This window comes from Streptomyces sp. NPDC002958, assembly GCF_055563255.1.
In genome coordinates this window covers 1-57671 of record NZ_JBVHDS010000011.1, presented here as the reverse complement: position 1 = coordinate 57671, position 57671 = coordinate 1, and the positions used below count along the sequence as shown (strand labels likewise).

Below are 57671 nucleotides of genomic sequence, written 5' to 3'. Positions count from 1 at the left end.
GCCGGACATTCACATGTCGCCCCCGCAGGGGGTCCAGGCTCACCTTGACCTGCAGGGCTCCAAGCCGCACGGGGTGCTGTTGCCGATCCACTGGGGCACCTTCAACCTGGCGCTGCATGCGTGGGCGGAACCGGGGGAGTGGACGAAGGATGCCGCGGAGGAGGCCGGGCAGGCCGCCGCCTTCCCGCGGCCCGGTGAGCCCTTCGAGCCTGCCGGAAGCCTCCCCACGGATCCCTGGTGGCGGGCTGTGTCGCAGCCGATGGTGCACCCGTGGCGTCGACCCGAGCAGGTTCAGGCCTCTGCTGAGGCACGCGGGAGCGATCTCGACTTCGCGGGTGATCGATGACGGCGGGCGAGGACGACCTCGGCACGATCGGCGGCGAACAGCGCCCGCAGCGGCTTTGAACCCAGCCGTAACCCGGCTCGGAACAGCGAGGACTTGGCAGGCATCTGCCACGACGCGCTGCCCGGCTCCCCACAGCGAGGACTTGGCAGGCATCCGCCACGATCCGCGCTGTCCGGTTCCCCGCCGACCCTCGACCGGATACCCCACCGCGCTGCGCACACCGCTATGCACGCAGCGTCTTCCTGTGGTCTCGCCGTCGAATCAGATCGGTTCAGTCCGTGGACGCCTTCTGCTCGACGACGATCTCCCGCTTGAGGATCTTGCCCGTTGCTCCCTTGGGGAGTACGTCGGTGAATGTGACGATCCGCGGATACTTGTAGGCCGCCACCCGCTGTTTGACATGGTCGCGTATCTCATCGGCCGTGATCTGTGCACCGTCCCGGAGGGTCACGACGGCGGCCACCTCCTCTCCGTAGGTCTCGTGCTCCACGCCGACCACTGCGGCCTCGGCGACGGCCGGGTGTTCGTAGAGCACCTCCTCGATCTCACGCGGGTAGACGTTGTATCCGCCGCGGATGATGAGGTCCTTCTTCCGGTCGACGATGAAGTAGTAGCCGTCTTCGTCGACACGGGCCAGATCGCCGCTGTGGAACCACCCGTCCCGGATGGCATCCGCGGTCGCATCCGGACGATTCCAGTACCCCTTCATCACGTTCTCGCCGCGGATCGCGATCTCGCCCACCTCGCCCGGGCCCACCTCGGTGCCGTCGTCCGCCACGAGCTTGAGCTCGACCCCGCGGATCGGGAGGCCGATCGAGCCGGCCTTGCGTGGCCGGTCCGGAGGGTTGAACGACGCGACGGGCGAAGTCTCCGAAAGCCCGTAGCCCTCCAGCACCGTGACGCCGAATTCCCGTTCGAAGCCGTGCAGTACCTCGACCGGCAAGGAAGCACCGCCGGAAACGGCCAGGCGCAGTCGTGAGAGGTCGTAGCCGTCGGGGATCTCGGTGTGGAGCAGGGCTGTGTACATCGTGGGGACGCCCAGGAAGATGGTGGCCCCGTCCTTATACATGATCTCCAGCGCCTTGGCCGGCTCGAACCGCGGCAGCAAGGTCAGGGTGGCGCCCGCGGCGACGGCAGTGTTGAGAGCGCAGGTCTGCCCGAAGGCGTGGAACAGTGGCAGGCCCCCGAACAGTACGTCGGCCGGCCCGACGTGGAGCAGCGTCTCGGCCGCAGTGGCCGCGTTGGTCATCAGGTTGCGGTGGGTCAGCTCGGAGCCCTTCGGGGTTCCTGTCGTGCCCGATGTGTAGAGGATCACGGCAGTGTCGTCCTCCGCCCGGTCGGCGACCCGGGGCATCGGTTCGGTGGCCTGCACCAGGGTGTCGAACGCGGCCGAGTCGGTGACCAGACAGTCGGCCCCGACTTCCGCCGCGGCCATTGCGACCTCGTCCGCGCACCGCGGGAATGTCACCACGACCCTCGATCCGGAATCCCGGAGAGCGAAGGCTATTTCACGGGCCTTCAGCAGCGGATTCATCGGCACCACCACGCCACCGCAGCGGAGGATGCCGTAGTACGCGACCGGGAAACTGATGACGTTGGGCATGACCAACGCGACGCGATCGCCCGGCCGGACGCCCTGGGTCTGCAACAGTGTGGCGAACCGGGCGCTCGCGTCGCTGAGTTGGGAATAGGTGAGGGCGATCTCATCCTGGCGAACGGCGACGCGGTCGCCGTCGGCCCAGGCGGATTCGGCCAGGAGCATGGCGAGGTTGTTCATTCGGATTCCTCTTCGATCTGGGCTGGTGGCGGTCATCGTCGGTGCCGGCAGCCGCCGAGGCCTGCGGAGTTCTGTGTCGCGATCACGTCGCGCGGGGCAACCCCGCCGCGATCGGGCCCGGCGCCGGTGCTGTGCGGATTTCCCCAGAAGTCGGGCGGCAGGCCGCGTCCCTGCTGCATGGCCAGCCACAGCCGCAGGACGTGGCGCTTCAGCTCGGGCTCGACGAAGTCCTCATATTCCGTGCGGGAATGAAGAACCGCATGGTTGTTGAGAAACAGCAGGTCGCCGACCTCGAAGTCGACCTCGAGCCGGAGCTCGGGTGACGCTGCCAGTGCGTCTATGAGGTCGAACAGTTCGACGTCCGTCGGCTCCAAGTGAGGAACGTCAGGAAAGCGCTGTGCGGATTCGAGGTAACAGCGGTTGTAGCGCATGCTGAGCTTGCCCCCGCCCCAGGACACGAGCGGGACCGCGGCGTACGGGCGCTCGCCGGGCGCTTGCTCCTCCCGTCGGTCGAGGAAATGTGTGCGGTACATTCGCTCGAGCAGATCCGGCCGCCGCGCCAGGACGGCGTTGTAGACCGCTGCCGAGCTGACGACGGCGGTCCGCGCGCCGGAGCGGGCCGCTCGCAGGCACAGCAACCCGAGGGCATCGGATCCGTCGGTGTGGAACGGCAGCCTCGCTCTGGTCTGATATCCGCGCGTTCCCGGGTCGGCAAGGCTACGGCCGGTGTCCCGGGCGTGGCCGAGCACGTGACCCGATGCGTTCTGTGACACCGGAACACCCAGATGCCGGCCCACTCCCCAGAAAATCGTGCTCGCCGCTGCCTGGCTGTAACGCTCGACCGGAATACGTTTGACGAGCACGAATCCGCGTCCGTTTTCCAGTACGTCAGCTATGCGTTCCAGCTCGCCGGCCAGGGTCGGCAGCGGAAAGTCGTCGGCGGTCACCTTCAGCAGCGGAATGCCCCGCTCACGCACCGCACGAAGGGCCGCCTCGAGTTCGTCGATCTGCGCCGGCGAGAGCCGCAGGACCCATTCCTCGGAGTCCTCCAGGGCCGGACCCGTCCACACGGTCGGCCCGGTACAGGGCCGACGCAGCACGTTGACCACGCTCGTCATGGTGACCTCTCTCAGGTCGTACGTCTCTCTTCAATCTCGTGTGCGGCTCCATGCCGACTGGGAACAGAAAATGCGCGTACGACGTGTCTCCTTTCCTGGCCGAAGAATCCTGACGGCTTCGGTGCGCGTCATTGCCCCGAATTCATTGATCTGCAGGAAATTCCGTGCCGATTTTTCAGGGCTGGTAAACACTTGGACGGTTTGCGATGGTGTCCTCCGCTGGATTTTCGATCGGCCGGGACGCCGTATCCAGGCGGAGTCACCGCAGCGGTGCAACGCTAGGTCACGACGTGGCCCATGGCTTGACGTGACGTGACATCTCACTTATCACTTGGGGACAAAGCCCCCTCTGGAGCGCGCCCATGAAGCCTCTTGTCCGCAATGCAGCGCTGAACAACTATGTCGAGGTCAGCCAGTCGCTCGGCATCGATGCGAGGGCCCTGATGAAGCGTGTGGGCCTGGACCCTGTCGGCCTCGCGGTCCAGGACAGATGGATCCCCGGCGTGGCGGTCGCCCAGCTGCTCGAACTCTCGGCGGCCGCCTCACGGCGCGCGGACTTCGGCCTGCTCCTCGCCGAGCGACGCAGCTTCTCCAATCTCGGCCCCATCAGTCTGGTCCTGCGCGACGAGCCCGATGTCCGCAGCGCCCTCGAACTTCTCGTCCGCCATGAGCACATGTACAACGAGATGCTCCGCAGCCGGCTCTCCGGGGCGAACGGCCTGGCCACCGTCAAGGTGAGCCTCGAGCTGGGTGAGGCCATGGCTGCCCGCCAGGCCACGGAGCTGGCCGTGGGTGCCTTCCACGGGGTCCTCCGCAGCTTTCTCGGTGCCCGGTGGCAGCCGCTGTCCGTGTGCTTCACGCACGACGCGCCGACGGATCCCGGTACCCACCGGCGCCTCTTCGGCCCCGTAGTGGAATTCGACCGGGAATTCAACGGGATCGTCTTCTACGCCAGCGATCTCAAGGCTCCCAACCCCATGTCGGACCCGCTGCTGCGGACCTACGCCCGGCAGTATTTCGAGTCCATCGCGGTCTCGAAGGACACCACCGTGCTGGACCGCGTGCGTGAGCTGATCGAAGTCCTGCTGCCGACCGGGCGCTGTTCGATCGAGCAGGTCGCAGACAGCCTCGGCATCGACCGGAGGACGATCCACCGGCACCTGGCGGCCTTGGGCGAGACGTTCTCCTCCGTTCTCAACGCAACACGTATCCAGCTTGCGGAGCAGCTCGTGGCGAACCCGCGCCGCTCGTTCACGGAGATCTCCGGGCTCCTGGGATTCTCGGCACCGAGTGCCTTCTCGCGCTGGTTCCGCGAGCGGTTCGGCTGCAGCCCGCGAGAGTGGCGGGTCCGCAGGGCCATGCAGCAGCCTTCCGGCGAAAAGTGACCACCACAGTTTCTGCACAGGGCTGGGAACAACCATTCGCGCCACGTCTCGGCATGCCCCTGCATGGGTCCGGGGACGACGGCCGCGAGGGCAAGACATGTCCCCAAGCGGCAAGTCTTCTGTCACCTTCGGTCAAGCGCGCGCGTTAACCCGCCCTTAACGTTGCCTCACCGCAAGGGACATGGCCGACCCCACGAAAACGAGCAGACACCCTGCCCGCAGCCGAATGTTCCCCTCCCGGGCCCGCCGATCGTATCCGAGACACCGGCGAGCCCGGGAACCCCGTCTGCAATCCCGCGTCCGCTCCTCGCAATCCCTCCGGGCCTCGCATCGAAGGCAGTGATGCGTGCGGCGAGTGAAGACCCATCCGACAAAGGAGATGGACCATGCACTTCTTCGATGACTCCCTGTATCCGGAGAACCAGGAGAAGCTGGTCATCCAGGCCGCGCCCTACGGGCCGGAGTGGCTGCCCGGTGACGCCGACGACCTTCCGCTCACCATGGACGAGCACGTGCAGGCGGCCGTCGACTGCTACAACGCCGGCGCCACGGTGCTGCACATCCATGTGCGCGAGCTGGACGGTCACGGATCCAAGCGCATCTCCATGTTCAACGAGCTGATGGCCCGCCTGCGCGAGGCCGTGCCGGACATGGTTCTGCAGATCGGCGGGTCGATCTCCTTCGCTCCCGAGGACGAGGGCGGCGACGCGAAGTGGCTCAGCTACGACACCCGCCACATGCTGGCCGAGATCACTCCCAGGCCCGACCAGGTGACAATCGCGATCAACACCAATCAGATGAACATTGTCGAGATCTTCGACGACGAGGACATCGAGGGCACCTCGATCGCCAAACCGGGGTACTACAAGGCCTATCGGGACATGGTGGTCGAGGCCGGTCCGGACTTCTACCTCGAGCACCTCAAGCGGCTCCGCGCCAACGGCATCCAGCCGCACTTCCAACTCGCCAACATGGCACAGCTGGAGACCGTGGAGCGGCTGATCCGCAAGGGCATCTACAGCGGGCCGCTGGTGCTCAACTACGTGGCCATCGGCGGCGGGTTCGCCGGCCGGCACCCGGCCGACCTGATCGAGTTCATCCGCCGCGTCCCGGACGGCGCCGTACTCACCATCGAGGCCTCCATGCGCGCGGTGGCGCCGATGAACGCGATCGGCATCGCCCTCGGCACGCACGTGCGGGTGGGCAACGAGGACAACCTGTGGCGGCACAAGGGCGAGCGGATGTCCTCCGTGGCACAGGTCGAGCAGATGGTCAAGATCGCCGATACGCTCGGGCGGGAGATCGCCACCGGGCAGGAGGCGAAGAAGATCTACAAGATCGGCGAATGGTACTCGGACGCCGACGAGACCCTGACCCAGCTCGGCATGGTGCCCAACCGCCGACCCGGCCACCGCGGTTCCATGCTGCGCGACGTCACGAGCTGACCCGACCCCACTGGCGGCGGTCCGGAGCCCGTCCCGCCGCCGCCCCCCCCACACACGAGCAAACGGAGCACGCCATGGCACACGCCATTCGATTCCACGAAACCGGTGACCCTGACGTCATGCGGTGGGAAGAGGTCACCGTCGGCGACCCGGGTCCGGGCGAGGTACGGATCCGGCACGTCGCCGTAGGACTCAACTTCGCCGACACCTATTTCCGCACGGGCCTGTACCCGGCTCCGCTGCCCGCGGGGCTCGGCGTGGAGGCCTCGGGCGTGATCGAGGCCGTGGGCGAGGGAGTGTCGCATATCGCTGTGGGCGAGCGTGTGACCTACACCGGCAGTCCGCTGGGTGCCTACAGCACGGAGCGGGTCATGCCCGCGGATTCGCTGATCAAGCTTCCGGACGAGATCAGCTGCGAGACCGCCGCGGCGATGACCATGCGCGGACTCACCTCGGCCTACCTGCTGCGCCGGATCCACCCGCTGAAGTCCGGCGATACCGTGCTGCTCCACGCGGCGGCCGGCGGCGTCGGTCTGATCGTCTCCCAGTGGGCGAAGCTGCTCGGCCTCACGGTGATCGGCACGGTCTCCAGCGAGGAGAAGGCCGAGGTCGCCCGCGCCCACGGCTGCGACCACATCATCTACTACCGGCGCGAGAACGTGGCCGAGCGGGTGCGTGAACTGACCGACGGCAAGGGCGTCCCGGTCGTCTTCGACAGCATTGGCAAGGACACTGTCGCCGGATCCATGGCCTCGCTGCAACGCCGCGGCCTGCTGGTGTGTTTCGGTACGGCCTCCGGAGTCCCGCCGCTCGACGCCATGCAACTGGCCATCCACGGTTCGCTCTTTGTGACCCGCCCCGCACTGGCCGACTACATCGCCGAGCCGGCGGAGCGGGACGCCCTGGCCGGTGAGCTGTTCGGACACGTCGCGGCCGGCCGCATCAAGATCGAGATCAACCAGCGCTACGCCCTCCAGGACGCGGTACAGGCCCACCGTGACCTGGAAGCGGGACGGACCACGGGATCTTCCGTCTTCGTCCTCTGAGCTCGCCGTGCCCCGCACGTCACCCCAGGAGTGAGCACATGCCCCAGACCGTCCACCCGAAGGAAGACACGCCCGCACTGGTGCGTCCGGGCGTCCTCCGCACCTCGATGAAGGTCGAACCGCTGACCTGCACCATCGGCGCCGAACTGTCCGGTGTGAACCTCGGCGACGCCGCGCGCGACGGCGATCTGTTCGCCGAGATCAAAGCGCTGCTGCTGCAGTACAAGGTCCTGTTCCTGCGTGACCAGGACATCACGCGCGCCGAACACATCGCCTTCGCCGGGCGCTTCGGCCCGTTGGAGGATCACCCGGTGGTCGGCAGCGACCCCGACCACCCGGGGCTGGTCCGCATCTACAAGGATCTGGACAGCAAACCCGAGCACTATGAGAACGCCCTGCACTGCGACGCAACCTGGCGCGCGTGCCCGCCCATGGGCGCCGTGCTGCGCTGCGTGGAAACACCGGAGGTGGGCGGTGACACGGTCTGGGTCAACATGGCTGAGGCCTACCGCAGGCTGCCCGAGCACATCAAGACGCAGATTGCGGGCCTGCGCGCGCGGCACAGCATCGAGGCGACCTTCGGCGCCGTGATGCCGACGGAGCAACGCCACCAGTTGAAGGCCCGCTTCCCGGACCCGGAGCACCCAGTGGTGCGTGCCCACCCGGAGACCGGCGAGCAGATTCTCTTCGTCAACGCCTTCACCACGCACTTCGTCAACTACCACACGCCCGAGAACGTGCGCTTCGGCCAGGACTACGCGCCCGGAGCGGGCAGCCTCCTGAACTACCTGATCAGCCAGGCGGCCGTACCCGAGTACCAGGTGCGCTGGCGCTGGCAGAAGAACAGCGTCGCCATCTGGGACAACCGCTCCACCCAGCATTACGCCGTCCAGGACTACTGGCCCGCCGTCCGCAAGATGGAGCGCGCGGGGATTGTCGGCGACAAACCTTTCTGAGCCCCGACCAGAGAAGAAACAGACCTTTCTGAGCCCCGACCAGAGACGAAGAGGTGATGCCCATGGGACTTCATACTGCCGGCACAACGGTGCCGGGGACGTCTCCCGCCGCACCGGCTGTATCCCGTAGCTATGCCTGGCTGGTGTTCGCCCTCGGTTTTGGGCTTCTGCTGTCCGACTACATGTCACGACAGGTCCTCAACGCGGTTTTTCCCCTGCTGAAAGCGGAATGGGTGCTCTCCGATGCCCAGTTGGGATCTCTCAGCGGCATCGTGGCCCTGATGGTCGGTGTGCTCACCTTCCCCCTGTCGCTTCTGGCGGACCGCTGGGGCCGGGTCAAGATCCTGGTCATCGCCGCGACGGCGTGGAGCCTGGCGACCCTGGGCTGCGCCATTTCCGCGAGCTACGGCCAGATGTTTCTGGGCCGGTTCATGGTGGGCGTCGGAGAGGCGGCCTACGGAAGCGTCGGCATCGCGGTGGTCCTCAGCGTGTTCCCGATCAGTTTGCGGGCCACGCTCTCCGGAGCCTTCATGGCGGGGGGTTCTTTCGGATCCGTGCTGGGCGTGTCGTTCGGCGGTGTGATCGCCCAGGAACATGGCTGGCGCTGGGCGTTCGGCGCCATGGGAATCTTCGGACTGGTCCTGGCCGCGGTCTACGGCCTCGTGGTCACCGAGAAAAGGCTGGGCCCGGCGTCCATCCGTAACAGCGCCATGTCCGGCGAACACGTCCCCATCCGGACCCAGCTGCCGCGGCTGTTCTCCTCGGTCTCCGTGATCTGCGCCTACATCGGCAGCGGGCTGCAGATGTTCATCGCGATGGCCCTGCTCGCATGGATACCCAGTTTCCTCAACCGGTACTACGACATGCCTCCTGCGAAGGCCGGCGTGGCCGCCGGGGTCTTCGCGCTGATCAGTGGCATTGGCATGATCCTCTGCGGGATCGTCGCGGACCGCCTCAGCCGGAAGGCCGCGGCCCGGAAGTGGATCGTTGCGATCGTCTGCGCTCTCGGGTCGTTCGTGCTGCTGATGGCTGGATTCCATCTGCCAGCCGGGCCGCTGCAGCTCGTGCTGATCGCGGCCGGGACCCTGGTGGCCGGCGGCACCGCCGGTCCGGCGGCCGCCATGGTGGCCAACCTGACCCCCGCCGCCATCGCGGCGACGGCTTTCGCCACCCTCACCCTGGCCAACAGCCTGCTCGGGCTGGCCCCCGGGCCCGCGGTGACGGGCATGCTCGCGGACCACCTGGGCCTGCTCGGCGCACTGCAGGTGATCCCGCTCGTCGCGCTCGCGGCCGGCGTGGCCTTCACCATCGGCAAGTTCTCCTACGAAAAAGATTTGCGCCGCCTGGGGCTGTTCCCCGACCTGGCGCTCAAGACCCCGGAGTTGCAGTCATGAGTCTCAGCGCACAGCCGACGGTCGTCATCGTCCCCGGGCTGCGCGATCATGTGCAGGACCACTGGCAGACCGTCCTCGCCAACAAGACCGCCGATGCCCGAATCGTTCCCCCGCTGGAGAAGGACAGGCTGAGCCGCGACGCCCAGGTCGCCGCACTGGACGAGGCGCTGTCGGACATCTCCGGCCCCGTCGTACTGGTTGCCCATAGTGCCGGGGTGATGACCACCGTGCACTGGGCGCAACGACACCGGCGTCCGGTCAAGGGGGCGCTGCTGGCGACGCCGCCCGACTTCGTCACCCCGCTGCCGGATGGCTATCCCACCCTGGAAGTCCTGCGCGAAAACGGCTGGACGCCGACGCCGCGGACGCCCCTGCCCTTCCCCAGCATCGTCGCGGCGAGCACGAACGACCCCCTCGCCGATGTCGATCGCGTCGCCGATCTCGCCCGGGCATGGGGGAGCCGCCTCGTGGACCTCGGCCCGGTCGGACACCTCAACCCTGCCTCCGGCTATGGCGCATGGCCCCGGGCGGAGGAGTTCGTCCGCGAGCTCGGCCAAGCCTCATCCGACATGTCCGCCTGACCGGCCACGGCCATACCCCACGCTCCTTCCTGCCGCCCCGGCAGGGAGGAGCCGTGCGCCCCCGGCGCCCGTCGTCGAAGACATGCCGGTCCGTCCGTAGGCACGTTCCCCGGCCGGCCGCTGCGCACTGGTCCCCACCCGCACGACCCCGCCCCTGGAGGCGCTGATGAGCACCGATGCCGACCAGCTGTGGTCCCCCAGCCGTTCGACGGCCGAAAGCTCCAACGTCGCCGGCTTCATGCGCTGGCTGAGCGAAAAGCGGGGACTGTCCTTCTCCGACTACTCGGAGCTGTGGCGGTGGAGCACCACCGACGTGCCCGCCTTCTGGTCGGCGGTATGGGAGTTCTACGGCCTTGACGCCGTCACCAGCTACGACGAGGTGCTGGCCGACGCGTCGATGCCCGGAGCCTCCTGGTTCGGGGGAGCGCGGATGAACTTCGCCGAGCAATGCTTCGCCCGTACCACCGACGAGCGCCCGGCCCTGATCAGTGTCTCCGAAGGCGGCGTTCCGGTGGAGACGTCGTGGCGGCAGCTCGGACGCGACGTCGCTGCTGTCGCCGCATCCCTTCGAGAGATGGGCGTAGGGCCTGGTGACCGCGTTGCCGGATACCTCCCGAACACGTCACATGCCGTCGTCGCGTTGCTGGCCAGTGCCGCTGTCGGCGCGGTGTGGACGGTGTGCTCGCCGGACTTCGGTACATCCAGCGTGCTCGCGCGGTTGCAGCAGGCGCAGCCGACGGTTCTGGTGGCCGCCGATGGCTACTCCTACGGGGGGAAGAAATTCGATCGACGTCCGGCGGTCGCTGAGATCGTGGACGGGTTGCCCACGGTCCGGCATCTGATCGCGGTCGGCCACCTCTACACGTCCTCAACCACATCACCGTGGTCGCAGCGGCCTCGGCTGGAGCAGCACACGTGGTCCACGCTTCTCGACAACCAGGCGGAACTCACCTTCGCCGACGTCGCCTTCGATCACCCCTTGTGGATCTTGTGGTCATCGGGCACCACGGGCGTGCCGAAGGGCATCGTGCAGGGCCACGGCGGCATCGTCGTCGAGCTGCTCAAAGCCCTCGGCCTCGGCGTCGACCTGCGGAGCGAGGACCGCTACTTCTTCCATACGTCCACCAGCTGGATGGTGTGGAACTTCATGGTCGGTGGCCTGCTGCACGGCGCCACGATCGTCCTGTACGACGGCAGCCCCACGTACTCCGGCGTCAACGGCATCTGGAAGGTCGCCGAACAGACGCGCGCGACGATGGTCGGCGTGGGAGCGGCCTACCTGGTCGCTGCAGAGAAGGCGGATGCGCACCCAGCGGCTGAGATCGATCTGAGTGCTCTGCGGTCGATCCTGCAGACCGGCTCATCGCTTCCCGGCAGCACGTGGCGCTGGGTTTACGACCGTCTCGCCCCTGACGCATGGCTGCAGTCGATCTGTGGAGGGACCGACGTCTGCTCGGTCCTCGCGGGGGGTTCCCCGCTCCTGCCGGTGAGGGTCGGCCGGATCCAGTGTCCCGCGCTCGGTGTTGCCATCGCCGCCTGGGACGCTTCCGGACAGCCGCTCGTCGGGGCGCAGGGGGAGTTGGTGGTGACGGCACCGCTGCCCTCTATGCCGTTGCACTTCGTCAACGACCCGGAGAATCAGCGCTATCTGGCGAGTTACTTCGATGTCTATCCCGGCGTCTGGCGGCACGGCGACTGGGTCACGGTCGACCCGGACCTGTCGGTCGTGGTTGCGGGACGTTCGGATTCCACACTCAACCGTATGGGCGTGCGGATGGGGTCCGCCGACATCTACGCCGTTGTCGAGCAGCTTCCCCAGATCGCAGACAGTCTGGTCATTGGCGCCGAACTGCCCGACGGCCGGTACGTCATGCCGCTCTTCGTCGTCCTCGCCGAAGGGGAATTTGTCGACGACACACTTCGGAGTGCCATCGTGACGTCGATCAAACACACGCTCTCACCTCGTCACGTTCCGGACGTCATCGTTCCGATAGCTGCCGTGCCGCGCACCTTGACCGGGAAGAAGCTGGAGGTGCCCGTCAAGCGCATCATCCAGGGAGCTCGAGCCGCTGAAGTGACCGCTGAGGGTGCCGTCACCCACCCCGAGATACTGGCTTGGTTCGAGGGGTTCGCTGCCAGACTCCCAGCCGGACGCTGAGGCGGCAGCCCAGACGGTAATACGCGGAACATCAGACGGCTCGGCCCGTCCGGCACGACCGGACGGGCCGAGCCGTGTTCAGGGGTTCGCCCCGGTAGGCCGTTCGGGTGTCTACCGACCAGGTGTTGATGCGGCGTAATCGGTCACTCGTGCGAGAGATCATACCGGAGCGGGACGGATGGTGGGCAAGTTCGACAACTGCCCGTTGCGCATATGCGATTGACGACTACTGTGTGTGCCCGGTGATCAACGGTGGGCTCATATCTTCCGAGCCTGCCCGACCGATGAACCGAGCCTCACCGACCACCGTAGGTGCCATCGCATGAACGCCGATTCCTGGTGCCCCACGTACCGAGGACACTGATGTCTCAACTTCGCGCACCCGAAGCGCGACCAGAACGCCGAGAGGGCGGACGGCACGGCCGACCGGGTGGCCGTTCCCACTCGGGCACGGCCGGGCCGCGCACCGCCCAGCCGTCCCCCGAGGCGCGTATACGACCCCAACTCCTGCGCACCGCGGTCCTGCCGACCGTCGTCGCGGTGCTGAGCGGAGTCGCAGCGGTCACCTTCACCGTCCGCTCCACCGGAGCCAGGCCTTCCACCGAACTGTGGACCGCACTGGGCGGGGCCGGGGCGCTGGCTGTTTCCGCCGTGCTGGCCGCGTACCTCGCCGCCAACCGCGTCGCCACCACCGTCTACGGCCGCTGTCTGGCGCTCCGGCGCGCCAGCGCACAGGGCCGGGCAGAACTGCAGCGGTTGGTGGAACAGCTTCGCAACGGCGAACCGGTGCCCGCACGCAGGCCCGCGCAGCCCGCCGCGCCCGGCAGCGATGCCTTCGAGCTCCTCGCGCAGGAACTCGGCCGCCAGCAGGAAGTCGCCGTGGCCGCGGTTGTGCAGGCGTCCCGGCGCTCCGGCGAGGACCAGAAGGTCGAGGTCTTCGTCAATCTCGCCCGCCGACTGCAGTCGCTCGTGCACCGGGAGATCCAACTGCTCGACGAACTGGAGCACGAGGTCGAGGACCCCGATTTGCTCAAGGGCCTCTTCCAAGTCGACCATCTCGCCACCCGTATCCGCAGACACGCCGAGAACCTCGCCGTCCTCGGCGGCGCCGTCTCCCGGCGCCAGTGGAGCAACCCGGTCACCATGATTGAGGTCCTGCGCTCGGCGATCGCCGAGGTCGAGCAGTACCCGCGGGTCAAACTGGTTCCGCCGATCGACGGCACGCTGCGCGGACACGCCGTGGCCGATGTGATCCATCTGCTGGCCGAACTCGTGGAGAACGCCACCGTGTTCTCCGCCCCGCACACCCAAGTGCTGCTCCGTGTCCAGCAGGTCACCGCCGGACTGGCCCTCGAGGTCGAGGACCGGGGCCTCGGCATGCCGGGCAACGAGCAGAAGCGGATGAACGCCCTGCTCGCCTACCCCGACCAGGTCAATGTGGCCCATCTCCTGCAGGACGGCCGGATCGGTCTGTTCGTCGTCGCGTCACTCGCCCGACGACACGGCATCGCGGTCCGGCTGCAGAGCAACATCTACGGAGGCACGCAGGCCGTACTCGTCCTCCCGCAGTCCCTGCTGGGCGTGGACGGGGACGCTCCGGCCGGAGCCGACGCAGCTCCGGTCCCGCCCCCGGGGCCCGTTCACCGTTCGCCGACCGAGCACGACACCGGCAGCCACCGCAAGCCGAACCCGAGCCTGAGCCCCCGTCCGGGCCCGCCACCCGGTCCGCAGGTCGGCACCAACCGGCAGCCGTACGTTCCCAGCCAACCGCTCCGCCTGCACCAACCACCCCAGCAGGCACGACGCCAGGGCGAAGCCCCACCGCTCCCACTGCGCGCCGAGCGCCTCGACCGCCCCATGGAGGCCGAGGCCCGCCCCGGAATCCGGGGCGCGGACGACGCCCCCGCGGCACTCCACTCCGACCACGCCGAGTCCGGAGTCGTGCGCGGCACCATGGGTCGGCCCCAACTCCCCAGGCGCGCCCACCAGGAGCACCTGGTTCCGCAGCTCAGGGAGGCACCGGCCCCGCGCACCGAGGACGAACAAGCCCTGCACGACCCGGGACTCATGGCGGCTTTCCGGCGGGGCATCGAACTCGCGGAGGCCCGTGCCGAATCCGAGACGGACACTGCCCACGCCCCGGACACGAGCCTCGAGGCAGCGGCCCCCCAGACCGGGCAGCCGCAGGCCCGGCCCGAACCGCTGCCGGTCCGCGGACAGCGGGCGACCGTCGCCCCGTACCACCCGGAGCCGGCCCCGGATCCGGACGCGGCCCCCGCCGCCGACCCACTCGAAGCGAACACCTCCAAGGAGTAGATGCACCATGGCGACCGATATGCCGTCCGGTCAGGTCTCGGACCTCGACTGGCTGCTGAGCGGACTGGTCCAGCGCGTGCCGTACACACGCAGTGCAGTCCTCCTCTCCGCCGACGGGCTGGTGAAATCCCTCCACGGCATGGACGCCGACAGCGCCGACCACATGGCGGCGCTGGCCGCAGGCCTGTACTCGCTCGGCCGCAGTACCGGCGCGCGCTTCGGCGACAGCGGTGACGTACGCCAGGTGGTGGTCGAGCTCGACTCGACGCTGCTGTTCGTCTCCACCGCCGGGTCCGGCACCTGCCTCGCCGTCCTCGCCGGCCGCGAGGCGGACGCGGCGGTGCTCGGCTACGAGATGACCATGCTGGTCAAGAGCGTCCGGTCCTATCTGATGACTCCGGCGAGACAAGCGGCCGGGGCACCGAGCGCCACGGGGCTGTGAGGGTGTCGGTTCCGCAGGACGGGCCGTTGCTCGACGACGCGGCCGGCCGGCTCATCCGCCCGTACACCGTGAGCAACGGCCGTACCCGTCCGACGACCGTGCTCGATCTGCTCTCCCTGGTGATGGCTACGGGGACCGAGCCGCAGATCCATCTCGGTCCCGAGCACTCCGTCGCACTGGGGCTGTGCGGCGGACCCACCTCGGTGGCCGAGATCGCCGCCCATCTGCGGCTGCCCGCAGTCGTCACCAAGGTGCTCGTCTCCGACCTGGTGGACTGCGGGGCAGTGACCGCGCATCCGCCGGCCTTCCATGACATGCCCACCGACCGATCTCTGCTGGAGGCAGTGCTCGATGGCTTACGACGACAGCTTTGACGGCTTCGGCAGCTTTGCCGCGTACGAGAACAGCGCAAGCTCCGAAGGCTTTGGAGGCCACGGAAGCCACGGGAACCATGCCCATGCGGAAGGCTATGGCGGCGCCGGAGGCACTTACGACTCCGGCGGCGGCTCCTATGACTCAGGCGGCGCCGCCGGAGCCGGCTCCTGCGAAGGCTTTCCCGTCGCACTCAAAGTGCTGGTGGCAGGTGGGTTCGGCGTCGGTAAGACGACCTTCGTCGGTGCGGTCAGCGAAATCGCACCGCTGAGCACGGAAGAGCTGCTGACCCAGGTCAGCGCCGCGACCGACAGCCTCGACGGCATCGAGTCCAAGACCTCCACCACCGTGGCGATGGACTTCGGCCGCATCACGCTCGACGAGCAGCATGTGCTCTATCTGTTCGGCACGCCCGGTCAGGAACGCTTCTGGTTCATGTGGGACGAGCTCTCCCAGGGGGCGCTGGGAGCCGTTGTGATCGCGGACACCCGCAGGCTCGCGGAGTGCTTCGCCGCCGTCGACTTCTTCGAGCGGCGCGGCATCGGATTCATCGTCGCGGTGAACGAGTTCGACGGCGCCTACCGCTACGCGCCCGAGGAGGTACGGTCCGCACTCGACCTGGGGCCAGGCGTGCCGGTCGTGCTGTGCGACGCCAGGATCGCCAGCTCGGGCACCGGGGCACTGGTCACGCTGGTCCAACACCTGATCAACGCCACCTCCGCCCCGGCCCCGCTGTCCGGCTTCGGAGCCCACCTGTGACCCGTCATGCCAACGGTCGGCTGCTGCTCACGCCTGTCGACCGCGACGCCTTCGTCCGTACCCAGCGGCTGAGGACCCTGGGCCTCGGGGAGCGTACCGACGCCTCGTTCGACAACTTCGACGCCTTCGCCGACCGGGTGGCCGAGGTGACCGAAGTGCCTTTCTCGATGGTCAACTTCATCGACCAGAACCGGCAGTTCTACGCCGGACTGCACACCCCGGCAGGCACGCACCAGGGCTCCGGCCTGGGCGCCGTGGCGGCGGGCAGCGGGCGCGGCGGCCGGTATGTGGCCCTCGACCACGGCTATTGCCCGCATGTCGTCGTACGGCGCAAGGCGCTCGTCCTGGAGGACGTCTGCGACTACCCACGGTTCGCCGGCAATCCGGTGGTAGACGAGATAGGCATCCGCTCCTACCTCGGCGCGCCCCTCATCGACCGTACGGGCATCGCCCTGGGTGCCGTCTGTGCCGTCGACACCGTGCCCCGTCCGTGGGGCAGGGCCGGGCTCGACACGATCAAGTCCCTGGCGCAGGAACTCGTCGGGCACATCCATCGGCGGGAGAACAACAGCATCGGCATCTGATCGGGCGAGGCCCGGCGGCCCGGTCCGCGAACAGACCCCGACCGTCCTCGGACCCCGACCGCCGTACCGTCCAGGAACGTCAGCACCACCGAGTCCGACCGCCCCGGGTTCGGTAGAGATCTCAGATTGCGGTTGTGATCTGGAGTCTCGTGAGTTTCGTGTAGTAGTTGGCCTCGTCTTCGACGGGTGGGATGTGCCCTATCTCACCGTGGAGCCGTCGGTGGTTGCACCAGTCGACCCACTCGGCGGTGGCCAGTTCGACCTGGGCGAGCGCCTTCCAGGGCCCGCGGGGTTCGATCAACTCGGTTTTCACTCCACCCCGGGGCGGTTCAGGAGTAGGCGCACCGGAATCCGATGTGACCGGCGGAGCTGTCGGGGGCGTTGGAGGTGCGGGCGGCGACCCGGTAGCGGTTGCAGTAGGAGCGGTGGCACATGTGGGAGCCGCCGCGCATCACGCGGTTGCTGCCGCTGGGTGGGCCGGTCGGGGCGATGCGCGTCAGCTTCGGGTAGTAGTCCTCGGTGCGGCTGACCTCGGTCAGGTCGGGCACCCGCTTCTTGATGGTGTCGATCAGTGGGTACCAGATGGCCGCCGCGTCGACCTGGCCGGAGGAGAAGGCCGTGACGACGGTGCTTGGGTCCGTGGTGACCCGGGTGATGTCGGACGGCTTCAGTCCGGCCTGCCCGAGTGCCAGATTCAGGATCATGTCGCCGGAGGTGCCCTCGGCCACGGCGACCTTCTTGCCTTTCAGGTCAGCGGGCTCGGTGATGCCGGTGCCGGGGCGGGCGATGACGCGGTCGGCCGGGCCGAGCATGTTGACTGCGACGATCTTGGCCTTGCCGGAGGCCGGGAGACACAAGGCGCCTGGGCCGAGGTAGCCGAAGTCGAGGTCGCCGGCGCCGAGCGCTGGGACCTGCAGTGGGCCGTTGGTGAACGCCTTGAGGTCGGGACTCAGCCCTGCCTTCTGCCACAGGCTTTGCTCGGCGGCGACCGCGAGGGCGGCCGAGCCGCTGTAGCCCGCGATGTAGCCGAAGGTGACCGGGGTGGTCTTGCCGGCGGGCGAGGAGGGCGTGGAGTTGCAGCCGGTGGCCTGGGCGCCGCCTCGGCCACCGTCGTCGCCGCCGAACTGATCGCAGCCCAAAGCGGGCTCGGCTTCCGAATGCAGCAGGCCCAGCTGTACTACGACCTGCCCACGATGTTCGTCCAGCTGATCGCCATCGGCGCCGTCGGTCTGACCATGGACCGGCTGTCCAACAGGCCATGGCGGAAGGGGGGTTGCCCGGTGAACAGCGAGGCGCGGGCCGGGGTGCAGACAGCGGTAGGGGTGTAGAAACTGTCGAACCGGGTGCCCTCGGCTGCAAGGGAGTCGAGCGCGGGAGTGCTGATGGTGGTGTTGCCATAGCAGCCCAAGGTGTCGACCCTGTGCTGGTCGGTCATCAGGAACAGGAGGTTTCGGGGTGACACAGACGGACCTTCCGATCGGCCTCTCGGGAAGAAGCGAGTGGGACAACGCGTCAGGCCGGGCCGCAGGAAGAAGTGGCAGAGAGTCCTCGACTGCGCTTTTTTCCTGGATCGGATCGTATTTAGGCAAGGCTCCGTCCACAAGGGGGCGGCGCCCCCGTAATCGCCGACCGCCGCCTCACGTCCTTGTCGGCTCCTCCTGAAGCAGTAGCGCCACCGCCCCGAGAGCCGCCGCGTTGACCCCCAGATCCGCCTGCACAACATCCACCCGTCCCATCGCACGCGACAGAGCAAGCCGGTCGATCGCCTGGCGGATCGGGTCCAGGACCAGCGACCCCAGCTGCGCCAACTCCCCTCCCAGCACGATCCGTGAGGGGTCCAGCTGCGCCGCAGTCCCGGCCAGTACCCGGCCCAGCCGGTCGGCAGCGGTGGAGACCACCCGGGTTGCCGTCGGGGAAAGGTTGCGCACGGCGCCGACCAGGGCGTCCAGGTCGGCCAGGGCAAGACCCTGTCGGGCGCACTGCTCCAGCAGTACCGCGCCTCCGGAGACTCCTTCAAGGCAGCCCCGGCCACCGCAGTGGCAGGGCTTCCCGCCCGGATCAACGCTCACATGACCGATCTCACCGGCACACCCGTGCGCCCCGGCCACGGCTCGACCGCCGACCACCAAGCCGCCGCCGATTCCCGTGGACCAGCGCACATACACAAGATCCTCCACCGAGCGTCCCGCGCCCCAGGTAGCCTCGGCCAGGGCCGCGGCGCGGGAGTTGTTGCCCAGCACCACCGGCACACCGAACTCCTCGGCGATGCGTGTCCGCAACGCATCGATCTCCTTGGGTTTCCACTCGACGCCGACGATTCCGACGAGGCCCGCGCCGATCGCGGTCAGCGTCGAAGGGGCGACCGCCGCCTCACCGGCCGCCCGCCGTAGCAGATCCGCCGCCGCCGGGGCCACTACGTCGGCGCGCACTGCGGAAGGCAGGTCGTGCATGCCGCTGGCGACCACCTCGTGCGAGGTGTTGACGATGACCAGACGCATCCGGCTGCGGCCGATGTCGAACCCCGCGTACAGGCCGGCGGAAGGATTGAGCACGACCCGGCTCGCCGGCCGACCGCGGCCGCGGCCTGCGGTGTCGTCGGCGCCCTGCTCGACCAGGACACCACCTTCGAGCAGTCCGGCGACGATGCTGAACAGCGTGGTCTTGGGCAGGCCGGTGCGCCGGCTCAGCTCGGCGCGGCTGAGCGCCCCCGATCGGCGCAGCTCTGCGAGAACGAGATCGTCGTAAGCCGACCTGTTGCGGCGGGCAGGAGTAGCAGTCACCGCAGCATGATGCGCCCTTGTTCGTTATTCGGGCAAAATCTGGAAGAAATCGCTGCCGTCTGGCCGGGGTCTCCCAGCGCAGCGAGCCTTGCTTCCGCGGTGGCGGACGAACCCGGGATGATCAGGCTCCGTCTGTTCTGACCAACACTCACACTGTTCTGACCAACACTCACGCGACACCTTTGATACACGGGTCGCCGTGGGTCTGGGAACGGGGGGGCGGCGGCCGGGGCGGACGGATCGCGACTGGAGAAGGAGGACCGGCTGCAACCGTCCGGGACGAGATTCTGGTGTAGGTCTCTTGCCGTCCTTGCCGTGCACTCAATACGATCTGTTTTCGGAATAATTTCTGAGCTTGTTGGACACCGTCTCGCCGCACACCGCAGGACCCCGCACGATCGGACGCTCGTACCAGCCTCCGCTGCGGACGGTGAACACCACACGTCACCCGCACAAGGCGCCGGCCATCGATGTACCCGCACATCCATGACACCCAATGCCCGACATCAGGAGGCGTCATGCAACACCCCAGGCGTCGATCGTTCCTTGCCGGCGCGACCGGAGCCGTCGCCGTGGCCACTCTCGGAACGTCGGCCCGAGCGGCGGACGACAGCGGGTCCGAAGCCACGTTCGCGCTCGTTCGCAACGGCCGTGGCAAGGCGACGGTGCTGTGGTGGGGCGGCGCCACCGCACGGCTCGCGGCCTCTGAACTGGCTGACTACGTAGAGCGGATGAGCGGTGCCCGCCTCCAAGTCCTGCGTGCACGGCCTGAACAGCCGCAGACGGCAACCTCCGGAGTGCTTGTGCTGCCCGGCAGCCGGGGCCAGGCAACCACCGTCCCGTCGGTGTGGCCGGCCAAGGCCGACAGACGGCTGCGCGGCCAGGTCACGGACAGCTACCTGGTCAGCGCCACCCCGCACGGCGTGCTGCTGAGTGGTGTGGGCGACCGCGGCGTGGTGTACGCGACATACGCGCTGCTGGAGCAGTTCGGAGTCGGCTTTTTCGCACCGCAGTTCAGCTACTACCAGGGTGCTGCCGAGACCGTAACTCAGGGTCTTTCCGTACGACTACTACGGGGCCGGAGTCACTCGTCACGAGGACTTCGCGACAGGGATGGCACCGGAACTCGCCGAGCGCGGCATCATCGTGGAAGTCGGCGGCCACGGGTACGACGCATTTCTCCGCCGGGCGGACTACCCGCAGTACTACACTCCCGGGGTCGACGTCTTCAACGTGCACGACGACGCTGCGGTATCACAGTACATCGCCAACGTCGTGACCTATCTGCGTGCCTCGGGCCCGCTCGAGGCTTCGGAAACGGTCCGCCGGGGCGCCGGGACCGACGTCACACCCGGAAATTACACCGCTACTGTCGCCTTTTTGGCCGACGGCAAGGAACTGACGTCTACTCAGTGCGTCGTCAATGTGTCCCGGTAGAAACAGTTCTCGCTGGCAGGACGGCGACGGCAAGTCGGAATTGATCACGGCAGACACCATCCGGCCGAAAGAGACCGAATGGGGCCTCTGGCTCCCGTGATCACGGAAGCCATTCCGCACTGAAGCACGTCAGGCCGTTGAAACAAGTCGCAGCCGGAGGAGGACGGCTGAGCAGATATCTGCTGATCAACAATCCCCGATACCCCGTAGGAGAGGTACGTGTCTCATCTCCCCTCCGCGCAGCCATTCTGCCGCAGATCGCTTCCGGTCGCGTTGACCACGACGGTCGGACACGTCTTAGCGCTGATCGTGGCGCTCGCTGTCGCCGCGCTCACGGTGATCGCTGTGCCGACCGCAGCCTCCGCCTCCGCGGCCTCCGCCGAGAATCCTGTCCCGGCCACGAAGGCCGCCGACCCCACGTCGCCCGGCCAGCACCCCACCAATCAGGTGTGCGCCAAGCCGTCAAAAGCCGGTGAGATGTCCTGCCTCGCCATGGTCCGCACCGATGTCGTCTCGGCGAAGGGTGTCCAGGCTGATGCCGCTCCCGCCGGTTTCGGCCCGGCCGACCTGCAGAGCGCGTACAACCTGCCCACCGCTGGATCCACTGAGACGGTCGCGATCGTCGATGCGTACGACAACCCGAAGGCCGAGGCGGACCTGGCGGTCTACCGTCAGCAGTACGGGCTGCCGCCGTGCACCACGGCCAATGGCTGCTTCAAGAAGATCGACCAGCGCGGCGGCACGAACTATCCGCCACCGGACTCCGGGTGGGCCGCGGAGATCGCACTCGACATCGACATGGTCAGCGCGATATGCCCGACCTGCAAAATCCTGCTGGTCGAGGCCGACGACAGCAACGTGGGCAACCTGGGTACGGCCGTGAACCAGGCGGTGGCCCAGGGCGCCAAGTTCGTTTCCAACAGCTACGGCGGCTTTGAAGGTCCCGATCAAATCCAGGCCGACGAAGCCTATTTCAACCATCCCGGCGTCGCGATCACCGTCAGCACCGGTGACTATGGCTATGGGGTCTCGTATCCCGCCACGTCGCCGTATGTGACGGCGGTCGGTGGAACATCGCTGGTCAAGAACACTTCGACCAACCGTGGTTGGACCGAGAGCGCGTGGGGTGGTGCGGGCAGCGGCTGCTCGGCGTATGCGCCCAAGCCTTCGTTCCAGCAGGACACCGGCTGCACGCGACGTGCGGACGCCGATGTGTCCGCGGTCGCGGACCCGAACACCGGTGTCGCGGTCTACCACGATGGCTGGCAGGTCTTCGGCGGCACCAGCGCGTCCGCCCCGATCATCGCCTCGGCCTACGCGCTGGCCGGGACACCGACGACGGGTTCGGCGCCGAACTCCTATCCCTACGCCCAGCCGTCCGCGCTCAACGATGTGACGTCCGGAAGGAACGGCAGCTGCTCGCCTGCGGGCTACCTGTGCGCTGCGGGGCCGGGTTACGACGGGCCCACCGGCCTAGGCACTCCGAACGGGCTCGCCGCGTTCCGTTCCGGGCCGAACGGCACTGTCACGGGCACCGTCACCGACGGCACGGCTCCACTGGCGGCGGCCAAGGTCACCGTGGGTGACGTCACGGCGATGACGGACGGGCAGGGGCACTTCACCCTGACCGTGCCACCGGGAACGTATGACGTCAGCGCGAGCAAGTTCGGGTACGCCGGCAAGACCGTGCCGGGTGTCGCGATCGCTGACGGGAAGAAGGTGACCGAAGACTTCGCGCTGACCGCGAAGCCGCGTGTCGACGTCATCGGCACGGTCCATGACGGTTCTGGCCAGGGCTGGCCGCTGTATGCGACCGTACGGGTCAAGGACGAGCCGACGGCGGTCGCCTACACCGACCCCAAGACGGGGAAGTACACCCTGAGCCTGCCCGCCGGGAACACCTACACTCTGCAGGTCGACCCGTTGTATCCGGGCTACCAGCGGGACTCTCAGGATGTGCAGGTGGGTTCGGCGGATGTGACGCATGACGTCAATGCATCGGTCGACCCGATGACCTGCAGCGCGGCCGGATACGGCTACCGCTACGCCGGTACCACCGAGTCGTTCAACGGCTTCACCACGCCAGCGGGCTGGACCGTCGATGACAAGGTCGGCAACGGCCAGACCTGGGTGTTCAACGATCCCCGCAGGCGCGGCAACAAGACCGGCGGGTCCGGCGGCTTCGCCATCGTCGACAGCAGCAACTACGGTTACGGAAACACCCAGGACACGTCGCTGATCAGCCCGGTTATGGACTTCAGTCAGCGAACCCACCCTTCCCTGATCTTCCGCACCGACTACTACGGCTTCTCGTTCGGCCAGACCGGGGACGTCGATCTCAGCGTCGACGGCGGCCAGACGTGGACCAACGCCTGGCACCACACCAAGGACAGCGCCCGGGGGCCGCGGACCGAGGTAGTGGACCTGTCCCAGGCTGCCGGCAAGGCCAACGTCCAGGTACGGTTCCACCTCACCGCCAAGTGGGGGTGGTGGTGGCAGGTCGACGACGTCTTCCTCGGCGACCGCACCTGTGACCCGGCACCGGGCGGCATGGTTGTCGGCCGGGTGACCGACAAGAACACCGGGGCCGGGATCAACGGCGCCTCGGTGACCTCGGCCGACAAGCCCGCGGAGAAGACGACCTCGGCGGCGACGCCGAACGACCCGAAGCTGGGCGACGGCTTCTACTGGATGTTCTCCTCGCTCACCGGGGAGCACAAGTTCTCCGCCACGGTGGGGAACTACTACGTCGCACAGGACATCACCGTCAACGTGGCCCCGAACCAGGCAACTGACGGCACGTTCGCCCTGCCCGCACCCCGGATCGCGGTCAGCCCGGCCAAGCTCAGCAAGACGGTCGCCTGGAAGGGCCAGGGCAGCTCCACCCTGACCTTGAAGAACACCGGAACAGCCCCGGTGACCGCCAAGATCGATGAGCTGCCGGGCGTCCACCAGCCCGCCGCGGCGCAGCAGGGCGCTCCGCTGCAGGAGGTGAAGGGAAACTACAGCCCTCTGCGGCTCCGGCCCGGCAAGATCACGCAGACGGCGACCGCCAAGCCCTCGGCGACGCCGTACGAGGCACCGTGGACGACGGTGCCCGACTACCCCATCCCGATCATGGACAACGCTGTGGCGACCATCGACGGCAAGGTCTACTCAGTCGGCGGAGTCGACGGCACGCATGTCCTCAGCAAGGCATACGTCTACTCCCCAGGCGCCCAGGGGTGGAGTGCCCTGCCGAACCTGAGCGTCGCCCGGGAAGCGCCGCAGGCGGCCGCCTACGGCGGCAAGCTCTACGTCTTCGGCGGCTGGGACGCGAACGGGAATCCGGCGGCCAAGACCGAGATCTACGACCCGCTGACCGGCGCCTGGTCCACCGGCGCCGACAACCCGAAGCCGCACGCCGGCGCCGCCGTGACCGTGCTGGGCAGCAAGATCTACATCGTCGGCGGCTGCGCGTCCGCCTGTGGCACGACGGACGTGCAGGTGTACGACCCGGCCACGAACTCCTGGAGTTCGAGCAAGGCCTACCCGGAGTCGATTTCCTGGCTCGGCTGCGGCGCCATCGCGAACAAGCTGTACTGCGCGGGCGGGTTGTCGGGAAGTGCCACCACCAAGCACGCCTACAGCTACGACCCGGCGTCCGACAGTTGGATTCCCGTCGCCGATCTGCCGATCGACCTGTGGGGGATGGGTTACTCAGCGGTAAACGGCAAGCTCCTCGTGTCCGGCGGCGTGACCAACGGCTCCGGGACGCTCACCAACAAGGGCTCCGCCTACGACCCGGGTTCCAACACCTGGACCGCGCTGCCCAACTCCAGCCGCACTCTCTACCGTGGTGGCTCCGCCTGCGGCTTCTACAAGATCGGAGGTAGTACCGGAAGCTTCGTCGCCTTTACGACCTCGGAGCTGCTGCCCGGCTTCGACCAGTGCGCTGACACCACCGATGTCCCCTGGCTGTCAGAGAACAAGACCGACGTGACGCTTCAGCCGGGCGAGAGCGTTGACGTCACCGTGAACTTCAACGCGAACATCGCCGGGATCACACAGCCCGGCACGTTCACCGCGCAGCTCATGATCAGCGCGAAGACCCCGCACGGGATCGCGCCGGTGCCGGTGACGTTCGTGGTGAACCCGCCCAAGACCTGGGGAAAGATCACCGGGACGGTCACCGGAACCGACTGCACCGGCACGCCGACGCCACTGGCCGGAGCAAGCGTGCAGATCACCTCGAAGAAGACGGCGAGCTACACGTTGAAGACCGACCAGAACGGTCATTACTCGCTCTGGCTCGACGTCAGAAACAACCCGCTCACGGTGACCGCGTCCAAGGACGGCTGGGCGTTGCAGACCGTGTCGGTCGAGATTGTGCCACGCAAGGCAACCACGGCCGACTTCTCTCTCAAACCCGACCACACCTGCACCTGATCCAACGCTCGTGCGGGCCGGGCCCCGGCCCGGCTCGCACTGGCAGATGACGGCCTCGCCACCGATCCGATGGCGGGGCCGTCACCCTTCTCGGACCGCCTCCGGTCTACAGAGGAGTGGCTCGGCGGCCTGGAGCCCTTCGCCGACCTCGGTCCGTGCCCGGAGGCCCGGGGAGACCTGGGGCTCCCTCGTCACGTCTTCCGTGCAGGTAGCGGCGGCTACCGGGGGTGGACGAGGACAGGGCCGAGCTTGCCGGGCCGTACCGCGTGGGCGATGAGCGATGCTCCCGGCGTCGTCCGGGGGAGGGGGCCGCTCCCGGACGCAGGGATCCCGTGCCGGTCATCGGCCGAGGAACGCGCCGATCCGCTCCCGCAGACCCTGCGGATCCAGACCGTGGGCGGCGAGGTGCTCGTCCATCTCGCCGTACTTGCGCAGCTCGGCCCGGCCCACCCCGAGGCCCAGCACCCGGTGTGGCAGCTCCGCCAGCGCGTCATTGGCCGCAGTCGTGGAGGTGCCCGCCAGATACGGCTCGACGATCACCACATCGGCGGACCCCTGGCCACCGGCCGCCCGCCGCAGCCCGGCCCAGTCGAACGGGCGGACGGTCGTCGCGTACAGCACGCTCACATCGAGGCCCTCGGTCGCTGCGAGGACGTTGTCCAGCATCGGTCCGACCGCGATCACGACCCCGCCCTTCCCTTCCCGCACCGCGGTGAACCCGGTCCTCGCACCGATCTGCCGGGCCCGGTCATTGGACTGCATCGACAGCCGCACGTACACCCGGTCGTCCCCGGCCGCGGCCTGCCGCAGCAGCTCCTCGGCCTCGTCGGGGTGGCCCGGCACGTGAATCGTCCAACCGTCGAGGGTGTCCATGAGGGCGACATCGCCCGGCGACATATGGGTGAAGCCGCCGGCAGGCCAGTCAAACGAGCCTCCGGCGCTCACCAGCACCCCGCCCACTCCCTGGTGGCCGAAGTCAAGCTTGACCTGCTCGAATGGCCGCTCCACCAGAAAGCTGGCGAAGGTGTGCACGATAGGCCGCAGACCGGTGAGCGCCATTCCGGCGCCCGCCCCGATCAGCAGCTGTTCCCTGATTCCCACATTGATCACCCGGTCCGGATGGGCCTGCTCCGCCCGGTCGAAGCCGTCCCGGCTGATATCGGCCAGCACCAGCGCGATGCGGGGGTCCTCGTCCAGCAGCTGCGACGTGGTCGAGATGAAGCGGTCACGCATGGTGTCCATGTGAAGTGTCCCTTTCCGGTCTCGTTGTCTCTGCGTCTTCGGCCGTCGCCGGGTGCATTCAGCTCTTGGGGGCGACGCGCGCGACCACGGCCCGCGGCAGCCCGGGATGCGGCGCCGTGAAGGCCGCGTACAACGCCTGGTGGTCCCGTCCGTCGACGGCGTCGACCGACCAGCCCGCGGCCTGGAACCGGGCCGAGATCCCGCCGGGCCGGCCGTAGGACGCCGACGCGTTGTCGATCACCACGGTGTGCAGCTGTTCCAGCCCGGCAGGGCCCGCGTACGCGAGCGCCTCGTGATTGCTGCCCTCGTCCAGCTCGGCGTCCCCGATCAGCACCCACACCCTCGGGTCGGTCAGCCCCTGCGCCCGCAGGCCGAGCACGCTGCCCACGGCCAGCGGCAGCCCGTGCCCCAGGGATCCGCTGCCGATCTCGACCCCCGGCACCAGCGTGCGGTCCGGATGGTGCCCGAGCGGCGAGTCGTACGTTCCGAATCCCGACAGCAGCTTCTCGTCGAAGAAGCCGTGCGCGGCCAGGACGGCGTAGTACGCCATCGGTCCATGCCCCTTGGACAGCAGGAACCGGTCACGGCCGGGTGCGTCGACGGCGTCGGGCGTCACCCGAAGCACCCGGTCGTACAGCACCCATAGTGCGTCCAGCGTGGAGGTCGCGGCGGGGCCGTGCTTCTCGTCCCCCGTCATCAGGCTCATCAGCCTGTTCATGTCGTGGTGGTCGCCCGTGGTCGCAGCAGTCGTGTTCGTCATTGACTCAGCCTTGAACATCAAGCTTGGTTGAGGTCAAGCCGACATAGGCGTTCGTGACCACCCGTCCAAGTGCGGTATTGTTCTCATGCGCGTTCGGCCAGGGGGAAACCCCAGGTCAGGCGGGCATCGGGACGTGGCGCAGCTTGGTAGCGCACTTGACTGGGGGTCAAGGGGTCGCAGGTTCAAATCCTGTCGTCCCGACTGTGCTTTTCGCAGGTCGGAGGCCGTTCTCTCATCCATGAGAGGACGGCCTTTCGTGTGTCCGGATGACTGATGATCGCGCCTTTGTCGCGTGATCGGCATCTCGTCGTCTATCGCGCCACTCATGCCTCACGCATCGGTGAGGGGGTTCCGCTCGAGCTGTCACGCGGCCGCTCACCCTGCTCCGGCGGCGTGTCCGGCTCTCGCCGGACTTGCCCGGCGGAGGCCGGTCCGGCTTCGCGGCGGCCGATTCCGTGGCCTGGTGTGGCCATGGGCCCCGAGCGTGGCATCCCGTTCAAGCGGTACCGCTTGAATGATCAGAATGGCGAGGGGTTAGCATATGAGCGCCGCCTAGCTCGAAAGATAAACCTGTGACTGTCAATGACGACTCGTTCACCAACTGGAAGAACCGCGAGGAGATCGCGGAGTCGATGATCCCGATCATCGGGAAGCTGCACCGGGAGCGGGACGTCACGATCCTGCTCCACAGCCGCTCCTTGGTGAACAAGTCGGTGGTCAGCATCCTCAAGACCCACCGATTCGCCCGGCAGATCGACGGTGAGGAACTCTCGGTCACCGAGACGCTGCCGTTCCTGCAGGCTCTCGCCACGCTGGATCTCGGCCCTTCCCAGATCGACATCGGCATGCTCGCCGCGACGTACAAGACCGACGACCGCGGTCTCTCGGTGGAGGAATTCACTGCCGAGGGCGTCGCCGGGGCCACGGGTGCCAACAAGATCGAGTGCCGCGAGCCCCGCGATGTCGTCCTCTACGGGTTCGGCCGCATCGGCCGCCTCGTCGCCCGCCTGCTCATCGAGAAGGCCGGCTCCGGCAACGGCCTGCGACTGCGTGCCATCGTCGTCCGCCAGGGCGGCGACCAGGACATCGTCAAGCGCGCCTCGCTGTTGCGCCGCGACTCCATCCACGGTCAGTTCCAGGGCACGATCACCGTCGACGAGGCGGACAGCACGATCATCGCCAACGGCAACGAGATCAAGGTGATCTATGCCAACGACCCGGCGGAGGTCGACTACACGGCGTACGGCATCAAGGACGCCATCCTCATCGACAACACCGGCAAGTGGCGTGACCGTGCGGGCCTGTCGAAGCACCTGCGCCCCGGCATCGGCAAGGTCGTCCTGACCGCGCCGGGCAAGGGCGACGTCCCCAACATCGTCCACGGCGTCAACCACGAAACGATCAAGCAGGACGAGCAGGTCCTGTCCTGCGCGTCCTGCACCACCAACGCGATCGTCCCGCCGCTGAAGGCGATGGCCGACGAGTTCGGCGTCCTGCGCGGTCACGTGGAGACCGTCCACTCGTTCACCAATGACCAGAACCTGCTGGACAACTACCACAACTCCGACCGCCGCGGCCGCTCGGCGCCGCTCAACATGGTCATCACCGAAACCGGTGCCGCCTCCGCCGTCGCCAAGGCGCTTCCCGACCTCAAGGCGCCGATCACCGGCAGCTCGATCCGTGTGCCGGTGCCGGACGTGTCGATCGCGATCCTCAGCCTGCGGCTCGGGCGCGAGACCACCCGCGAGGAAGTCCTCGACTACCTCCGCAACGTGTCGCTCACCTCGCCGCTCAAGCGCCAGATCGACTTCACCACCGCCCCCGACGCGGTTTCGAGCGACTTCATCGGCTCGCGCCACGCCTCGATCGTCGACGCGGGCGCCACCAAGGTCGACGGCGACAACGCGATCCTCTACCTGTGGTACGACAACGAGTTCGGCTACTCCTGCCAGGTCATCCGCGTCGTCCAGCACGTATCCGGGGTCGAGTACCCGACCTATCCGGTTCCGGTGGTCTGATCTCGGCGGACTGTCCGATCCCGTGTGTCCTGGCAGTTGATGGCCTGAGGGCTGAAGGGCTGATTGCGCGTCAGATCCTGCTGTTCGGTGACTGGTTGCGGATCACACGTCCCAGAGGCCGTGTCGACGGAAGTCGATACGGCCTCTGGGACGCTTCTGAGGGCTGGATAAGGCCAGTTGGGGCTGCTGAGGGCCGGTTGGGTTCGCCCCGCCGGCCGCCCGGCGCCGTTCACCCTGGACGACTCCGTGCTGACGGACACCACGATCCGGCAGACCGTCCATGTCTCGGTCGGCTGTGACCATCCGCACCTCAACCCGTCGGGCTACCAGGCGCCGACGGACACCGCCCCGGCTGTTCCTGCCGGCACCGCTTCCCAGGGGCTTCGGCTACAACTGACCTCGCGCTTCGGACGGCCCCGCCTGCGTACAGGCGGGGCCGTCCCCGGGTTCTACCGGGCCGGCGTCCCGTGGGGCACCGCGGCCGGCGCGGGGGCGTAGCCGGTGGCCCGGGTGGTGAAGGTTCCCCGGCCCTGGGTCCGGCTGCGCAGCCGGGTCGCATAGCCGAACAACTCCGCCAGCGGCACAATCGCGGTGACTACCGCCGTGCCCGCCCGCGCGGTCGAGCCCGAGACCCGGCCGCGCCGTGCCGCCAGGTCGCCTAGCACCCCGCCCACGGCGTCATCGGGCACGGTGACCGTTACCTCCACCACCGGCTCCAGCAGCACCATCACGCTGTTGCGCAGCGCCTCCCGAAGAGCGAGCCTCCCGGCCGTCCGGAACGCCATCTCCGAGGAGTCCTTGGAATGGGTCGCCCCGTCGGTCAGCGTGACCCGCAGTCCGGTCACCGGGTGACCGCCGAGGGGGCCCTCGGCCAGGGCATCCCGGCAGCCGGCCTCCACTGCCCGGATGTACTCCTGCGGCACCCGTCCACCGACCACGGTCGAACGGAACACAAAGTCCACCGAGTTGCCGCTGTCGTTGTCACCGTCGGCCTCCAGCGGCTGCGCGTCGAGGACGACATGAGCGAACTGTCCCGCGCCTCCGTCCTGCTTGACGTGTCGGTACACCAATGCGGACACTCCGCGGACGACCGTCTCCCGATAGGCCACTTGCGGCCGGCCGACGCCGACGGCCAGCCCGTGAGCACGACGGATCTTCTCCACCGCGACCTCCAGATGCAGTTCCCCCATTCCCGACAGGACCGTCTGACCGGTCTCGGGGTCGGTCCGGACAGTCAGCGAGGGATCCTCCTCGACCAGCCGCGCCAGCGCCGACGCCAACCGGTCGGTGTCGATGCTCCTGCGGGCCTCGACCGCCACGGACACGACCGGATCGGCCACACAAGGCGGTTCGAGAACCAACGGCGCCGCAGGTGTGCACAGGGTGGCCCCGGCGCGGGCGGCTTTCAGCCCGATCACCGCGACGATGTCCCCGGCCACCGCCCGTTCCACATCCGAGTGCTGACCGGCCTGTACCCGCAGGATCCGGCCAATCCGCTCGTTGCGCCGCGCGCCCACATCCAACACCGCGTCCCCCTTCCGGATCGTTCCCGAATACACACGCAGGTAGGTCAGCCGCCCCGTGGCGGCCGAGTTCACCTTGAACACCAGCGCGGCGAACGGCGCCGCCGGATCGGCGGCCCGCTCCTGCATCGCGCCGTCCAGGGTGCCGCGCACCGCCGGCACATCCAACGGCGAGGGCAGATAGTCCACAACGGCCTCCAGCAGAGGCTCGATCCCACGGTTGCGGTAAGCCGAACCGCACAACACCACCACGCCCTCACCGGTACGGGTCAGGTCGCGCAGCGCGGCGGCCAGAGTCGGTGCGGAGACCGTCGACTCCGCGCAGAACTCCTCCAGGGCGGCCGGATGGAGTTCCGCCACCGCCTCCTCGAGCAGCCGGCGCCGCCGGAGCGCCTCTTCTCGCAGGTCGTCCGGCACCTGCCCCTCTTCGTATGTGCCGCGGCCGTCGGCCCAGACCAGCGACCGCATCCGCAGCAGATCCACCACTCCGGTGAACCCGTCCTCCTTTCCGACCGGCAGCTGCACCACCAGCGGGACCGTGTGCAGCCGCTCCCTTATCGAGGCGACCGCCGTGTCGAGGTCGGCACCGGCACGGTCCAGCTTGTTGACGAAGGCGATCCGCGGCACCCCGTGCCGATCGGCCTGCCGCCACACCGACTCGCTCTGCGGTTCGACCCCCGCGACGGCGTCGAACACCGCGATCGCGCCGTCGAGCACCCGTAGCGAGCGCTCCACCTCGTCGGAGAAGTCGACGTGGCCCGGCGTGTCGATCAGATTGATCCGGTGACCGCCCCAGGCGCAACTCACCGCGGCGGCGAAGATGGTGATCCCGCGATCGCGTTCCTGGGGATCGAAGTCGGTGACGGTCGTCCCGTCATGGACCTCGCCCCGCTTGTGGGTGGTGCCGGTGAGGTAGAGGATCCGTTCGGTGACGGTGGTCTTTCCGGCGTCGACATGGGCGAGGATGCCCAGATTGCGAACGCCGGTCAGCGGACTGGTGAGATGACGGTGCAGGTCGGTACGCACGGCCCATGGCCTTTCGGGGTGATCCAAATCGGGGCTGCGCGATTCCCGGACGAACCGGCCTGCGGTCAGGCCACACAGAAACCCCTGATGCGGCGCAACGCATCGGTACGCAGCAGCCGAGGCGGCTCAACACCACTCAGGCAGGGGTCAGTTGCTCGTCACGGACATCCGGCGCCGGCCGCGCAGCAGGCACCGGGCGCACGTAGACACCAGGATCACCTCGTACCGTGACTGGGGGACGACGACAGCGGTGCGGTATCGCATAGCTGGTCTCCCCTCACTGGTCACGGTGCGCGCTGCGATGTTGTTGCAGCGTGCGGTTCGTGGCGAGTGTAGTGAACCCGGTGCGGGCAGGGCACCGGGTTTTCCGGGGAATGAGGGGGTGCGCGGATGGGGACTGCCCAGATCCTGTGGCTGTGGCTGTTGCCGTGATCACCGGTCCGCCGGACTCCTTCAACGCTCATGCGCCGTGCCGGTCATGAGCGTTGAAGGGCGCTGTGAAGGATGAAACGATCCCGAGGAACCGTCGGTCAAGGGAAGGGACTTACATCGATGGACGAAGAGCATGGTCTCCCGGCCGCAAAGGTCTTCGATGCTCTGGGCGCCGAGTACGAGCGGGCGTTCGCCGAGTCGGCCACCCACCACGCCTCGCTCCGGCGGCTGTTGGAGCACATCGCTCCGCACAGCAGGGTCCTGGACGTGGGCAGCGGAACGGGTCGGCCGACCGCGCAGACTCTGGCCGATGCGGGTCATGACGTGCTGGGTGTCGATGTCTCGCCCGGCATGGTGGATCTGGCGGCCCGGCAAGTGCCAGGTGCTTCCTTCGAGTGCGCAGATATTCGTGAACTTCCCCTGGATGAAGGGAGTTTCGATGCGGTCTGCGTGTACTTCTCGTTGCTTCAGATGTCCCGCGACGACCAGTTGCGACTCCTACGGAAGCTGGGGCGACTGCTGGTTCCCGGAGGGCACCTGGTCGTCGCGACGGTGCCGCTGGACGTCGAGGACGTCAGCGTCGTCTTCATGGGACAGAAAGTGCAGGCGACCAGCTTCGGCGCCGACGCGTTCACCGAGCTGGTCGCCGGGGCCGGGTTCACGATCCTGTGGGAGCGGGCCAGTCTGTTCACCCCGGCTTACGAAGGAGCGGTGGCCGAGCCCCAGTTGTTCCTGCACTGCCGACGGGCCTGACCTTCCGGGTCTGCCCGGGAAGTCGCCCGTTACTCTCTCAGCGCTCGCGCAGCAGCACCCCGGACCGCCGCGGACGACGTACCGCGGGGTACCGCTGCACAAGCGCGCCCGGACGCTTGCAGGCGTTCAGCGAGCCCTTCCATCTGCGGAGCGCCTGCCTGCCGCATCTGCGCCATTGCGTGGGTGAGACGGGTACGGGCTGCCCACCCCTGGTGACCAGCGCGTTGACCGGCGTCATCGGATCCATTGCCATGGTCTTGGCCAGCAGCACGCCGATCACCAGCGGGGTCAGAGTCACGGCCAGGGCCGTACCGGCGGTGGTGACGTGCTGCATGCGGGGGCGGTGCGGTGCGTCAGGAGCCATGGTGGTCATTCGATCAGCCACGGCCTGTTGGCGAATCGGACGACGTACTCAGCTCGGTCGTCCTTTCGTACTCACACCTGGTGTACGACTCCCGGCCCGTCGGCGTGATCGCCCGCCACGCTCCTACGCGGTGGTGCCGGGGCCGGAGCCCGCCCCCGAGTCGGCTTTGATGCCCTTGGTGATGTCGTCCATGACGGAGAGTTCCGGCGCCATGGCGCTGATGTCGAAGCCGGAACGGACGACGACGAGCCTGTCCTCGGAGCGGGGGGACGGGAAGGCCAGCGACTGGACGTACCCGTCGTCGCCGCTCTTCGTCACCACTTTCCAACGCACCAGATAGCCCTGCTCGCCGGCCACGGTGACCGGCTCGGACTTGAGCTCCTCATGCGAGGTGATGCCCCCGTAGACCTCCTCGCCGTACGATTCCGTGGCGTTGGCGGAGATGTCCTTCGTCGCCGTGGCCTTCGCCGTGGTGGTGTCGAGCTTCAGGGCCTCCGCCGGCATGGAGGACACTCCGCCGCGCACGCACTGTTCGGACGTGTTGCCGGGGCAGGCGTATTCACCCGTGGTCACTTCTGCGCCGGTGATCCCCGACGTGCCCGTCCAGCCGTCGGGCACCGGGAGACTGATGCCGCTGGCCAGGTCCGTGGCGTAGCCGTCCTCGATCTGCGGCAGTTGCTGCTCGGGCGCCCGGCTGTCGCCGCCGCCCCCGTGCCCATCGCCATCGGGTGCACCGGGAGGCGCGGTGGACGGGCTCGAGGCCGCGTTCTCCTGCGCATCGCCGGAATCGTCCGACAGCAGGAACAGGCCGCCCCCGATGGTGGCGAGCACCACTGCCCCGGCGGTGATGCCGATGCCGATACGCATGCGGCGGCGCCGGACCGTCGCGGGCGGCACGCGGAGATGGTCGGTCCACTGGTTGCCGTCCCACCAGCGTTCGTGAACGGGGCCAATTCCTGTATACCCGGGGTCTGGATGCCAGCCGGGCGGGCTCGTCTGGGTCACGCGGCCCACCGTAGAACGATTGCGTGAGAATCAGATGAATCCACCGGATCAGATGAGTCCACTGGATCAGGTGGATCAGGCCAACCGGGTGAATCGCCTGAATCAGGCGAGGAAGCGTTCCACCCATAGCCGCAGCAACTCGTCCTCGAACGCAGGATCCTCGCGCAGCGCGCTGATCAGTGCCGGCCCCCGGTGCAGGACCAGCAACGATTCGCGGAGCGTGGCGAAATCCTCATTGCCGCGACGTCCGGTCCGAAGATGCGATCACAGCGCGCTGAGCGGCGCCCACCTTCCGTTCCGAGGGCAGCAGGAACGCCTTGAGACCGGGATCGGTGCGGGCGGCCAGCCATAGATGCTCGGGACGCTCTTCGTCGACGGGCTGCGGGCGTTGAGCGAGTACGCGCCCCGGACCATGGCCGTCTTCGATGTCGACCTCGGCCACACCGACCCACACAGGCAGCCCCCGGTGGGCAGGCGGCGGCGACGAGTCCCGCGCCGCAGAGTCTTTGGTCCGACCATACGTGATGTGTGACATAGTTGGAGATCGGGCAGCAGACACGACGGCAACCGGACGATTCCGGCCGAGGCAGGGGGTGACGGATGCCCGTCGAATGGCAACCCGTACGGCAGTCCCGTACGCATGAACTCGTGCTCCAGAGCATTGAGCAGCGGGTGTTCGCCGGCGAGCTCAGGGCCGGCGACCGGCTGCCGCCCGAGCGCGAGCTCGCGCCGGTTCTCGGGGTCAGCCGGTCGGCGCTGCGTGAGGCGCTCAGGGTGCTGGAGACCATCGGTGTGCTGGTCGCCCAGCCGGGCAGGGGGCCGGACGCCGGGGCGCGGATCGTGCGCAACCCGGACGATGCTCTCGGCCGACTGCTGCGCCTGCACTTCGCCCTCGGTAGCTACAGCCTCCAGGACGTCCTGGCGGCGCGCGTCGTGCTGGAGAGGTCCAGCTTCGAGGCGGCCGCGCGGCATGCCTCGGTCGAGGATCTCGATGAGGCGGAGGCCCTTGTCGTACGGATGGGGGAGGCGGGTGTCGAGGTGCCCGAGTTCAACGACCTGGACACCCGGTTCCATGTGCATATCGCCCGCAGCTCCGGCAATGAACTGACCTCCACGCTCACCTCCGCCGTACGCGAGTCGGTGCGCCCGCTGATCCTGCGCGCCCTGGAGGAGGTCGAGGACTGGCCGGCCACCGCCGCCGCGCTCAACGCGGAGCACACCGAACTCCTGCGGCTGATGCGCGCGGGTGAGGGCGCGAAGGCCGCCGACCTGGTCGAGCAGCACATCCGCAGCCTCCACGGCACGCTGGTCGACGAGAACGCCGAACGGCCATAAGGGCGTTGAGCGCGGCAGCGCACTGCCTGAGTCTTTGTCAGGGGCATGATCGTCATCCGCCCCGCGCGTGTCGTCCGCGTCTGCCACTCCGCCCATGTTGCTCCGTGCGCACCATTTCGTGCGCACCACTCCGGGTGTGCCGCAGCCTCAACGTTTCGGACCGAGGCTAGTATGGTCAGACCATAAAAATTGCAGAAACGATCGGAGAGACCCATGCGCATCGGACTCTTCGCCACCTGTCTGGGAGACACGCTCTTCCCCGAGGCGGTGAAATCGACCGCCGTTCTGCTCGCCCGCCTGGGCCATGACGTGGTGTTCCCGCCGGGACAGACCTGCTGCGGTCAGATGCACGTCAACACCGGATACCAGCGCGAACCTGTGCCCCTGGTGCGTAATTTCGCCGAGCAGTTCGGTGACGCGTCGATCGACGCCGTCGTCATGCCGTCCGGATCGTGTGCGGGCTCGGTCCGTCATCAGCACGAGATCGTCGCCGAGCGGTACGGGGACGCTGCGCTGCGCGCGGGTGTCGCCACCGTCAAGGCCAAGACATATGAGCTGTCGGAGCTCCTCGTCGACGTCCTGGACGTCACCCACGTCGGTGCGTACTTCCCGCACCGGGTGACGTACCACCCCACCTGTCACTCCCTGCGCATGCTTCGGGTCGGCGAGAAGCCTCTGAAGCTGCTCCGCGCCGTCGACTCCATCGATCTCGTCGAACTCCCCGAGGCCGACTCCTGCTGCGGATTCGGTGGCACCTTCGCCGTCAAGAACGCCGAGACGTCGACGGCCATGCTCCAGGACAAGATGCGCAACATCGCCAGCACCGGAGCCGACGTCTGCACCGCGGGCGACTCGTCCTGCCTCATGCACATCGGCGGTGGGCTCTCCCGCATCAAGTCGGGCACCCGCACCCTGCACCTCGCGCAGATCCTCTCCTCCACCCGCACCTCGCCGTACGTTCCGACGGAGGTCGTCCGATGAGCAGCACCTTCCTCGGCATGCCCGCGACCCCGCCCCGGTCCCCGTACGGAACGGGTAATCTGCGCGGCGACCGGAAGTTTCCCGAGGCCGCCCACGACGAGCTGCGCAACGAACAATTGCGCCGCAACCTCGGCAGGGCCACCCACACGATCCGCGCCAAACGCCTGAACGTCACCGGCGAACTGCCCGACTGGGAAGAGCTGCGCGACGCCGGTTCGGCCATCAAGACCGACACCATGAACCGGCTCCCCGAACTCCTGGAGCAATTGGAGCGCGAGGTCACCGAGCGCGGCGGCACCGTTCACTGGGCGCGCGACGGAGTCGAGGCCAACGAGATCGTCACCCGGCTGATCAAGGCGACGGGCAGTAGCGACGTCATCAAGGTCAAGTCGATGGCCACCCAGGAGATCGGCCTCAACGAGCACCTCGAATCGGTCGGCATCACCCCGTACGAGACGGACCTCGCCGAACTGATCGTCCAGCTCGCACACGACAAGCCGTCACACATCCTGGTGCCCGCGATCCACCGCAACCGCGACGAGATCCGGCAGATCTTCCTCAAGGAGATCCCGGGCATCGACCCGGGCCTCGACAACGTACCCGCGCATCTCGCCGCCGCGGCCCGCGCGTACCTGCGCGAGAAGTTCATGACGACCAAGGTGGCGGTCTCCGGCGCCAACTTCGGTATCGCCGAGAGCGGCACCCTCTCCGTCGTCGAGTCCGAGGGCAACGGCCGCATGTGCCTGACTCTGCCCGACACCCTGATCACCGTCATGGGCATCGAGAAGGTGCTGCCGCGCTACCAGGACCTCGAAGTGTTCCTGCAGTTGCTGCCGCGCTCGTCCACCGGCGAGCGGATGAACCCGTACACCTCGATGTGGACCGGGGTGACACCCGGCGACGGGCCGCAGGACTTCCATCTGGTCCTGCTCGACAACGGGCGCACCGCGGCGCTCGCGGACCGGAACGGCCGTGAGGCGCTCAACTGCATCCGTTGTTCGGCCTGTCTCAATGTTTGCCCGGTCTACGAACGGGCCGGGGGCCATGCGTACGGATCGACGTATCCCGGACCGATCGGCGCGGTCCTCACCCCGCAGCTCGCCGGGATGCACGCGGCCAAGGATGACCCCAACAGCTCGCTGCCGTACGCCTCCAGCCTCTGCGGCGCCTGCTTCGACGCCTGCCCGGTCAAGATCGACATTCCGTCGCTGCTGGTCGAGCTGCGCCACCAGCACACCGAGCAGTCCGGTACGACGGCGGAGAAGCTGGCCATGAAGGCGGCGGCCGGAGTGATGAAGCGGCCGAAGGTGTTCACGGCCGCGCAGAAGGGTGCGGCGATCGGCCGTGTCATCGCAGGGCGGGACGGGAAGATCTCGCATCTGCCGCGGCCGTTCAACGGCTGGAGCGCCAGCCGCGACACGGACGCCCCGCCGAAGCAGTCCTTCCGCTCCTGGCTGGCATCGGCCGAAGGCGCCGCGACGATGCGGGCTGCCGCCGACGAGTACGAGAACAACCGGAAGAAGAAGGAGGAGGAGAAGTGACGACCGCCCGCGAAACGGTGCTGGGCAGGATCAGGGACGCCCTGGCCCTCGCCCCGGCCCCGGAGACCACTGTCTCGCGCGCCTACCGCACCGGCCGCACCCTCCCCGACGACGAACGCCTGGTCCTCTTCACCGACAGGCTCGTCGACTACAAGGCACACGTGCACACCTGCACCGGCGACCGCACGGCGCAGGTCGTCGCGGAAGTACTGCGGGAGCGCGGGGCCCAGCGGATCGGTGTGCCGGCCGGACTCGACGAGGCGTGGCTCGGTGCGTACGACGGCGAGGTCCAGCAGGACTCCGCCGATATTCCGGCGCCCCGGCTCGACGCATTGGACGGCGTCGTCACCGCCTCGGCCGTCAGCTGCGCCGAGACGGGCACGATCTTCCTGGACGGCTCGCCCGGCCAGGGGCGGCGGGCGCTGTCCCTCGTCCCCGATCTGCATGTGTGTGTCGTCGATCTGTCGACGGTCGAGGTCGGGGTGCCGGAGGCGGTGGCCCGGCTGGTGCCGGAGCGGCCGACGACGCTGATCAGCGGTCCCTCGGCCACCTCCGACATCGAGCTGGAACGGGTGGAGGGCGTGCACGGTCCGCGCACGCTCGTGGTGGTGATCCGGACGGACAGGTAAGGGGGCGGGGTGCGCGGCCCCTCGTGCACCGCCACCGCACACATGCCTCGGCCCTCCCTGATCGCTGCTTGCCACGTGACGCTTGCTGTTCGCGGCTCGCTGCGACGGGGGAGGGCCGAGGGCAATGCCTGGGCGAAGCCGGGTCAGACGATGCCTTCCTCGATCTCCGCCTGCTCACGAGCGTTCCCGTACGCCGACGGAGTGCTGTACGAACGGCGCGCGACGAACCACCACACGGTGGCCAGAGCCAGCACCGCGACCAGCGCGATCGACGCGTAGTTCATCGAGTCGACCGTCACCGGGGACGACTGCGGGAGCAGGAACAGCACGGTCACGATGGCGACCCACACCACGGCGATCCAGCCGATCGGCTTGCTCCAGCGGCCCAGATGCCACGGCCCGCGCTCGAACCGGTCGCCGGAGCGCAGCTTCAGGAAGATCGGGATCGCATAGGCGGGTGTGATGCCGATGACATTGATCGCGGTCACCGCACCGTACGCGGTGGCGGAGTACAGCGACGGCAGTGCCAGCACTCCGGCGACGACGACGGACAACCACACCGCGTTGACGGGTGTCTGGGTGCGGGCGCTCACCTTGTGCCACAGCGCAGAGCCCGGCAGCGCGTTGTCACGGCTGAACGCGAACACCATCCGGCTGGCGGCGGCGACCTCGGCGTTGCCGCAGAACAGCTGCGCCGCGATCACGATCAGCAGCATGGCCGTGGCCCCGGAGGTGCCCAGCGCGTCGATCAGGATCTGGGCCGGAGGCACTCCGGTCGCGCTGTTCTGGGCGCCCGCGTAGTCCTGGATCGCGAAGGTCAGCCCGGCGAGCAGGACGAAACCTGCGACCCAGGAGACCCAGATCGCGCGGACGATGCCCTTGGCGGCCGTCACCGAGGCGTTCGACGTCTCCTCCGACAGGTGGGCGGAGGCGTCGTAGCCGCAGAAGGTGTATTGAGCGAGGAGCAGACCGATCGCCGCCACATACAACGGGTTGTGCCAGCCCGTGTCATTGACGAACTCGGTGAAGACGAATGACGGCGACTGGTGGTTCGAGGGCACGATGGCCAGCACGGCGACGATGACCGCGACACCGGTGAGATGCCACCACACACTGATGGAGTTGAGCACGCTGACGAGGCGGACGCCAAAGAGATTCAGCACGGCATGCAGCAGCAGAATGCAGACAAAAATGATCATTGTCTTGCCCGGTGTGGGGGTGAATCCCCACTGCAGATTCATCAGAGCACCGGTGAACAGCGCGGCACCGTAGTCGATACCGGCGATCGCGCCGAGCAGCCCGAGCAGATTCAGCCAGCCGGTGTACCAGCCCCACTTGCGGCCGCCGAGCCGGTCGGCCATGTAGTACAACGCTCCCGAGGTCGGGTAGGCGCTGGTGACCTCGGCGAGGGCCATGCCGACGCAGAGCACGAAAAGGCCGACACCGGCCCAGCCCCAGAGCATCACCGCCGGGCCACCGGTCGACATGCCGAAGCCGTACAGGGTCATGCAGCCGGACAGGATCGAGATGACGGAGAAGCTGATGGCGAAATTGCCGAAGCCGCCCATGCGGCGGGCGAGCACCGGCTGGTAGCCGAGTTCACGCAGCCGCTGCTCCTCGTCCATCGGTGGGGCGGTCTCCGCACCCTTCTGGGTCGGGGTGGATATGGGCATGGGAAAACCTCCATGAGCGGTGGTGAGGAAGGGGCGGAAAACGGTCGGTTCGGGACGGGGAGGCGGGGCGGCCCCGTGGCGCCGTGGCTCAGCCGTGCGGCCCCCGTCCGGGGCCGCGTGACACAGCGAGACAGCGGCTCCGGGCGCGCAGGAAGACTTCCTCCGCGCCTCCGGGAGCCTGGGGATCACGGGTGCGGTACACCCAGGGGACCGAGGTGAAATAGGGGCCGAGCTCCTGGAAAACCGGTGTGGCGTCTGCGAATTGGAGGGCTCCCCACAGGGCGTGGGCCAGGTGGTTGAGGTCGGGCAGGGAGTGGGAGATCGGGGCCGTGCGACGGAACCAGAGCTCCAGGGCACGTGCCGCGTCCCGTTCGGCGTCCTCGGTGACCCAGTGGAGATCCAGGGCCTTCTCGTGGCCGTGCTCACGGCGGTAGCGCTCGACCCGCACGTACAGCGGGAGTACGTGCAGTGCGGATCCGTCGGGGGCGGAAGAGGCCGCCCACTGAACGAAGTTGACCGCCTCCGAGAGGGTTCCGCCGGCCTTTCGCGCGTACACGAACTGGAGCATCCGGTGGTAGGCCTCGCGGTTGTGCGGGTCGCGCTTGTCGGCCTCCGCCAGGAGTCCCCACGGGCCGGGAAAGAGCATCGGCCCCGGGGGATGCAGCCGGTGCTCCTCCAGTCGCTGCCGCTCGTCCAGCTGGGACAGGGCCAGCAGGCACACCCATGGCACCGGGTCCGCGGGCGAGGCGTGTGCGGCCATCCGGCAGGCTGTCCAGGCTTCCTGCCACAGTTCCTGTGCGCGGTGATGGCCCTCGCGGTGGGCGCGCACGGCCCGCTCCACGACGACCCGTGCGTGCATCACCGCAGCGGCGACACTCCGCGGCTCCTCGGCCAGCCAGGCCTGCACCGCATCCGAACGGGCGGCAATCGCCCCGAGTACCTGCGTGCGCTGGGTCCACAGGGTCCAGTCCGGCGTACTCTCCAGCAGATTCCGCATGGAAATCCAGCGTCCGGTGCGCAAATCCTGTAACGCGACGCGTAAGTCGTTGTCATGGCCGGCCGGGTGGTAGACCGGCCGAAAATCACTGTTGGCCATGGACTCGCCCTGCCCCCGTGCGGCGGGACGGCATGCGATGGAGGGCAGATCTTCTCAGCACGTCACGCAACCCGGCGCTGGGATGGAACCCGTGCAGAAGCGCAGGGCCCGGGAGTCGAGATCTCGGAGCTGGGGGTGGGGTGTCGGTCTCATCAATCCTCGAGGACGTGGGGGGTGCAGCAGCTGTTGAAAGACGAACTGCTCGAAAGCGTCCGGTTGTTGCTCGGCGGTGAGTGTAAGGCCAGTTGCGCCGAACTCCGGACCGATTCGCGGATCTTACTCAAGTCAGCTCATTCGTAAGGACGTTGACCGGACATCCGGGCTGTTCCGGGCGCACGTTCGGGTCATCCCTTGACGTACGCGGTGGTCTGCACCAGTCTGGGCTTCGTAGATCAATGATCACGATTCCGTTCAAGCCGCAGAGCTTCCGCACAGCTGGAGTGTCGATGACAGGCCCGGTACTCGCAGTGGACCAGGGCACATCGGGTACCAAGGCTCTGGTCGTCTGCCCCGAGCGTGGTGTGATCGGTTCCGGTTCGGCGCCGGTGCGGCCGCGCCATGGCGCCGGGGGAGCGGTCGAGGTCGACCCTGCCGAACTGCTGGGATCGGTCGTCGACGCCGGACGCCAGGCGCTGCACGAGGCGGGTGAGCCCGTGGCCGGCGTCGGCCTCGCCAACCAGGGCGAGACGGTGCTTGCCTGGGATCCGGACACAGGAAGGCCGCTTACCGACGCGATCGTCTGGCAGGACCGACGCTCGGCTCCCCTGTGCACCGAACTCACCCCGCATGAAGAAGAGTTGCAGCTCCTCACCGGGCTTCCGCTCGATCCGTACTTCGCCGCACCCAAGATGGCCTGGATCCGCCGTGAGCTGACCCGCGAGGGTGTCGTCACCACCAGTGACTCCTGGCTCGTCCACCAGCTGACCGGTGCGTTCGTCACGGACGCGGCGACCGCGGGCCGCACCCAACTGCTCGACCTCGACCGGGTCCGCTGGTCACCCGAGGCCCTGGACATCTTCGGCCTCGGCGACGAACGCCTCCCAGCCGTCGTCGACTCCGACGGGACCGTCGGTACGACGACCGTGTTCGGTGGTGAACTTCCGCTGACCGGACTCCTCGTCGACCAGCAGGCCGCCCTGCTCGCCCAGAACGCCCTGGACCCGGGCAATGCCAAGTGCACCTACGGAACCGGCGCCTTCCTGCTCGCCCAGACCGGGCCCGCCCCGCGCCGCGGCTCCACCGGACTGGTCAGCTGTGTCGCCTGGCGGCTCGGCGGCCGTACGAGCTACTGCCTCGACGGACAGGTCTACACCGCCGCGTCCGCCGTCAACTGGCTGACCGGCCTCGGAGTGATCTCCGGCGCGGCCGACCTCGACCCGGTCGGCGCCACCGTTCCCGACGCCGGAGGTGTGACCTTCGTACCGGCACTCGCCGGACTCGCCGCCCCCTGGTGGCGCGGCGATCTGCGCGGATCGGTGACCGGCCTCGGCCTCGACACCACCGCGGGCCACCTGGTGCGCGCCCTGTGCGAAGGCATCGCCGCGCAGGTCGTCGAACTCACCGAAGCCGTCGTGACCGACCTGGGGTCCCCGCTGACCTCGCTCCGCGTCGACGGTGGCCTGACCCGTTCCGCACTGCTCATGCAGACCCAGGCCGATCTGTTGCAACGGCCCGTCGAGGTGTCAGCGCTGCCCGATGTCACCGCACTCGGCGTCGGAGCCGTAGCCCGCCTCGGCCTCGACCCCCGGCTTCCGCTCCAGCAGGCCGTACCCGAATGGAAGCCCGCAGCCGTATACGAACCCCGGATCGGCGCCGACGAGGCGGCCGAACGCCTCGCCGGATTCCGTGCGGCCGTGCAGACCCTGCTGGAACATGCCTGATACGTACGAGAGCCACGCCACGCACTGCACGATCAGCACGGCCAAAGACCTGGCGGCCCACCTGCCCGGCGCCCCGGCCCAGGACATACCGTCGTTGACGCCGCCATCGGAGGCCTCCCGCTCCGTGGCCGCTTCACCCTGCGTACCCCGCGAGGCTGTCCTCGGAGCGGTTGGTCGTCCGCCAGGGCGGCCTTGTGCTCCACCGGCAGGGGCTGCTGCCCGCCGTACCGGCGGGCTGTCCGTTCCATCCGCTCGACGGCCGGCTCGACCGGGCCGATCCGCACGGTGCTGCCGTGCGGACCACGGTGACCTGACTGCACGTCAGGGAATCAGCAACCAGTCCGAGCCGATCGCCGCCGGCAGGCCGACGGCCAGGATCCAACTGCCGAGCCGAGTACGGCCGTTCCTGCTGAGCTCGATCACGATTCCGCACAGGATCAGCGCGAGTCCGTACACCCCGACCACCAGCACGGAGGACCGGCTGGCGATCCGCAACGCGAGAACGACCGCCATCGCCGCCATGCCGACCGACGAGAGAACGATCCGCAGCCGTCTCGCCTGACGCGGCGTGAGCCTACGGTCCTCGGTCTCGGGAACTGTCTCCGACACGGCCTCGGGAGCCGCCTCCGGAACCGTCTCCGACACGGCCTCGGCATTGGTATCCGGGACGGCTATCGGGGTGTCCACGGCCTGGTCCTGGTCAGAAGTGCTCATGACGCGGGATCGTAATGGCTGCGGGCCGCCCTGTTCACCGCTTCGGGCGCCGGGCGGCGAAAGTGACGTAGGTTCGGTGCATGCCCGGCCACATCCTGATCCTCGGCGGTACGACCGATGCCCGGCAGCTCGCCGCCGAGCTGACCGGGCTCACCGGGCCCGGTGCCGATGCGACGGCGCGCGTCACCACCTCGCTGGCCGGCCGGGTCGCCCGGCCCCGGATGCCCGCCGGCGACGTACGCATCGGTGGCTTCGGCGGCCCCCGGGGCCTCGCCGACTGGCTGCGTACCCATGCCGTGGACACCGTCGTCGACGCCACCCACCCGTTCGCCGACACCATCAGCGCCAACGCCGCCGAGGCCGCGAAGGCCACCGGCACCCCGCTGTTCGCACTGCGCCGCCCCGGCTGGACGGCAGGCCCCGGCGACCACTGGCACCCGGCCGACGACCTCGCGCACGCCGCCGCGCAACTGCCCGCCCTGGGCCGCCGGATCTTCCTCACCACCGGCCGCCTGGGCCTGGCAGCCTTCGCCACCGACCCCGGCGCGGACGCGCTCCATTTCCTCGTACGGTCCGTGGAGCCCCCCGAGCCGCCGCTGCCCCGCCACACCGGCGTACTCCTCGACCGAGGCCCGTACACCGTCGGGGGCGAGACAGCGCTGCTGCGCGACCACACCATCGACGTCCTCGTCACCAAGGACAGCGGGGGCCCCGCCACCGCGGCGAAACTCACCGCGGCCAGGAACCTCGGTCTGCCCGTGGTTGTGGTCCGCCGCCCGCCACCGCCCGAAGGTGTGCCCGTCGTTCACGATGTGGCTTCGGCGCTTCAACTGCTGTGCCGGGAAGGCTGATTCAGCCGCGACGCAGCAGATACGTATCCATGATCCAGCCCTTGCGGGCGCGCGCCTCGGCCCGCAGCTCCTCGATCCGGTCCGACACCTCGGCGAGGCGCCCGGAGAGCAGGATCTCGTCCTCGCTCCCCACGTACGCGCCCCAATAGATGTAGAGGTCCTGGTCGAGATGGCGGGTGAACGCCTGCCGTGCGTCGAGCATCACCACCACGTCGTCGACCCCCTCGGGCCAGCCCTCGGCCAGCCGCCGACCCGTCGTGATCTGCACCGGCCGCGCGACCCGGTTCAGCCCCGTCCGGTGCTTGGCCAGCAGCGCTGAGACACTGCTGATCCCGGGGACCACCTCGTGATCGAAGGCGACCGATCCCCGATCGAGGATCTCTTCGAGGATGCCGAGCGTGGAGTCGTACAGCGCGGGATCGCCCCACACCAGGAACGCCCCGCACTCGTCCTCGCCGAGCTCCTTCGCGATGAACCGCTCGTACAGATCCGCGCGGCGCCTGCGCCAGTCGTCCACCGCGGGTGAGTAGTCCGACGTCCTGCGGTCACGCTCCGGATCCCGTGCCTCGACCAGCCGGTACGAGGAGTTCTTCACATGCGCATCGAGGATGTCCCGCCGCAGCCCGGCCAGATCGGACTTCTCCTCACCCTTGTCGAGGATGAAGAACGCATCTGTCCTGTTCAGCGCCTTGACGGCCTGGAGGGTCAGATGGTCGGGGTCGCCCGCACCTATACCGATGACATAGATCTTTCTCACCGCACCGAGTCTGCCCCATGCCCCACCGACCCGGGCGTCCGGGCCGCTACCGGCCGCGGGGCCGCAGACACGGCGCCTCGACGGCCGCGTCGACGGGCCGCGCCCGCGCCGCGCCGCCCTCCTCCGCTTCGACCCGCTGCGCCAGCTCCCGCGCCCAGCCGATCAGCCCGTCGACTGCGATGCCGTGAGGCCGGGCGGCCCCGGACTCCGCGAGCGCCGCCGCGCCGCGCCGCAACAGCCGGGCCCCGCCCGTCGTATTGCCCCGTGCCGCATGCGTCAGCCCCACGGCCAGCTGTGCAAGACCCCGCCACAACTCCCGTTCCGCCACCGGGCCCGACTTCCACGCGTCCTCGAACACCTCGTGCGCATGGAACGGCATTCCCGCGTCCAGCAGCCGTTGCGCCTCCCGCAAGGTCTCCTCGGGGGTACGGACCACCCCCTCGGGCTGCCGCTCCACTCCCGGTGCCCCGTACGCCAGCGGGCGTCCCAGCCCGTCACGGGGGCGCGCATTGCGCGCCCGGCCCTCGGAGTCGCGGTCCCTGCGAGTCTCGTTCACCCCTCGATTGTGCCCCGCACCTGCGGCGAACTGTCAGAACCACTGTCCGTGGACCCCCGCGCACGACTAGTGTCGACAGTCATCCGCACCACTTTGGGGAGGGTAGGGATGAAGCAGTCCCGGCCGCTGTACGAGCGCGAACCGGAACTCGCCGCTGCCGCACAAGCCGTGGACGCCCTGTGCGGCGCCCAGGCCGCCGGCGGGCTGCTGATCTTCAGTGGCGAGGCAGGCATCGGCAAGACAGCGCTGCTCGCCGAGATCCAGGCGATGGCCGCCGACCGCTGCACGGTCTGGTTCGCACGCGGCGGCGAAACGGTCACGTCCGTGCCGTTCCATGTCGTACGCCAACTGCTGCAGCCCGCTTTCGACCAATTCCCGCCCGACGAGGTGCGGACCCTGTTCGGGACCTGGTACGAGATCGCCGCGCCCGCACTCGGACTCGCCGAACCGAGCGGTCCCCAGCCCGATCCGCAAGGTGTGCGCGACGGCCTCGACTTCGTCGTCTCCCAACTCGCATCCCGGCTGAGCCACCGTCCGCCGCTGCTCATCATCGACGACGCGCACTGGGCGGACGGCGAATCCCTCGCCTGGCTCGCCTCGTTCACCGCCCGCCTCGACGAACTGCCCGTCCTGGTCGTCCAGGCGCACCGGCCGGACGAGCTGGCAGCGCGGCAGAAGGAGAGCGGAACGGGCGGCGCGCACCCCTCCCAGGTCCGGGTGGCGCTGCGCGCCCTCACCCCGGACGCCACCGCGGAACTGGTCCGCGCGGGCCTCGGCGAGCACGCCGACGCCCCGTTCTGCCGCGAGGTGTGGGCCGTCACCGGGGGCAACCCCTACGAGGCGGTCGAGCTTGTCGCCAAGGTGCAGGACCGCGAACTGGCGCCGCTGGAGGAGTCGGCCGGGCTGCTGCGCGAACTCGGCGCGTCGGCCCGCGGCAGCGGCCTCGTCGCCCGACTCGAACGGCTCGGCACCAACGCCAACCGGTTCGCCTGGGCCGCCGCGGTCCTCGGTACGGACATCTCGCAGGATCTCGCCGCCACCCTCGCCGGAATGAGCCCCGCCGAGGCCGCCGATTGCACGGCACGGCTGCGCGAAGCCCGTATCGTCACCGGCTTCGACCCGCTGGAGTTCGTCCACCCGCTGATCGCCACCGCGGTGTACCGCTCCATCCCGCCGGCCACCCGCACCGCCATGCACGGCCAGGCCGCTTGGGCGATCACCCGTGCGGGACTCGGCGCCGCAGCGGCTTCCCGGCACCTCCTCGAAGTGCACCCCGACGACGACCAGGATCTGGTCGAACAGCTCCGCGAAGCAGCCAAACAGCATCTCGCGGTCGGTGCCCCGGAGGCCGCCCGCCGCTGCCTCGAACGCGCCCTGGAAGAACCACCGCGCCAACGGGTGAAGGCCACCCTGCTGTACGAACTGGGCTGCGCCACGCTGCTCAGCTCCCCGGCCACCACCGTCCAGCATCTGCGGGCCGCCCTTGACATGCCCGGACTCTCCGCCGACCAGCGGGTCGACGCCACCTACCGGCTCGCGGCCGCGCACTCTCACAACAACCAGCTGAAGGAAGCGGCACTCGCCCTCGCCGCCGAGGCCGCGCGCACCGCCCCGGGCCCCGGCCTGATGCGGCTCCAGGCCGCCCACTTCCTCTGGGAGGGCATGCAGGCTGCCGAGGATGACGGACTCGCCCGTTCCGGCCGACTCGCCCGGAACGCCGACCATCTCGCCGGCCGTGACAACGCCGAGCGCGCCCTGCTCACCATCCGCGCCTTCGACGCCATGATGCGCGGCGAGAACTCCCAGCTCATCGTCAACCTCTGCGAGCGCGCCCTGGTCGACGGCCACCCCGCCCGCGGGCTCGGCTGGACCGATACCGAGTGGGGCTTCGAACTTCCGACCCTCGTCGGCATCACCTACGCCTTCACCGACCAGCTCGACCGGGCCGAGGAACTCTTCGGCGAGGCCGTCCGCGCCTTCGAGATCTCCGGCTGGAGCGGCGCGCACCTCGCGTTCGCGCACACCTTGCTCGGACTCGTCCACCGCCGTCGCGGCCGGCTCGCCGAGGCCGAGGGCTTCCTGCGCGAAGGGCTGCGCCTCGCCGACCGTGTCGGCAGCGGACTTCCCGTCCACTGGGACGCGGCCTGCCTGCTCATCGACACCCTGGTCGCCCGCGGCCGTGTCACCGAGGCCCGCAAGATCGCCGACCGCTACGACTTCGGCTCGCCCTACCCCAGCGCGATGGTGCTGCCCGACGCCCCGTGCGTACGCGGCCGACTGCTGCTGGCCGAAGGCCGCACGAAGGAAGCGGTCACCGAACTCGAAGCGGCCGGTCAGGCCCTCGAACCCCGCGGCAGGTTCAACGGCGTGTGGGCGCCCTGGGCCGGCGGCCTCGCCCGCGCCCTGGCCGAGGAGGACCCGGGCCGCGCCGCCCAACTCGCCACCTCGGCCCGGGTGCACGCCGAACGCTTCGGCACGGACACCGCGATCGGTGAGGCCCTGCGCTGTGTCGCGCTCTTCGCCCGCCCCGAGGACGCCACGCATCTGCTGGCCGAGTCGGTGCGCCACTTGGAGGCGTCCCCGTCCGCGTACGAACACGCCCTGGCCCTCGTCGACTACGGCATCGCGATCCGCTCCCCGCGCGAACTCGCCCGAGCCCACAAGCTGGCCACGGCGTGCGGCGCCGAATCCTTGGCAATCCGAGCTCAGCAGGCACGTGCGTCGATCCGGTCCGCGGAGTGAGGTAATGTTTGTCCTGCGCAGCCACCCGGGAACATCGGGGGGAATCGCATCGGGACGTGGCGCAGCTTGGTAGCGCACTTGACTGGGGGTCAAGGGGTCGCAGGTTCAAATCCTGTCGTCCCGACTCGTGAGAGTCGCAGGTCAAAGGCCGGTTTCGGATCAATCCGGAACCGGCCTTTAACCATTCTTGGGGACCAGTTGGGGACCGGCGTGCTTGACCGGCGTCAGCGTGTCCTGACGATCGAGCTCGGCAGGGAGCGCGGCACGCGGAGGGCGCTGCGCAAGGAGGGTATGACCTTGTGTATGCCCGGGTGGCGGTAGCGCTGGGTGGTGGTCGGTGAACTGTCGACGACACCCGTCACCTGACGTCACCGCCGACTACGTAGCAGAGCCTAGGGTGCGTTTCGACCTGAAACTGCGGGGAGTCACCACGTTGCCCTGCCTGATCACCAGTGACATCGGCTTCTGGGCCTGCTCGACCGCCAGGTGGGCAGGGTGGTCAGCCCGCCCCGGGAGCGTCCGAGCCCGTGGTCGTCGGGCTCGGTGAAGACACTGCCTGGCGGTTCGACCTGCAGATCCCCCTTTTTACGGGCTCCCGCCGCATGCTGGTGGGCGCGGGCGACGGTCGAGTCGACCGAGACATCCCAGCTCATCAGCCCCTCGGCATCGGCCCGGGCCTGCAACTACTCGACGATGCGGTGCCAGGCGCCGTCCCGCTGCCAGCGCCCGAACAGGCCATGGAGCGTCTCCCACAGGCCGTACCGCTCGGGCACGTCCCGCCGCGGAGCACCAGCCCGGGTGCGCCGGCGTATGCCGTCCATCAGCTGCCGCTTGGTGTGCACCGGCGGCCGCCCAGGCTTCTTCCCGACCGGGAGCAGCGGCTCCAGCTTCGCCCACTGCGCATTCGTCAGATCATGCCTTCCCACGAAGTGGATCTTGAAAGATTAAGATCCACTTCTGAAACGCACCCTCGTACAGGCCGGGGGCTCCGCCGCATCGACGCTGCGGCGGAGCCCCCGGCAGGGCGGCTTACTACTTCTGCCAGCCGATCAGATCGGGCTGGCCGAGGTTGCCGTAGCTGCCGTAGAACTGGGCCGCGCCGAAGTTGGCGAGCCCCTTCTTGACGGCCCAGATGGTGGTGCCGTTGTGGAGCGGCATGATGCCGTAGGTCCCCATGGCCTTCATCTCGACCTCGTTGCCGGCCTTGATCTGCTCGTCCAGGGTCGGCAGGTTGGTGACGGCCTTGGTCTCCTCGTCCAGGCTCTTCGGCACCGAGCGGGAGACGTTGAGCGTCGAGTCGGAGCAGTACATCTGGCAGATGTAGAGCATGCCGTTCGGGTCGCTGGAGATGAAGCCCATCCCGAAGATGTCGAAGGAGCGCTCGGTGAACACCTTGTTGAAGTCGGCGGAGGGGTGCGCCTTGATGTCCACCTTGACGCCGATGTTCTTCATCATCTGGGCGATGGCAGTGGCACGGGCCTTGACGGTGGAGCTGTCACCGATGGTGGGGAAGGCCAGTTCCAGCTTCTTGCCGTCCTTGGCACGCACACCGTCCGGGCCGGCCTTCCAGCCGGCGGCGTCCAGGTCCTTCTTCGCCTTCTCGGCGTCGAACTTCACGAGCTTGCCGAAGGTGTCCTGGTACCCCTTCTGGAAGGGGAAGAGGGTGAAGGAGCCGGGCAGCGGCTCGGTGTACCCGAGTCCCTGGAAGGTGATCTTCGCGAGCTGAGCGCGGTCGATCCCTTCCATCACGGCCTTGCGCACCGCCAGGTCCTTCAGCTGCGGCGAGGTGCTGTTGAAGACGAGGAGGTTGTTGGAGGTGGTCGTGCCGCGGCGAAGCTCGGTCCCCTTCACCGACTTCACCTGGTTGAGCTCCTCGGCGTTGGCCGCCGAGACTCCGTCGATCTGGCCGTTCTTGAAGGCGTTGATGCTGGCGCTCGTCTCCATCTGCACGAAGGTGAACTCGTCCAGATGCGGCTTGGCGCCCCACCAGTTGGGGTTGGGCTTGTAGGAGACGGTGCCGCCCTTGGGGTCGAACTTGGAGATGGTGTACGGACCGGCACCCCACTCCGCGTGCGGCTTGCTCACGTACGCCTTGTTGAAGTCGTCGGCCTTGGCGATGTGCGGGTTGACGATCTGGTAGAAGAGGGACTTCCAGTAGACGAACGCGCCCTTGAAGGTGACGATCGCCTGCTTGTCGTCCTTGCCCTTCTTCACCGAGGTGATGCTGGAGTACCCGTCCGTGGACGAGACGTTGTACTCCTTGTTCTTCCCGTTGAGCGCGGTCCAGGTGTCACGGAACGCGGTCCAGTCGATGTCCTGGCCGTCGTTCCACTTGGCCTTCGGGTTGATGGTGTACGTGACCTGGGTGTTGCCACCCACCGTCTCCTGCTTGACGTCGGTCAGGTAGTCCTTGTTGAAGGTGATGTTGCCCTTGGGGTCGTTGAAGGACAGCTGCGGCTGGTAGAACCAGGCGATCTTCGACGTGTAGAGCGATCCGTTGCCGTGCAGCGGGTTGAGCTGGTCGGGGATCTCCACGATGGGAAGCGTCATCTTGCCCCCCTGCTTCAGGTTGCTTGCAGGCTGGGGGTTGTACGAAGTCAGGACGTCCTTCTCGGAGGTGGCGCCCTTGGACTTCTGCTGCCCGGAGTCGCCGGAGTCGCTGCTGCACCCGGAGAGGACGAGGGAAGAGGCGGCGGCGAGCGCCACCAGGCTCAGGGAGATCTTTCTCATGACGGCCTTGGCCTTTCTGACTTAGTTGTCGACAGACGTGGTCGTGCCCGCGAAATGGCATGCGTCGCGGTGGTCCGGGTCCCCCCTCTCGGTGAGCAGAGGAGTGACCCCGCGACACTGCTCCTTCTGCGGCTTTGACAACGTCGTGTGGAGCGGACACCTGGAGACGAACCGGCAACCGGGCCGTTCGTCGGTGGGACTGGGAAGGTCGCCCTCCAGGAGGACGCGTTCCCGGGTGCGCTCGGCCACCGGATCGGGCAGGGGGATCGCGGAGAGGAGCGCCTTGGTGTAGGGGTGCCTGGGGTTGTCGAAGACGGAGTCGGTGGCCCCGATTTCGACGATCCGGCCCAGGTACATCACCGCCACACGGTCGGAGATGTGGCACACCACCGACAGGTCGTGGGCGACGAAGAGGTAGGACAGGCCCAGCTCGGCCTTGAGGTCGTTGAGCAGGTTGATGACGCCGGCCTGCACCGAGACGTCGAGAGCCGAGACCGGCTCGTCGAGCACGAGCAGCTGGGGCTTGGTGGAGAGCGCCCGGGCGATGCCGATGCGCTGCCGCTGTCCGCCGGAGAATGCGGAGGGGAAGCGGTCACGGTGCTCGGGGTCGAGCCCCACCAGCTCCATGAGGTCCGCGACCTTGGTGCTGAGCACCTTCTTGTCGCGTTCGCCGACCGCGCGGAGCGGTTCCGCGAGGATGTCGAAGACCGTCATGCGGGGGTCCAGCGCGCCCATAGGGTCCTGGAACACCATCTGGATGTTGCGGCGGACGGCGCTGATGTCCTGCTTCCGCTTCAGGTCGGCCGTGTCCTGGCCGCAGACGGCGATGCTGCCCTGCTCGGGCGGCTTCAGCCCCATGATCTCCAGCAGAGTGGTGGTCTTCCCGCACCCCGACTCGCCGACCAGCCCGAGCGTCTCTCCCTCGCGGATGTCCAGGTCGATGCCGTTGACCGCGAAGACCGTGCCCACCTTGCGCTTGAGCAGGCCGCCCTTGGTGAGCGGGAAGGTCTTCGTGACACCGGAGAGTTCCAGGACCTTCGGCCGGTCCTCACGGGGGACGTCCGCGACGCGGCTCTCTCGCTCGGCTGGGACGGGGTAGATCGGCTCACCGCCGATGGCGCCGTCACGGATCTCCGCGGCACGCCGGCAGGCCGTCGAGTGCCCCGCACCGGTGTCACTCCCGGCGATGGCCAGCAGCGGCGGCTCGGCCTCCCGGCAGGCGTCCTCGACCGCGGGGCAGCGCGCCGCGAACGGACAGGCGTCGGGAAGGTCCACCAGGAGCGGCGGAGTGCCCGGAACCGGGGTCAGCGCTTCCCTGTCGCGGTCGTCCAGGCGGGGGATCGCGCCCATCAGGCCGATGGTGTACGGCATCCGGGGCTGCGCGAAGAGCTCGTCCACCCCGGCGTGCTCGACCGGGCGACCGGCGTACATCACCATGACGTCGTCGGCGGAGCCGGCCACCACCCCGAGGTCGTGGGTGATCATGATGACCGCGGCGCCGGTCTCGCGCTGGGCCGTCTTGAGGACGTCGAGGATCTGGGCCTGCACGGTGACGTCCAGGGCGGTCGTCGGCTCGTCGGCGATGATCAGGTCGGGGTCGTTCGCGATGGCCATGGCGATCACGGCCCGCTGCCGCATGCCGCCCGAGAACTCGTGCGGGAACCCCTTGGCGCGGCGGTCCGGGTTGGGGATGCCGACCAGGTCCAGCAACTCGACGGCCCGCTTCCAGGCGGCTGCGGACGAGATCTCCTGGTGGATCTGGAGGGACTCGACGATCTGAGCCCCGATGCTGAAGATCGGAGTGAGCGACGAGAGCGGGTCCTGAAAGATCATGCCGATCCGCTGACCGCGGACCTTGGACATCCGCCGGTCGTCCAGGTCGAGGAGGTTCTTCCCGTCGAGCATGATCTCGCCGGTGACCGAGGCGTACTCGGGAAGCAGCCCCATGACGGCCATCGACGTGACGGACTTGCCCGAACCGGATTCGCCCACGATGCCGAGGGTCTTGCCGCGGTGCAGGTCGAAGGAGACACCGCGAACGGCGTCCACCCGGCCGGCCTCCGAGGGGAAGGCGACCTCCAGGTCACGCACGGACAGCAGGGCCCGCTGGGTGCCGGGCTCGGTCGTGACAGCGCGCTGCTCGATCATGCGCGGCCTCCAGACTGCGATGTGGGGTCCAGGGCGTCGCGCAGACCGTCACCGATGAGGGCCATGGCTACGGTGAGCAGCACCACCAGGGCCGCCGGCAGGTAGAACAGCCAGGGAGCGGTGGACAGCGTGTTCTGCCCGTCGGCAAGCATGGAACCCAGGGAGACGTCGGGCTGCTTGACGCCGAATCCGATGAAGGAGAGTGCCGTCTCGGACTGCACGGTCGAGGCGACACCGAGGGTGAACGTCACGATCAGCAGGGACCCGATGTTCGGTACGAGGTGGCGGATGATGGTGCGGATCGGGCTGACGCCCATGAAGCGGGCCGCCATCACGTACTCGCGCTCCCGGAGGGACGTGGCCAGGGACCAGATCACCCGGGCGGTGAGCATCCAGCCGAACAGCGTGAGGACCACGACCAGAACCTGCCACTCACCCCGGTAGTGCGTACCGACCAGGGCGATGATGAGGAACGAGGGCAGGATGAGCAGGAAGTGCACGAAACCGAGCATCGCCCGCTCGATCTTCCCGCCGAAGTAGGCGGCGGTGGTGCCGAACAGACCGGCGATGGCGGTGGTCAGGAGCGACACCGTCACGGCGATGATCAGCGACCTGCCGAGGCCGTGCACGAGCTGGGAGTAGACGTCGTTGCCCGCGCCGTTGGTGCCCAGGAGATGGCCCCCGACCCCGGGGGCGACGGAGAGCGCGGTGAAGTCCGCCTCCATGTGGTCCCAGTGGGTCAGATACCGGCCGAACACCGAGAAGAACACGAGCAGGACGAAGAGGATCAGACCGCCGAGCGCGGGCTTGTTGCGCGCGAAGCGCCGCATGTAGAGCCGGGAGGGGGAGAGGCGCTTGCCACCGGTTCCGGTCTTTCCCGGTTCCAGTGCTTCGGCGGTCTCGGGGCGCGCCTCTTCGGGGGCGGTTCCGGCGCCGGGCATGTTGATGGCCACGTCAGCTCACCCTGATCCTGGGGTCGAGGGCCACGACGACGAGGTCGGCCAGGATCGCGCCGATGGCCGTCATGAGGGCACCGAAGGCTGCGACAGCGACGACGCCGTGCACGTCGTTCGTGCTGATGGTCTTGGTGAAGTACTCACCCATGCCGTGCCACGCGAAGACCGTTTCCGTGATGACAGCGCCGGTGAAGAGCGCGGGCATCGCGAACGCGACCTGAGTGGCGACGGGAATGATCGAGGTCCGCAGCCCGTGCCGGTAGATGGCCTGCTTCCGCGTCAGCCCCTTGGACCGTGCGGTACGCACGTAGTCGGAGTTGATGTGGTCCAGCAGCAGAGAGCGCTGCAACAGGTGGTATCCGGCGTACGAGATGAACGTCAGCGAGATCGTGGGAAGAATCGCGTGCATCGCCCGTGACCCCAGGACCGGCCAGAACCCGACGACATCGGGGCTCTGCGCTCCGGCGACGGGCAGCAGCGTGCTGCCGAGGGACTGGTTGAGCGCGATGGCCGCGAGCACCACGCCGAGCGAGGCCACCGCGGAGGGCGTGTTGAAGGAGATCACGGAGATGCCCTGCCACACCCGGTCGGCGGCCTTGTACTGGCGCGACGCGGTGTAGACGCCCAGCCCGACACCGATGATGATGGACAGGATTGTTGAGGCCAGGACGAGTTGGCCGCTGACGAAGATCCGGTAGGAGACCTGGTCGTTGACGCTGCCCCCGGTTGGCGACTGGCCCCAGTCGAAATGAGTCACGATCTGAGTGATCCAGTGCCACCACCGATCCATGATCGGTTTGTCTGGATTGAGATTGTAAAGCGCCAGCGACTGGTTGATCTGGGCTGGAGTTCGAGGCGGTCGCAACGCGGTGTAGTTCGACGCAGGTTTGAGGAATGCGTTAGCGAGGAAGTACGTGAGGTTGGTCGCGATGGCGATCATCAAAAACCAGCCGACTACTTTGCGGGCGATGTAACGCAGCACTGTTAGCCGACCTTTCGTGATATGGGGCGTATCGGCCCGCACGTCTGGTGAGTGACTGGACGCTTGGCCGCGTTGACCGGGCACCGGGTTGCGAGCGCTCGGACAGGACGTGCGGATCCTCGGGGGGTCAGAAAATGATTGGCGCGAAACCCTTCCGGTGTAGGAGCCTGAGGTCTGCTGACGGAGCTGCACGGGCAGGCGAGGGGGAGTGGGCAGTGCGCCGGGCATGAAGCGACAACCTCGCCTGTGAGTAAGCCAGTTCAAGGCGGCCGCATGATTCGGCAGCGCCGCTGCCGACGATCTCAACTGCCCGTGTGGCACGTCAAGGCTGGTCAAGTCGCGATCCGATTAAGACCGACCGGCAAATGGATCACTTGAGGCGTCGGGTGGTGGGGCGGCCGTCCCAGCGGTAACGCTTGGTCGCGCCTCGGATGAGCATGCGGAGCGTGACGAGGGCAGCGGCGAGGTAGAAGTAGAAGTCCACGACCTCACCACGTTTCTCGGTGCAGCGTCGCAGCTTGCCGTAGTCGTTCATCCAGGAGTGCGTGCGCTCGATCACCCAGCGTTTCCCGGCCTGGATCAGCGCCGGGACTCCCTTGCGGGCGATCTCGGCCGTGAAGCCCAACTCGGCTAGCAGTGCACGGGACTTGGCGCTGTCGTAGCCGCGGTCCAGGTTGACATTGACGCCTTCGGGCATCGCGCCGGCCTGGGTGCGGGCCGCCTCCAAGGTCGGGCCGAGCATGGGCGAGTCATGCCGGTTGGACCGTCGGAGACGATGCCGAGCGGGACGCCGCAGGCGTCGGAGGCGACCGAGCGTTTCAGTCCCTGCTTGCCCCGGTCGACCGGTGACCGCCCTCCCTTCTCGCCACCGGACGGGGCCTTGGTGATGCAGCCGTCAACCGAGATCTCGGCCAGCCCCAGCCCGATCGTGCGGTCGTAGGCTTCCAGGGCGAGGGCATGAACCTTCTCGGATATCCCCAGCTCAGCACACCCTTTGACGCGCCGTCGGATAGTGCGGTCGGAGCATCCGGGACTGGAGATGCGCTCGTAGCCGGAGCCGTGGACCAGCGCAAGCACGATGTGCTCGAAGACGGTCCGGTCGGCGACCCGGCGGCGGTGACAGCCCAGCGGGTGGTCCGCAACGAACGCCCCCCCCCGCGCGGGCAGGAGCGCGGCGAACTGGTCCCACAGGGGTTCGAGCAGGCAAGATGGCACCGCAGGCACGGGTCCTCCGTGTGATCACTGAGCGTAGAGAACTCCATGATCACGCAGAGCCCGTGCCTGTCTCACATCCGGGCCCCTCAGTCGACGAGCGGCCAACCATTTGCCGGTCGGTCTAAATGGAGGAGCTGTACAGCCCGCCAAGTTGACGGATCTCCTCCAGCGGGTATGAGGTCTGCCTGCTCTGGCGCTGGAACTTGAGGTTGAAGTCGGACATCAGTGCGGCGATCGGCGCGTGCCGGGCGAGGATCGCCGCGGCCACCTCTGGGATTCCTGCAGGGCGCTTGCCCTCTGCGTATGCACGCACCAGCGCGTAGCGGCCCTCCCGGTTCTCCTGCTGGTATCCGTACAGAGCGGTGACCAGCCAGTTCACCAGATACGTGGCGGTGTAACAGCGGTCGTAGGTCTGATGCCGGTCGAAGAAATCGGCTT

Annotated in this window: 46 protein-coding genes, 2 tRNA genes and 4 pseudogenes (1 of these 52 running past the window's edge); 27 read left to right on the top strand and 25 right to left on the bottom strand. The window is 68.2% G+C overall.

Going from position 1 to position 57671, the window contains the following annotated elements:
• On the top strand, positions 1–346 hold the 3' end of the coding sequence (locus ACZ3IC_RS20600) for an MBL fold metallo-hydrolase (RefSeq protein WP_467418001.1). 896 nt of this gene lie to the left of the window's left edge; the window shows 346 of its 1242 coding nt (coding positions 897–1242); the start codon falls outside the window, past its left edge; it ends in the stop codon at positions 344–346.
• Positions 347–617: 271 nt separating this feature from the next.
• Here ACZ3IC_RS20600 and ACZ3IC_RS20595 read toward each other — a convergent pair whose 3' ends face one another.
• Together ACZ3IC_RS20595 and ACZ3IC_RS20590 are read right to left on the bottom strand one after the other, a co-directional pair.
• The gene (locus ACZ3IC_RS20595) at positions 618–2123 is read right to left on the bottom strand and encodes a long-chain-fatty-acid--CoA ligase (protein ID WP_467418000.1); all 1506 of its coding nucleotides are present in this window, start codon (positions 2121–2123) and stop codon (positions 618–620) included.
• Between the two features lie 32 nt (positions 2124–2155).
• Entirely contained in the window at positions 2156–3241 is a 1086-nt protein-coding gene (locus tag ACZ3IC_RS20590; RefSeq protein ID WP_467417999.1) for a TauD/TfdA family dioxygenase, read from the bottom strand.
• 362 nt (positions 3242–3603) lie between these two features.
• Here ACZ3IC_RS20590 and ACZ3IC_RS20585 point away from each other — a divergent pair, with 362 nt between their 5' ends.
• The 12 genes from ACZ3IC_RS20585 to ACZ3IC_RS20530 all read left to right on the top strand — a co-directional run bounded on the left by ACZ3IC_RS20585 (position 3604) and on the right by ACZ3IC_RS20530 (position 16679).
• Positions 3604–4626, top strand: a complete 1023-nt coding sequence (locus ACZ3IC_RS20585; RefSeq protein WP_467417998.1) for an AraC family transcriptional regulator — start codon at positions 3604–3606, stop codon at positions 4624–4626.
• Positions 4627–5012: 386 nt separating this feature from the next.
• Entirely contained in the window at positions 5013–6071 is a 1059-nt protein-coding gene (locus tag ACZ3IC_RS20580) for a beta-keto acid cleavage family enzyme (protein ID WP_467417996.1), read from the top strand.
• Positions 6072–6145: 74 nt separating this feature from the next.
• Positions 6146–7117, top strand: coding sequence for a quinone oxidoreductase family protein (locus tag ACZ3IC_RS20575; RefSeq protein WP_467417995.1), 972 nt, complete (start codon positions 6146–6148; stop codon positions 7115–7117).
• 38 nt (positions 7118–7155) lie between these two features.
• Positions 7156–8073 carry a TauD/TfdA dioxygenase family protein gene (locus tag ACZ3IC_RS20570; RefSeq protein ID WP_467417993.1) on the top strand — a complete coding sequence of 306 codons (918 nt, stop codon included), beginning with the start codon at positions 7156–7158 and terminating at the stop codon, positions 8071–8073.
• Positions 8074–8216: 143 nt separating this feature from the next.
• Positions 8217–9467: an MFS transporter gene (locus tag ACZ3IC_RS20565; RefSeq protein WP_467417992.1), complete on the top strand. Its 1251-nt coding sequence runs from the start codon at positions 8217–8219 to the stop codon at positions 9465–9467.
• Positions 9464–10048, top strand: a complete 585-nt coding sequence (locus ACZ3IC_RS20560; RefSeq protein WP_467417990.1) for an RBBP9/YdeN family alpha/beta hydrolase — start codon at positions 9464–9466, stop codon at positions 10046–10048. Before ACZ3IC_RS20565 ends, ACZ3IC_RS20560 begins: the two co-directional genes overlap by 4 nt.
• 166 nt (positions 10049–10214) lie before the next feature.
• Positions 10215–12206 carry an acetoacetate--CoA ligase gene (locus ACZ3IC_RS20555; protein ID WP_467417989.1) on the top strand — a complete coding sequence of 664 codons (1992 nt, stop codon included), beginning with the start codon at positions 10215–10217 and terminating at the stop codon, positions 12204–12206.
• A 363-nt stretch (positions 12207–12569) separates the two neighbouring features.
• Positions 12570–14522, top strand: a complete 1953-nt coding sequence (locus ACZ3IC_RS20550; RefSeq protein WP_467417987.1) for a sensor histidine kinase — start codon at positions 12570–12572, stop codon at positions 14520–14522.
• A 7-nt stretch (positions 14523–14529) separates the two neighbouring features.
• Entirely contained in the window at positions 14530–14964 is a 435-nt protein-coding gene (locus ACZ3IC_RS20545) for a roadblock/LC7 domain-containing protein (protein WP_467417986.1), read from the top strand.
• Positions 14965–14966: 2 nt separating this feature from the next.
• Positions 14967–15338: a DUF742 domain-containing protein gene (locus ACZ3IC_RS20540; protein WP_327271533.1), complete on the top strand. Its 372-nt coding sequence runs from the start codon at positions 14967–14969 to the stop codon at positions 15336–15338.
• A complete protein-coding gene (locus ACZ3IC_RS20535) occupies positions 15316–16095 on the top strand; it encodes a GTP-binding protein (RefSeq protein WP_467417983.1) in 780 nt (259 codons plus the stop codon). The genes ACZ3IC_RS20540 and ACZ3IC_RS20535 overlap by 23 nt, the downstream gene beginning before the upstream one ends.
• Positions 16092–16679 (top strand): GAF domain-containing protein, encoded by a 588-nt coding sequence (locus ACZ3IC_RS20530; RefSeq protein WP_467417981.1) that lies wholly within the window; start codon positions 16092–16094, stop codon positions 16677–16679. The genes ACZ3IC_RS20535 and ACZ3IC_RS20530 overlap by 4 nt, the downstream gene beginning before the upstream one ends.
• Positions 16680–16800: 121 nt before the next feature.
• Here the strand turns inward: ACZ3IC_RS20530 and ACZ3IC_RS20525 are convergent.
• Both ACZ3IC_RS20525 and ACZ3IC_RS20520 read right to left on the bottom strand, forming a co-directional pair.
• A pseudogene (locus ACZ3IC_RS20525) lies at positions 16801–16998 on the bottom strand (integrase core domain-containing protein); the annotation flags it as partial.
• A 10-nt stretch (positions 16999–17008) separates the two neighbouring features.
• Positions 17009–17818, bottom strand: a complete 810-nt coding sequence (locus tag ACZ3IC_RS20520; protein ID WP_467417979.1) for an ABC transporter substrate-binding protein — start codon at positions 17816–17818, stop codon at positions 17009–17011.
• On the opposite strand from ACZ3IC_RS20520, the pseudogene ACZ3IC_RS20515 reads away from it, so the two are divergent.
• Positions 17765–18007: pseudogene (locus tag ACZ3IC_RS20515) on the top strand (hypothetical protein); the annotation flags it as partial. The gene ACZ3IC_RS20520 and the pseudogene ACZ3IC_RS20515 overlap by 54 nt on opposite strands.
• On the opposite strand, the pseudogene ACZ3IC_RS20510 reads toward ACZ3IC_RS20515, so the two are convergent.
• Both ACZ3IC_RS20510 and ACZ3IC_RS20505 read right to left on the bottom strand, forming a co-directional pair.
• A pseudogene (locus ACZ3IC_RS20510) lies at positions 17929–18114 on the bottom strand (sulfatase-like hydrolase/transferase); the annotation flags it as partial. The pseudogenes ACZ3IC_RS20515 and ACZ3IC_RS20510 overlap by 79 nt on opposite strands.
• Positions 18115–18316: 202 nt before the next feature.
• On the bottom strand, positions 18317–19459 hold the full coding sequence (locus ACZ3IC_RS20505) for an ROK family transcriptional regulator (RefSeq protein ID WP_467417977.1): 1143 nt from the start codon (positions 19457–19459) through the stop codon (positions 18317–18319).
• Positions 19460–20572: 1113 nt separating this feature from the next.
• On the opposite strand from ACZ3IC_RS20505, the gene ACZ3IC_RS20500 reads away from it, so the two are divergent.
• On the top strand, positions 20573–20896 hold the full coding sequence (locus tag ACZ3IC_RS20500) for a hypothetical protein (protein ID WP_467417976.1): 324 nt from the start codon (positions 20573–20575) through the stop codon (positions 20894–20896).
• Between the two features lie 219 nt (positions 20897–21115).
• Entirely contained in the window at positions 21116–25324 is a 4209-nt protein-coding gene (locus ACZ3IC_RS20495; RefSeq protein ID WP_467417974.1) for a carboxypeptidase regulatory-like domain-containing protein, read from the top strand.
• A 339-nt stretch (positions 25325–25663) separates the two neighbouring features.
• On the opposite strand, the gene ACZ3IC_RS20490 is transcribed toward ACZ3IC_RS20495, so the two are convergent.
• Together ACZ3IC_RS20490 and ACZ3IC_RS20485 are read right to left on the bottom strand one after the other, a co-directional pair.
• Positions 25664–26566, bottom strand: a complete 903-nt coding sequence (locus ACZ3IC_RS20490; protein ID WP_467417972.1) for a transketolase family protein — start codon at positions 26564–26566, stop codon at positions 25664–25666.
• A 58-nt stretch (positions 26567–26624) separates the two neighbouring features.
• Positions 26625–27326, bottom strand: a complete 702-nt coding sequence (locus ACZ3IC_RS20485) for a transketolase (RefSeq protein ID WP_467417970.1) — start codon at positions 27324–27326, stop codon at positions 26625–26627.
• Positions 27327–27453: 127 nt separating this feature from the next.
• On the opposite strand from ACZ3IC_RS20485, the gene ACZ3IC_RS20480 reads away from it, so the two are divergent.
• A tRNA-Pro gene (locus ACZ3IC_RS20480) sits at positions 27454–27527 on the top strand.
• A 371-nt stretch (positions 27528–27898) separates the two neighbouring features.
• On the top strand, positions 27899–29344 hold the full coding sequence (locus ACZ3IC_RS20475) for a glyceraldehyde-3-phosphate dehydrogenase (protein ID WP_467417968.1): 1446 nt from the start codon (positions 27899–27901) through the stop codon (positions 29342–29344).
• Positions 29345–29793: 449 nt separating this feature from the next.
• On the opposite strand, the gene fusA is transcribed toward ACZ3IC_RS20475, so the two are convergent.
• On the bottom strand, positions 29794–31893 hold the full coding sequence (gene fusA / locus ACZ3IC_RS20470) for an elongation factor G (protein ID WP_467417966.1): 2100 nt from the start codon (positions 31891–31893) through the stop codon (positions 29794–29796).
• Positions 31894–32445: 552 nt separating this feature from the next.
• On the opposite strand from fusA, the gene ACZ3IC_RS20465 reads away from it, so the two are divergent.
• On the top strand, positions 32446–33078 hold the full coding sequence (locus ACZ3IC_RS20465) for a class I SAM-dependent methyltransferase (protein ID WP_467417964.1): 633 nt from the start codon (positions 32446–32448) through the stop codon (positions 33076–33078).
• Between the two features lie 37 nt (positions 33079–33115).
• Here the strand turns inward: ACZ3IC_RS20465 and ACZ3IC_RS20460 are convergent, their stop codons facing one another.
• The 3 genes from ACZ3IC_RS20460 to ACZ3IC_RS20450 all read right to left on the bottom strand — a co-directional run bounded on the left by ACZ3IC_RS20460 (position 33116) and on the right by ACZ3IC_RS20450 (position 34889).
• Positions 33116–33442 (bottom strand): hypothetical protein, encoded by a 327-nt coding sequence (locus ACZ3IC_RS20460; protein WP_467417963.1) that lies wholly within the window; start codon positions 33440–33442, stop codon positions 33116–33118.
• Between the two features lie 123 nt (positions 33443–33565).
• Positions 33566–34447, bottom strand: coding sequence for a DUF2510 domain-containing protein (locus ACZ3IC_RS20455; protein WP_467417962.1), 882 nt, complete (start codon positions 34445–34447; stop codon positions 33566–33568).
• 232 nt (positions 34448–34679) lie between these two features.
• Positions 34680–34889 carry a hypothetical protein gene (locus ACZ3IC_RS20450; protein WP_467418175.1) on the bottom strand — a complete coding sequence of 70 codons (210 nt, stop codon included), beginning with the start codon at positions 34887–34889 and terminating at the stop codon, positions 34680–34682.
• Positions 34890–35047: 158 nt separating this feature from the next.
• On the opposite strand from ACZ3IC_RS20450, the gene ACZ3IC_RS20445 reads away from it, so the two are divergent.
• The 4 genes from ACZ3IC_RS20445 (at position 35048) to ACZ3IC_RS20430 (ending at position 38933) form a co-directional block, all read left to right on the top strand.
• Positions 35048–35782 carry a FadR/GntR family transcriptional regulator gene (locus ACZ3IC_RS20445; RefSeq protein ID WP_467417960.1) on the top strand — a complete coding sequence of 245 codons (735 nt, stop codon included), beginning with the start codon at positions 35048–35050 and terminating at the stop codon, positions 35780–35782.
• Between the two features lie 213 nt (positions 35783–35995).
• The gene (locus tag ACZ3IC_RS20440) at positions 35996–36763 is read left to right on the top strand and encodes a (Fe-S)-binding protein (protein ID WP_467417958.1); all 768 of its coding nucleotides are present in this window, start codon (positions 35996–35998) and stop codon (positions 36761–36763) included.
• Entirely contained in the window at positions 36760–38304 is a 1545-nt protein-coding gene (locus ACZ3IC_RS20435) for a lactate utilization protein B (protein WP_467417957.1), read from the top strand. Before ACZ3IC_RS20440 ends, ACZ3IC_RS20435 begins: the two co-directional genes overlap by 4 nt.
• Positions 38301–38933 (top strand): LutC/YkgG family protein, encoded by a 633-nt coding sequence (locus ACZ3IC_RS20430; RefSeq protein ID WP_467417955.1) that lies wholly within the window; start codon positions 38301–38303, stop codon positions 38931–38933. The genes ACZ3IC_RS20435 and ACZ3IC_RS20430 overlap by 4 nt, the downstream gene beginning before the upstream one ends.
• A gap of 143 nt (positions 38934–39076) precedes the next feature.
• Here the strand turns inward: ACZ3IC_RS20430 and ACZ3IC_RS20425 are convergent, their stop codons facing one another.
• Positions 39077–40606, bottom strand: coding sequence for an amino acid permease (locus ACZ3IC_RS20425; protein WP_467417954.1), 1530 nt, complete (start codon positions 40604–40606; stop codon positions 39077–39079).
• An 88-nt stretch (positions 40607–40694) separates the two neighbouring features.
• Entirely contained in the window at positions 40695–41702 is a 1008-nt protein-coding gene (locus ACZ3IC_RS20420; protein WP_467417952.1) for a hypothetical protein, read from the bottom strand.
• Between the two features lie 446 nt (positions 41703–42148).
• Here ACZ3IC_RS20420 and ACZ3IC_RS20415 point away from each other — a divergent pair, with 446 nt between their 5' ends.
• Entirely contained in the window at positions 42149–43582 is a 1434-nt protein-coding gene (locus tag ACZ3IC_RS20415) for an FGGY family carbohydrate kinase (protein ID WP_467417951.1), read from the top strand.
• A 321-nt stretch (positions 43583–43903) separates the two neighbouring features.
• On the opposite strand, the gene ACZ3IC_RS20410 is transcribed toward ACZ3IC_RS20415, so the two are convergent.
• Positions 43904–44296 (bottom strand): hypothetical protein, encoded by a 393-nt coding sequence (locus ACZ3IC_RS20410; protein ID WP_467417950.1) that lies wholly within the window; start codon positions 44294–44296, stop codon positions 43904–43906.
• Between the two features lie 80 nt (positions 44297–44376).
• Here ACZ3IC_RS20410 and ACZ3IC_RS20405 point away from each other — a divergent pair, with 80 nt between their 5' ends.
• On the top strand, positions 44377–45147 hold the full coding sequence (locus tag ACZ3IC_RS20405; protein ID WP_467417949.1) for a cobalt-precorrin-6A reductase: 771 nt from the start codon (positions 44377–44379) through the stop codon (positions 45145–45147).
• A gap of 1 nt (position 45148) precedes the next feature.
• Here ACZ3IC_RS20405 and cobF read toward each other — a convergent pair whose 3' ends face one another.
• Positions 45149–45904: a precorrin-6A synthase (deacetylating) gene (gene cobF, locus ACZ3IC_RS20400; RefSeq protein WP_467417948.1), complete on the bottom strand. Its 756-nt coding sequence runs from the start codon at positions 45902–45904 to the stop codon at positions 45149–45151.
• Positions 45905–45950: 46 nt separating this feature from the next.
• A complete protein-coding gene (locus ACZ3IC_RS20395; RefSeq protein ID WP_467417947.1) occupies positions 45951–46460 on the bottom strand; it encodes a DUF309 domain-containing protein in 510 nt (169 codons plus the stop codon).
• A 108-nt stretch (positions 46461–46568) separates the two neighbouring features.
• Here ACZ3IC_RS20395 and ACZ3IC_RS20390 point away from each other — a divergent pair, with 108 nt between their 5' ends.
• Entirely contained in the window at positions 46569–49202 is a 2634-nt protein-coding gene (locus ACZ3IC_RS20390) for an ATP-binding protein (RefSeq protein WP_467417945.1), read from the top strand.
• Positions 49203–49252: 50 nt separating this feature from the next.
• Positions 49253–49326: transfer RNA gene (locus ACZ3IC_RS20385), tRNA-Pro, on the top strand.
• 322 nt (positions 49327–49648) lie between these two features.
• On the opposite strand, the gene ACZ3IC_RS20380 is transcribed toward ACZ3IC_RS20385, so the two are convergent.
• From ACZ3IC_RS20380 to ACZ3IC_RS20345, 8 genes and pseudogenes are all read right to left on the bottom strand, one after another.
• Positions 49649–49885 carry a hypothetical protein gene (locus ACZ3IC_RS20380; protein ID WP_467417944.1) on the bottom strand — a complete coding sequence of 79 codons (237 nt, stop codon included), beginning with the start codon at positions 49883–49885 and terminating at the stop codon, positions 49649–49651.
• Complete coding sequence (locus ACZ3IC_RS20375) at positions 49886–50128, bottom strand: transposase (protein ID WP_467417942.1); 243 nt, start codon at positions 50126–50128, stop codon at positions 49886–49888. It abuts the gene before it with no gap.
• Positions 50129–50234: 106 nt separating this feature from the next.
• The gene (locus ACZ3IC_RS20370; RefSeq protein ID WP_467417940.1) at positions 50235–51932 is read right to left on the bottom strand and encodes an ABC transporter family substrate-binding protein; all 1698 of its coding nucleotides are present in this window, start codon (positions 51930–51932) and stop codon (positions 50235–50237) included.
• 21 nt (positions 51933–51953) lie between these two features.
• Entirely contained in the window at positions 51954–54080 is a 2127-nt protein-coding gene (locus ACZ3IC_RS20365) for an ABC transporter ATP-binding protein (protein WP_467417938.1), read from the bottom strand.
• Positions 54077–55033, bottom strand: a complete 957-nt coding sequence (locus tag ACZ3IC_RS20360; protein WP_467417937.1) for an ABC transporter permease — start codon at positions 55031–55033, stop codon at positions 54077–54079. The genes ACZ3IC_RS20365 and ACZ3IC_RS20360 overlap by 4 nt, the downstream gene beginning before the upstream one ends.
• Before the next feature lies 1 nt (position 55034).
• On the bottom strand, positions 55035–56018 hold the full coding sequence (locus ACZ3IC_RS20355) for an ABC transporter permease (RefSeq protein WP_467417936.1): 984 nt from the start codon (positions 56016–56018) through the stop codon (positions 55035–55037).
• A 370-nt stretch (positions 56019–56388) separates the two neighbouring features.
• Positions 56389–56910 carry a transposase gene (locus ACZ3IC_RS20350; RefSeq protein WP_467418162.1) on the bottom strand — a complete coding sequence of 174 codons (522 nt, stop codon included), beginning with the start codon at positions 56908–56910 and terminating at the stop codon, positions 56389–56391.
• Between the two features lie 444 nt (positions 56911–57354).
• A pseudogene (locus tag ACZ3IC_RS20345) lies at positions 57355–57671 on the bottom strand (protein kinase family protein); the annotation flags it as partial.

What these genes read in the sequence shown, in the direction of transcription:
- ACZ3IC_RS20560 (WP_467417990.1), top strand. Translation starts at nt 9,464, where the DNA reads ATGAGTCTCAGCGCACAGCCGACGGTCGTCATCGTCCCCGGGCTGCGC.
- ACZ3IC_RS20405 (WP_467417949.1), top strand. Translation starts at nt 44,377, where the DNA reads ATGCCCGGCCACATCCTGATCCTCGGCGGTACGACCGATGCCCGGCAG.
- ACZ3IC_RS20445 (WP_467417960.1), top strand. Translation starts at nt 35,048, where the DNA reads ATGCCCGTCGAATGGCAACCCGTACGGCAGTCCCGTACGCATGAACTC.
- ACZ3IC_RS20415 (WP_467417951.1), top strand. Translation starts at nt 42,149, where the DNA reads ATGACAGGCCCGGTACTCGCAGTGGACCAGGGCACATCGGGTACCAAG.
- ACZ3IC_RS20440 (WP_467417958.1), top strand. Translation starts at nt 35,996, where the DNA reads ATGCGCATCGGACTCTTCGCCACCTGTCTGGGAGACACGCTCTTCCCC.
- ACZ3IC_RS20550 (WP_467417987.1), top strand. Translation starts at nt 12,570, where the DNA reads ATGTCTCAACTTCGCGCACCCGAAGCGCGACCAGAACGCCGAGAGGGC.
- ACZ3IC_RS20460 (WP_467417963.1), bottom strand. Translation starts at nt 33,442, where the DNA reads ATGGCTCCTGACGCACCGCACCGCCCCCGCATGCAGCACGTCACCACC.
- ACZ3IC_RS20545 (WP_467417986.1), top strand. Translation starts at nt 14,530, where the DNA reads ATGGCGACCGATATGCCGTCCGGTCAGGTCTCGGACCTCGACTGGCTG.
- ACZ3IC_RS20555 (WP_467417989.1), top strand. Translation starts at nt 10,215, where the DNA reads ATGAGCACCGATGCCGACCAGCTGTGGTCCCCCAGCCGTTCGACGGCC.
- ACZ3IC_RS20485 (WP_467417970.1), bottom strand. Translation starts at nt 27,326, where the DNA reads ATGACGAACACGACTGCTGCGACCACGGGCGACCACCACGACATGAAC.
- ACZ3IC_RS20590 (WP_467417999.1), bottom strand. Translation starts at nt 3,241, where the DNA reads ATGACGAGCGTGGTCAACGTGCTGCGTCGGCCCTGTACCGGGCCGACC.
- ACZ3IC_RS20420 (WP_467417952.1), bottom strand. Translation starts at nt 41,702, where the DNA reads ATGGCCAACAGTGATTTTCGGCCGGTCTACCACCCGGCCGGCCATGAC.
- ACZ3IC_RS20425 (WP_467417954.1), bottom strand. Translation starts at nt 40,606, where the DNA reads ATGCCCATATCCACCCCGACCCAGAAGGGTGCGGAGACCGCCCCACCG.
- ACZ3IC_RS20365 (WP_467417938.1), bottom strand. Translation starts at nt 54,080, where the DNA reads ATGATCGAGCAGCGCGCTGTCACGACCGAGCCCGGCACCCAGCGGGCC.
- ACZ3IC_RS20410 (WP_467417950.1), bottom strand. Translation starts at nt 44,296, where the DNA reads ATGAGCACTTCTGACCAGGACCAGGCCGTGGACACCCCGATAGCCGTC.
- ACZ3IC_RS20575 (WP_467417995.1), top strand. Translation starts at nt 6,146, where the DNA reads ATGGCACACGCCATTCGATTCCACGAAACCGGTGACCCTGACGTCATG.
- ACZ3IC_RS20595 (WP_467418000.1), bottom strand. Translation starts at nt 2,123, where the DNA reads ATGAACAACCTCGCCATGCTCCTGGCCGAATCCGCCTGGGCCGACGGC.
- ACZ3IC_RS20535 (WP_467417983.1), top strand. Translation starts at nt 15,316, where the DNA reads ATGGCTTACGACGACAGCTTTGACGGCTTCGGCAGCTTTGCCGCGTAC.
- ACZ3IC_RS20390 (WP_467417945.1), top strand. Translation starts at nt 46,569, where the DNA reads ATGAAGCAGTCCCGGCCGCTGTACGAGCGCGAACCGGAACTCGCCGCT.
- ACZ3IC_RS20580 (WP_467417996.1), top strand. Translation starts at nt 5,013, where the DNA reads ATGCACTTCTTCGATGACTCCCTGTATCCGGAGAACCAGGAGAAGCTG.
- ACZ3IC_RS20465 (WP_467417964.1), top strand. Translation starts at nt 32,446, where the DNA reads ATGGACGAAGAGCATGGTCTCCCGGCCGCAAAGGTCTTCGATGCTCTG.
- ACZ3IC_RS20585 (WP_467417998.1), top strand. Translation starts at nt 3,604, where the DNA reads ATGAAGCCTCTTGTCCGCAATGCAGCGCTGAACAACTATGTCGAGGTC.
- ACZ3IC_RS20370 (WP_467417940.1), bottom strand. Translation starts at nt 51,932, where the DNA reads ATGAGAAAGATCTCCCTGAGCCTGGTGGCGCTCGCCGCCGCCTCTTCC.
- ACZ3IC_RS20490 (WP_467417972.1), bottom strand. Translation starts at nt 26,566, where the DNA reads ATGGACACCATGCGTGACCGCTTCATCTCGACCACGTCGCAGCTGCTG.
- ACZ3IC_RS20500 (WP_467417976.1), top strand. Translation starts at nt 20,573, where the DNA reads ATGGCACCGGAACTCGCCGAGCGCGGCATCATCGTGGAAGTCGGCGGC.
- ACZ3IC_RS20435 (WP_467417957.1), top strand. Translation starts at nt 36,760, where the DNA reads ATGAGCAGCACCTTCCTCGGCATGCCCGCGACCCCGCCCCGGTCCCCG.
- ACZ3IC_RS20570 (WP_467417993.1), top strand. Translation starts at nt 7,156, where the DNA reads ATGCCCCAGACCGTCCACCCGAAGGAAGACACGCCCGCACTGGTGCGT.